This is a genomic window from Nocardia sp. NPDC006044, assembly GCF_042871115.1.
Classification (GTDB): Bacteria; Actinomycetota; Actinomycetes; order Mycobacteriales; family Mycobacteriaceae; genus Nocardia.
In genome coordinates this window covers 666,289-723,060 of record NZ_JBIAID010000003.1, presented here as the reverse complement: position 1 = coordinate 723,060, position 56,772 = coordinate 666,289, and the positions used below count along the sequence as shown (strand labels likewise).

Annotated in this window: 57 protein-coding genes (1 of these 57 only partly in view); 35 read left to right on the top strand and 22 right to left on the bottom strand. The window is 67.5% G+C overall.

Features of this window, described 5'->3' with window-relative positions; genetic code table 11:
• On the top strand, positions 1-274 hold the end of the coding sequence (locus tag ACFYO1_RS27820) for an FAD-dependent oxidoreductase (RefSeq protein WP_387236834.1). It extends 1,310 nt beyond the left edge of the window; the window shows 274 of its 1,584 coding nt (coding positions 1,311-1,584); its start codon lies beyond the left edge, outside the window; it ends in the stop codon at positions 272-274.
• 197 nt (positions 275-471) lie between these two features.
• Here ACFYO1_RS27820 and ACFYO1_RS27815 read toward each other — a convergent pair whose 3' ends face one another.
• The gene (locus ACFYO1_RS27815) at positions 472-1,233 is read right to left on the bottom strand and encodes an SDR family NAD(P)-dependent oxidoreductase (RefSeq protein WP_387236832.1); all 762 of its coding nucleotides are present in this window, start codon (positions 1,231-1,233) and stop codon (positions 472-474) included.
• Positions 1,234-1,807: 574 nt separating this feature from the next.
• Here ACFYO1_RS27815 and ACFYO1_RS27810 point away from each other — a divergent pair.
• From ACFYO1_RS27810 to ACFYO1_RS27795, 4 genes are all read left to right on the top strand, one after another.
• Positions 1,808-3,763, top strand: coding sequence for an Hsp70 family protein (locus ACFYO1_RS27810; protein WP_387238614.1), 1,956 nt, complete (start codon positions 1,808-1,810; stop codon positions 3,761-3,763).
• A 71-nt stretch (positions 3,764-3,834) separates the two neighbouring features.
• Positions 3,835-4,428, top strand: coding sequence for a chloramphenicol phosphotransferase CPT family protein (locus ACFYO1_RS27805; RefSeq protein ID WP_387236830.1), 594 nt, complete (start codon positions 3,835-3,837; stop codon positions 4,426-4,428).
• A gap of 244 nt (positions 4,429-4,672) precedes the next feature.
• The gene (locus tag ACFYO1_RS27800) at positions 4,673-5,467 is read left to right on the top strand and encodes an HAD family hydrolase (protein WP_387236827.1); all 795 of its coding nucleotides are present in this window, start codon (positions 4,673-4,675) and stop codon (positions 5,465-5,467) included.
• 252 nt (positions 5,468-5,719) lie between these two features.
• Entirely contained in the window at positions 5,720-6,592 is an 873-nt protein-coding gene (locus ACFYO1_RS27795) for a cyclopropane mycolic acid synthase family methyltransferase (protein ID WP_387236825.1), read from the top strand.
• 1 nt (position 6,593) lies between these two features.
• On the opposite strand, the gene ACFYO1_RS27790 is transcribed toward ACFYO1_RS27795, so the two are convergent.
• Positions 6,594-7,955, bottom strand: a complete 1,362-nt coding sequence (locus ACFYO1_RS27790; protein WP_387236823.1) for a sigma-70 family RNA polymerase sigma factor — start codon at positions 7,953-7,955, stop codon at positions 6,594-6,596.
• 283 nt (positions 7,956-8,238) lie between these two features.
• The gene (locus ACFYO1_RS27785) at positions 8,239-8,649 is read right to left on the bottom strand and encodes a VOC family protein (RefSeq protein ID WP_387236821.1); all 411 of its coding nucleotides are present in this window, start codon (positions 8,647-8,649) and stop codon (positions 8,239-8,241) included.
• Between the two features lie 98 nt (positions 8,650-8,747).
• Between ACFYO1_RS27785 and ACFYO1_RS27780 the strand changes: the two genes are divergently transcribed.
• Positions 8,748-9,695 (top strand): helix-turn-helix transcriptional regulator, encoded by a 948-nt coding sequence (locus ACFYO1_RS27780; protein ID WP_387236819.1) that lies wholly within the window; start codon positions 8,748-8,750, stop codon positions 9,693-9,695.
• Positions 9,696-9,782: 87 nt separating this feature from the next.
• A complete protein-coding gene (locus ACFYO1_RS27775; protein ID WP_387236817.1) occupies positions 9,783-10,406 on the top strand; it encodes a TetR/AcrR family transcriptional regulator in 624 nt (207 codons plus the stop codon).
• Positions 10,407-10,522: 116 nt separating this feature from the next.
• Here ACFYO1_RS27775 and ACFYO1_RS27770 read toward each other — a convergent pair whose 3' ends face one another.
• From ACFYO1_RS27770 to ACFYO1_RS27745, 6 genes are all read right to left on the bottom strand, one after another.
• The gene (locus ACFYO1_RS27770; protein WP_387236815.1) at positions 10,523-10,675 is read right to left on the bottom strand and encodes a hypothetical protein; all 153 of its coding nucleotides are present in this window, start codon (positions 10,673-10,675) and stop codon (positions 10,523-10,525) included.
• Between the two features lie 121 nt (positions 10,676-10,796).
• Positions 10,797-11,558 carry a sirohydrochlorin chelatase gene (locus tag ACFYO1_RS27765; protein ID WP_387238611.1) on the bottom strand — a complete coding sequence of 254 codons (762 nt, stop codon included), beginning with the start codon at positions 11,556-11,558 and terminating at the stop codon, positions 10,797-10,799.
• 550 nt (positions 11,559-12,108) lie between these two features.
• Positions 12,109-13,437, bottom strand: coding sequence for a sulfate adenylyltransferase subunit 1 (locus ACFYO1_RS27760; RefSeq protein WP_387236813.1), 1,329 nt, complete (start codon positions 13,435-13,437; stop codon positions 12,109-12,111).
• Between the two features lies 1 nt (position 13,438).
• Positions 13,439-14,386 (bottom strand): sulfate adenylyltransferase subunit CysD, encoded by a 948-nt coding sequence (gene cysD / locus ACFYO1_RS27755; protein ID WP_387236811.1) that lies wholly within the window; start codon positions 14,384-14,386, stop codon positions 13,439-13,441.
• Positions 14,387-14,544: 158 nt separating this feature from the next.
• Positions 14,545-15,264 carry a phosphoadenylyl-sulfate reductase gene (locus ACFYO1_RS27750; RefSeq protein ID WP_387236809.1) on the bottom strand — a complete coding sequence of 240 codons (720 nt, stop codon included), beginning with the start codon at positions 15,262-15,264 and terminating at the stop codon, positions 14,545-14,547.
• Between the two features lie 37 nt (positions 15,265-15,301).
• Positions 15,302-17,119 carry a nitrite/sulfite reductase gene (locus ACFYO1_RS27745; RefSeq protein ID WP_387236807.1) on the bottom strand — a complete coding sequence of 606 codons (1,818 nt, stop codon included), beginning with the start codon at positions 17,117-17,119 and terminating at the stop codon, positions 15,302-15,304.
• Positions 17,120-17,569: 450 nt separating this feature from the next.
• Between ACFYO1_RS27745 and ACFYO1_RS27740 the strand changes: the two genes are divergently transcribed.
• From ACFYO1_RS27740 to ACFYO1_RS27715, 6 genes are all read left to right on the top strand, one after another.
• A complete protein-coding gene (locus tag ACFYO1_RS27740; protein ID WP_387236805.1) occupies positions 17,570-17,971 on the top strand; it encodes an SgcJ/EcaC family oxidoreductase in 402 nt (133 codons plus the stop codon).
• A 125-nt stretch (positions 17,972-18,096) separates the two neighbouring features.
• Positions 18,097-19,308 carry a radical SAM family heme chaperone HemW gene (hemW, locus tag ACFYO1_RS27735; RefSeq protein WP_387236803.1) on the top strand — a complete coding sequence of 404 codons (1,212 nt, stop codon included), beginning with the start codon at positions 18,097-18,099 and terminating at the stop codon, positions 19,306-19,308.
• Between the two features lie 305 nt (positions 19,309-19,613).
• Positions 19,614-19,823, top strand: a complete 210-nt coding sequence (locus tag ACFYO1_RS27730) for a hypothetical protein (RefSeq protein ID WP_107654883.1) — start codon at positions 19,614-19,616, stop codon at positions 19,821-19,823.
• 225 nt (positions 19,824-20,048) lie between these two features.
• Positions 20,049-20,867, top strand: coding sequence for an alpha/beta hydrolase (locus tag ACFYO1_RS27725; RefSeq protein WP_387236801.1), 819 nt, complete (start codon positions 20,049-20,051; stop codon positions 20,865-20,867).
• A gap of 15 nt (positions 20,868-20,882) precedes the next feature.
• Complete coding sequence (locus ACFYO1_RS27720; protein ID WP_387236799.1) at positions 20,883-21,686, top strand: alpha/beta fold hydrolase; 804 nt, start codon at positions 20,883-20,885, stop codon at positions 21,684-21,686.
• A gap of 196 nt (positions 21,687-21,882) precedes the next feature.
• Complete coding sequence (locus tag ACFYO1_RS27715) at positions 21,883-22,551, top strand: histidine phosphatase family protein (protein ID WP_387236797.1); 669 nt, start codon at positions 21,883-21,885, stop codon at positions 22,549-22,551.
• 19 nt (positions 22,552-22,570) lie between these two features.
• On the opposite strand, the gene ACFYO1_RS27710 is transcribed toward ACFYO1_RS27715, so the two are convergent.
• Positions 22,571-23,758, bottom strand: coding sequence for a helix-turn-helix domain-containing protein (locus tag ACFYO1_RS27710; protein ID WP_387236795.1), 1,188 nt, complete (start codon positions 23,756-23,758; stop codon positions 22,571-22,573).
• A gap of 437 nt (positions 23,759-24,195) precedes the next feature.
• Between ACFYO1_RS27710 and ACFYO1_RS27705 the strand changes: the two genes are divergently transcribed.
• Both ACFYO1_RS27705 and ACFYO1_RS27700 read left to right on the top strand, forming a co-directional pair.
• On the top strand, positions 24,196-24,489 hold the full coding sequence (locus ACFYO1_RS27705; protein ID WP_150403010.1) for a hypothetical protein: 294 nt from the start codon (positions 24,196-24,198) through the stop codon (positions 24,487-24,489).
• 236 nt (positions 24,490-24,725) lie between these two features.
• Complete coding sequence (locus ACFYO1_RS27700; protein ID WP_387236792.1) at positions 24,726-25,802, top strand: DMT family transporter; 1,077 nt, start codon at positions 24,726-24,728, stop codon at positions 25,800-25,802.
• A 962-nt stretch (positions 25,803-26,764) separates the two neighbouring features.
• Here the strand turns inward: ACFYO1_RS27700 and ACFYO1_RS27695 are convergent.
• The 6 genes from ACFYO1_RS27695 to ACFYO1_RS27670 form a co-directional block, all read right to left on the bottom strand.
• On the bottom strand, positions 26,765-27,541 hold the full coding sequence (locus ACFYO1_RS27695) for an ESX secretion-associated protein EspG (protein WP_387236790.1): 777 nt from the start codon (positions 27,539-27,541) through the stop codon (positions 26,765-26,767).
• 133 nt (positions 27,542-27,674) lie between these two features.
• A complete protein-coding gene (locus ACFYO1_RS27690; protein WP_387236788.1) occupies positions 27,675-28,853 on the bottom strand; it encodes a hypothetical protein in 1,179 nt (392 codons plus the stop codon).
• Positions 28,850-29,329, bottom strand: coding sequence for a hypothetical protein (locus tag ACFYO1_RS27685; RefSeq protein WP_387236786.1), 480 nt, complete (start codon positions 29,327-29,329; stop codon positions 28,850-28,852). The genes ACFYO1_RS27690 and ACFYO1_RS27685 overlap by 4 nt, the downstream gene beginning before the upstream one ends.
• A 40-nt stretch (positions 29,330-29,369) precedes the next feature.
• On the bottom strand, positions 29,370-29,945 hold the full coding sequence (locus ACFYO1_RS27680; protein ID WP_387236784.1) for a DUF3558 domain-containing protein: 576 nt from the start codon (positions 29,943-29,945) through the stop codon (positions 29,370-29,372).
• A 207-nt stretch (positions 29,946-30,152) separates the two neighbouring features.
• A complete protein-coding gene (locus ACFYO1_RS27675) occupies positions 30,153-30,374 on the bottom strand; it encodes a DUF397 domain-containing protein (protein WP_387236782.1) in 222 nt (73 codons plus the stop codon).
• Positions 30,371-31,306 (bottom strand): helix-turn-helix domain-containing protein, encoded by a 936-nt coding sequence (locus tag ACFYO1_RS27670; protein WP_387236780.1) that lies wholly within the window; start codon positions 31,304-31,306, stop codon positions 30,371-30,373. Before ACFYO1_RS27670 ends, ACFYO1_RS27675 begins: the two co-directional genes overlap by 4 nt.
• Before the next feature lie 197 nt (positions 31,307-31,503).
• Here ACFYO1_RS27670 and ACFYO1_RS27665 point away from each other — a divergent pair, with 197 nt between their 5' ends.
• From ACFYO1_RS27665 to ACFYO1_RS27655, 3 genes are all read left to right on the top strand, one after another.
• Positions 31,504-31,959 carry a DNA-directed RNA polymerase subunit beta gene (locus ACFYO1_RS27665; RefSeq protein ID WP_387236778.1) on the top strand — a complete coding sequence of 152 codons (456 nt, stop codon included), beginning with the start codon at positions 31,504-31,506 and terminating at the stop codon, positions 31,957-31,959.
• 78 nt (positions 31,960-32,037) lie between these two features.
• Entirely contained in the window at positions 32,038-32,430 is a 393-nt protein-coding gene (locus tag ACFYO1_RS27660; protein WP_387236776.1) for a DUF4254 domain-containing protein, read from the top strand.
• A gap of 110 nt (positions 32,431-32,540) precedes the next feature.
• A complete protein-coding gene (locus ACFYO1_RS27655; RefSeq protein WP_387236774.1) occupies positions 32,541-33,740 on the top strand; it encodes a DUF3558 family protein in 1,200 nt (399 codons plus the stop codon).
• A gap of 71 nt (positions 33,741-33,811) precedes the next feature.
• Here the strand turns inward: ACFYO1_RS27655 and ACFYO1_RS27650 are convergent, their stop codons facing one another.
• Positions 33,812-34,039, bottom strand: coding sequence for a hypothetical protein (locus ACFYO1_RS27650; protein WP_387236772.1), 228 nt, complete (start codon positions 34,037-34,039; stop codon positions 33,812-33,814).
• Positions 34,040-34,076: 37 nt separating this feature from the next.
• The gene (locus ACFYO1_RS27645) at positions 34,077-34,484 is read right to left on the bottom strand and encodes a hypothetical protein (RefSeq protein ID WP_387236770.1); all 408 of its coding nucleotides are present in this window, start codon (positions 34,482-34,484) and stop codon (positions 34,077-34,079) included.
• A gap of 66 nt (positions 34,485-34,550) precedes the next feature.
• Between ACFYO1_RS27645 and hrcA the strand changes: the two genes are divergently transcribed.
• From hrcA to ACFYO1_RS27630, 3 genes are all read left to right on the top strand, one after another.
• Positions 34,551-35,582: a heat-inducible transcriptional repressor HrcA gene (gene hrcA, locus ACFYO1_RS27640; protein ID WP_378717965.1), complete on the top strand. Its 1,032-nt coding sequence runs from the start codon at positions 34,551-34,553 to the stop codon at positions 35,580-35,582.
• A 141-nt stretch (positions 35,583-35,723) separates the two neighbouring features.
• Positions 35,724-36,875: a molecular chaperone DnaJ gene (dnaJ, locus tag ACFYO1_RS27635; protein WP_387236768.1), complete on the top strand. Its 1,152-nt coding sequence runs from the start codon at positions 35,724-35,726 to the stop codon at positions 36,873-36,875.
• On the top strand, positions 36,876-37,616 hold the full coding sequence (locus ACFYO1_RS27630) for a 16S rRNA (uracil(1498)-N(3))-methyltransferase (RefSeq protein ID WP_387236766.1): 741 nt from the start codon (positions 36,876-36,878) through the stop codon (positions 37,614-37,616).
• 114 nt (positions 37,617-37,730) lie between these two features.
• On the opposite strand, the gene ACFYO1_RS27625 is transcribed toward ACFYO1_RS27630, so the two are convergent.
• Complete coding sequence (locus ACFYO1_RS27625) at positions 37,731-39,026, bottom strand: MFS transporter (protein ID WP_387236764.1); 1,296 nt, start codon at positions 39,024-39,026, stop codon at positions 37,731-37,733.
• A gap of 136 nt (positions 39,027-39,162) precedes the next feature.
• Between ACFYO1_RS27625 and ACFYO1_RS27620 the strand changes: the two genes are divergently transcribed.
• From ACFYO1_RS27620 to era, 6 genes are all read left to right on the top strand, one after another.
• Positions 39,163-40,098 carry a LysR family transcriptional regulator gene (locus ACFYO1_RS27620; RefSeq protein WP_387236762.1) on the top strand — a complete coding sequence of 312 codons (936 nt, stop codon included), beginning with the start codon at positions 39,163-39,165 and terminating at the stop codon, positions 40,096-40,098.
• 129 nt (positions 40,099-40,227) lie between these two features.
• A complete protein-coding gene (locus tag ACFYO1_RS27615; RefSeq protein ID WP_387238608.1) occupies positions 40,228-41,322 on the top strand; it encodes a PhoH family protein in 1,095 nt (364 codons plus the stop codon).
• Between the two features lie 72 nt (positions 41,323-41,394).
• The gene (gene ybeY / locus ACFYO1_RS27610) at positions 41,395-41,949 is read left to right on the top strand and encodes an rRNA maturation RNase YbeY (RefSeq protein ID WP_040732959.1); all 555 of its coding nucleotides are present in this window, start codon (positions 41,395-41,397) and stop codon (positions 41,947-41,949) included.
• Positions 41,946-43,292, top strand: a complete 1,347-nt coding sequence (locus ACFYO1_RS27605) for a hemolysin family protein (RefSeq protein ID WP_387236760.1) — start codon at positions 41,946-41,948, stop codon at positions 43,290-43,292. The genes ybeY and ACFYO1_RS27605 overlap by 4 nt, the downstream gene beginning before the upstream one ends.
• Entirely contained in the window at positions 43,289-43,669 is a 381-nt protein-coding gene (locus ACFYO1_RS27600; protein ID WP_387236758.1) for a cytidine deaminase, read from the top strand. The genes ACFYO1_RS27605 and ACFYO1_RS27600 overlap by 4 nt, the downstream gene beginning before the upstream one ends.
• Entirely contained in the window at positions 43,662-44,567 is a 906-nt protein-coding gene (gene era, locus ACFYO1_RS27595) for a GTPase Era (protein WP_387236756.1), read from the top strand. The genes ACFYO1_RS27600 and era overlap by 8 nt, the downstream gene beginning before the upstream one ends.
• Here the strand turns inward: era and ACFYO1_RS27590 are convergent.
• Complete coding sequence (locus ACFYO1_RS27590) at positions 44,564-47,734, bottom strand: NACHT domain-containing protein (protein WP_387236754.1); 3,171 nt, start codon at positions 47,732-47,734, stop codon at positions 44,564-44,566. The genes era and ACFYO1_RS27590 overlap by 4 nt on opposite strands.
• Before the next feature lie 861 nt (positions 47,735-48,595).
• Entirely contained in the window at positions 48,596-50,035 is a 1,440-nt protein-coding gene (locus tag ACFYO1_RS27585; protein ID WP_387236752.1) for an amidase, read from the bottom strand.
• A gap of 214 nt (positions 50,036-50,249) precedes the next feature.
• On the opposite strand from ACFYO1_RS27585, the gene ACFYO1_RS27580 reads away from it, so the two are divergent.
• From ACFYO1_RS27580 to ACFYO1_RS27570, 3 genes are read left to right on the top strand one after another with little or no spacing between them, the layout of a single operon-like run.
• Positions 50,250-51,116 (top strand): alpha/beta fold hydrolase, encoded by an 867-nt coding sequence (locus ACFYO1_RS27580; protein ID WP_387236750.1) that lies wholly within the window; start codon positions 50,250-50,252, stop codon positions 51,114-51,116.
• On the top strand, positions 51,103-51,702 hold the full coding sequence (locus tag ACFYO1_RS27575) for a TetR/AcrR family transcriptional regulator (protein WP_387236748.1): 600 nt from the start codon (positions 51,103-51,105) through the stop codon (positions 51,700-51,702). The genes ACFYO1_RS27580 and ACFYO1_RS27575 overlap by 14 nt, the downstream gene beginning before the upstream one ends.
• A 55-nt stretch (positions 51,703-51,757) precedes the next feature.
• A complete protein-coding gene (locus ACFYO1_RS27570; RefSeq protein WP_387236746.1) occupies positions 51,758-52,216 on the top strand; it encodes a hypothetical protein in 459 nt (152 codons plus the stop codon).
• On the opposite strand, the gene ACFYO1_RS27565 is transcribed toward ACFYO1_RS27570, so the two are convergent.
• On the bottom strand, positions 52,217-52,597 hold the full coding sequence (locus tag ACFYO1_RS27565) for a DUF1870 family protein (protein WP_378717942.1): 381 nt from the start codon (positions 52,595-52,597) through the stop codon (positions 52,217-52,219).
• 141 nt (positions 52,598-52,738) lie between these two features.
• Here ACFYO1_RS27565 and recO point away from each other — a divergent pair, with 141 nt between their 5' ends.
• From recO to ACFYO1_RS27540, 5 genes are all read left to right on the top strand, one after another.
• Positions 52,739-53,491, top strand: a complete 753-nt coding sequence (gene recO / locus ACFYO1_RS27560; protein WP_378717940.1) for a DNA repair protein RecO — start codon at positions 52,739-52,741, stop codon at positions 53,489-53,491.
• A 60-nt stretch (positions 53,492-53,551) separates the two neighbouring features.
• Entirely contained in the window at positions 53,552-54,361 is an 810-nt protein-coding gene (locus ACFYO1_RS27555; protein WP_387236743.1) for an isoprenyl transferase, read from the top strand.
• The gene (locus tag ACFYO1_RS27550; RefSeq protein ID WP_150402980.1) at positions 54,358-54,789 is read left to right on the top strand and encodes a YbjN domain-containing protein; all 432 of its coding nucleotides are present in this window, start codon (positions 54,358-54,360) and stop codon (positions 54,787-54,789) included. The genes ACFYO1_RS27555 and ACFYO1_RS27550 overlap by 4 nt, the downstream gene beginning before the upstream one ends.
• Before the next feature lie 80 nt (positions 54,790-54,869).
• A complete protein-coding gene (locus ACFYO1_RS27545) occupies positions 54,870-55,847 on the top strand; it encodes an ABC transporter ATP-binding protein (RefSeq protein WP_387236741.1) in 978 nt (325 codons plus the stop codon).
• A gap of 1 nt (position 55,848) precedes the next feature.
• Positions 55,849-56,634, top strand: a complete 786-nt coding sequence (locus ACFYO1_RS27540) for an ABC transporter permease (RefSeq protein ID WP_387236739.1) — start codon at positions 55,849-55,851, stop codon at positions 56,632-56,634.
• The last annotated feature ends 138 nt before the right edge of the window (positions 56,635-56,772 follow it).

The following is a 56,772-nucleotide window of genomic DNA, read 5'->3' as shown; positions in this document are numbered from 1 at the left end:
GGTGCTCGAACGCCTCGACGGTGCGGTGCTTCCCGGCACCTACGTCACCGGCTGGATCAAGCGCGGTCCGACCGGCTTCATCGGCACCAACAAGTCCTGCGCGCAGGAGACGGTGCGGCAGCTGGCCGACGACTTCAACGCCGGTCGCCTGCCCGAGCCCGCAGGCAGCGCAACGGAATTCGATCACCTGATCCGCCGGCGTCAGCCTGCGGTCCGCACTGCGGGCGCCACCAAGCGCCGCGGTCCGGTCCGTCGTCTGCTGACTCGCTCCTGAGCAGACTCCTCGGGGACCACGTGGTCCCGCGAGGCCGTCACCATCGACGCCAATGTCGCCGTCGATGGTGCCCTGCCCGGCCGCGTGACCGCGGCGGGCCGTGTTCTCCGCACCATGTCCTTGCCGCCACGCGCTGACGATTCACGCGCGGCGGAACCGCGTTCGGACGGGTCGCGCGCGGCGACCCGTCCGGGCTTCTACTGCGCGGTGAATCCGCCGTCGATGGCGAGGGCCGCGCCGGTGATGAATCCGGCCTCGTCACTGAGCAGGTACGCGCAGAACGACGCGATCTCGGCCGGCTGACTGATCCGGCCCAGCGGGTGCAGTGCGGCGATCGTCGCCTCGCCCTCCGGCGTCGCGCCCATCGAGTTGCGGAACGCCGGGGTGTCGATCGCGCCGGACACGATCGCGTTCACCCGGACGCCCTGCGCTGCGGATTCCAGCGCGATCGCCTTGGTCAGGCCGACGACGCCGTGCTTGGCCGCCACGTACGGCGCGACCGAGCCCATGCCGACCACCCCGAGATTGGACGCGTTGTTGAGGATCGCGCCGCCACCGTTGGCGATCAGCGCGGGCACCTGGTGGCGCAGGCCGTAGAACACGCTGGTCAGGTTGAGTTCCAGGTCGGCCCGCCAGCTGGCCTCATCGATCTCGCCGATCGGGCCAAAGGTGTTGAGCGCGCCCGCGTTGTTGAAAGCCGCGTCGAGGCGGCCGTACTCGGTGAGCGCCGCCTGGGTGAGCCGTTCGACGTCCGCCTCCACCGTCACATCGGTCGGCACGAACAGCGCGCGTCCCCCGGCCGCCCGGATTTCGGCGGCCGCCTGCTCGCCCGCGTCCTTGCCGCGGGCGCCGAGCACTACAGCCGCACCTTCACTCGCCACCCGCAGGGCCACCGCCTTACCGACACCCGAGCTGGCACCCGTGATCAGCACGACCTTGTCCGCGAACCGTGTCGCCATGGTCTCCATTTCCCTTCTTGTTCTTGCGATCTCACCTCGGTGGTGCGGTCGCGGAACCAAGTCAAGCCGGAGCGCGTCGTCGGTGCTGGCGGGAAACGGTCTTGGAGTTGATGCATCATGTATCTCGCGGGCGGAGTTGAGCTGTGCTGAAATCGTCAGCGCTGGCTATGGTTTGGTTACCGACCAGTCAGTGTCTTTATGTAACCCTGGATTCTCGGGGTGGTTCGGGTTGTTGATCGGTTATCGGAACATTGTCTGAATCGCTGCGAGGTAACCAGATCGGATGGGGCGGTATGGAATCGGCGCCTGTCGAGTGGGCTGAACAACTCTGCCGCGGAAGCATAGTCGCAGGTGATGCGGATCATTGTGGTCAAGAGTTAAACGTTTCGCGCCATTCTCGTGCCGTTCATGTCTATTCCACATCCTTCCAGCGAGCCGAACAGCTAATCTGTGCTGGCTGTTTGGAAGACGACCGCGGCCACACGGTTCTCTGTGTGATGGACGTGGTCTCGGTACGTTGACGGGATAGCATATGACCACAGGTCTGGGTTTCAGCATCGGCGCAGTGAACTCTATGACGGCTTCGGTGACCGGTGCGCGAACCCGGCCCGTCGTGCGCAGCCGGCGCACCGCGGTGACCTTCGACAGCGCGGGTGGGCTACGGATCGGCGGCATCCCGCAATTCAGTATGGCCGTAACGGATTTCGCCGATCTGAGCCGCGACCCGGAGCCGATGATCGTCGGCGGGCGCATCTGGTCGTCGGCGAACCTGGTCGCCGCCGTGGTGAACGGGCTGCGGGCCGCGGAGCCGGCCGCTACCGAGTCGGGTGCGGTAGCCGCCTATCCCGCAACCTATTCGGACAAAGAGGTGTCGCTGCTGCGGCAGGCGCTCGATCTGTCCGGCGCGAGTGACGTTGCGCTGGTGCCGGAACCGGTCGCGGCCGCGGAATGGCTGGAGCAGGAACACGGTCCGCTGGAGCCCGGCTTCGTGCTGGTCTACGACCTCGGCGGAACCAGTCTCGACATCACCATCGTGCGGGTCGGACCCGACTGGGACAACCATCCGATGGTCGGAAAACCCGTGCGCTCCTATGACTTCGGCGGTCGTCCGCTCGGCGCGATGATCGCCCGCTACGCCCATGAGACCGGACCGCGCACGACCACGCCGACGTCGATGCTGTCGATGGTCGACATCGACGGCCTGCGCACCGCGCACATCCACGACACGCTCGAGCTGGTGCGCGCCGCCGTCCGCGCCGCCGACCTCACCCTGTCCGACATCAGCCGCATTCTGCTGGTCGGCGGTGCGGCCCGCCCCGCCGAGGTCGCCCGTACCCTCGCCGAACTCGGCCGCCCCCTGGTGATTTCGGCCGATCCCGGCCAGACCGTCGCCGCGGGCGCCGCCCTCATGGCCGCCCGCACCATGGCCCTCGCCGCGTCCGGTGGCAAGGAGCACTCGCCGCGCGTCGCCGTATTCTCCAGCGCCGCCGTGGTTTCCGCGGTTGCCATGTCGGCGGTAACCGTCTTCGGCAGCCCCTCGACTCCCAGCGCGTCACCGGTGCTCGAACATTTCCCGGGTCTCGACGCGCCGACCACCGACACCTTGTTATACGACGCGAGCGCGGATCTGACCGGCCACCGGGACGCTTGGGTGGCGACTCCGGCCGGCTGGACCACCTCCCGCGCCTTGGCCACCAGCGCCGGACTGCCGAAACCCTCGGCCTACGGCCTCTTCATCACCCCCGCCTCGCACGCCACCAAACTCGGTCCCAGCGTCGCCGAATCGCGCCTCGGCTCCCATAACGAGCCCCGAACCCCGGGAGCCACAACGCAATACGGCGGCACCTACGCCAACCCCGCGTACTTCATCAACCCGCTGCCCTTCGGCCAGCTCATCCCGCAGCCGGGACCGCTCCCCGCGCCGGGCACGCCGGCCCAACCCGCGGTTCCGATCGCCGGCGCCCCCGTAGCGCCACCGGCAGGCGCCATACCCGCTGTGCCTGCGGCCAATCCGGCCCCCGCGGTGCCGGACCCGGTAGCCTCCGCGCCCGTCGCAAGCACTCCCGCTACCGGCGGCGCCGTGGACACCCCGACCGCCGGCACTACGGCCGGCCCCGGGACATCAACCGGCACAAGCACTTCTGGCTCCACCGGGGAAACGACCTCGGGTAGCACGTCCTCCAGTGGCACCACCTCGGGCGGATCCGCCGGCGAATCCAGCACCGGCGGCGGCACATCCTCCGGCGAAACCTCGACCGGCGGCACCACCTCCGGCGGCACCACCAGCGGTTCCACCTCCTCGTCCGCGGGCGGCACGACTTCCGGCGGCACCACCTCGGGCGGAACCGCATCCGGCAACACCACCTCAGGTGGCACCTCCACCGGCGGCAGCACCTCCGGCGGTTCCACTACGTCCGGCTCGACCTCCGGCGGCAGCACCTCCGGCAGCGAGTCGTCCGGCGGCTCCTCGGCCGGTGGCTCCTCCTCCGGCGGCTCCGGCGGCTCAGGTGGCGGCCCCGGCGCCCACTGAGTCACCGGGGATTCGCTATTTCCGCCGAGACGGATCTGCATATGCGTCAGTGGACTCGATAGTGTTGCCGGATGCGGAGCGGCGAACTCCAGAGCCAGGTCATCTTTCTCAACGGGACGTCGAGTTCGGGGAAGACGACCTTGGCTCGCGGCATTCAGGATGTGAGCGACGTTCCGTTCGTCTACTGGGGGATCGACACGCTTTTCGATCTGGTGCCGCCGAACTGGGGCGGCGGCCGGGACGGGCCGTTGAGTCGCGCGGGCTTCTGGTATGACCGCACCGGTCGTGCTGCCGATGGGCACCCGCTGCTGGTCGTTCGGTACGGCGAGGTCGGTCTTCGAATGCTGCGCTCCGCCTGCGCCGCCGCTGCCGCCTTCGCCCGCGGTGGCGACCACCTGGTCATCGATGAGATGCTGCTGACCCCGGACCTGCTCCCGATGTGGCTGACCGCCCTCGCCGGCCTCGACGTTCGACTGGTCGCCGTCACCTGCCCGTTGCACGTCGCGGAGCAGCGAGAACTGGCCCGCGGCAACGAGATCGGCTTGGCCCGTGGCCACTTCCACAGCGTTCACGCCCACGGCATCGCCTATGACCTGACCGTGGACACCAGCACCGGCACGCCCACCGAACTGGCCGAAGCCGTACTCCGCCAGACCCACCGCTAGGGGTCCCGCCGCGAATCCGCACCCTCTCGGGATCCGCACCGGTTCTAGAGCTCCGAGCGAAGTTACGCCGGACAGTCCATATTTGGCGCTGATCGCGGGTGTTCCGCCGACTGCCTCGGCTGCGTACGTCGGCGTGGTGCGGCGCGGGCTTGCCGCCGATCGGGCTGAATCCTCGGGCGTGCGTGGCGGTCTCGGCGGGGGTAATCGGGGGACGCGCACCTTGGTGTCGAGGCACAATGAGGTGATGGCAGACGGGGGACCCCAGCTGATCGCGCTGGATGTAGACGGAACGTTGCTCGCCACCGGCAGTCCAGTCAGTGAGCGCGTGGCCGCGGCCGTGCGCGCCGCGGTCGAGGCGGGTGCGCACGTGGTGGTGACTACCGGGCGGACCGTGCTGACGACCCGTTCGGTGCTGGCCGAACTGGGGCTCGTCGAGGGGCACGCGCTGTGTTCGAACGGCGCTGTGCATGTCGACGTGGCCAAGGGGCAGCCGTTGACGGTGCAGGATTTCGACCCCGCACCCGCCGTCCTCGCCCTGCGCGCGCTGATCCCGGAGATGATCTTCGCCGTGGAGAAGGTCGGCGTCGGCTACTGGGCCACCGGCTACAGCCCGGGGGAGTACTCGCTCGGCGACTACCTCCTCGTCGACCACAGCGCCCTGAGCAGCGAGCCCACCCCGCGGCTCAACGGCTGGTGGCCGGAGGGTTCGCTGGAGGAAATGCTGCGCCTGTTGCACGAGCTCCAGGTCCCCGGCGCCAGCTGGGTGCACGGGGAATTCGGCCCCTGGCTCACCGTCTCCCGCCAAGGCGTCTCCAAAGGCTGGGCCCTCGAGCGGCTCCGCCTGGCGCTGGACGTCCCGAGCGACGCCACCCTGGCCATCGGCGACGGCTACAACGATCGTGAAATGTTCCACTGGGCAGCCCATTCCGTAGCCATGGCCAACGCGCCGGCCGCCGTCAGAGACCTGGCCGACGAGGTAACCGGCAACGTCCTCGAAGACGGCGTCGCAACCGTGCTGGAGCGCTGGTTCCGCCCGTAGCGCAGCGCCGCTGCTCGTTGGGGCGCTGGCATCGACCAGCCCACCACCCCTGTTGATGAGTTATGCCCATACGCTATTGTGAACATCGATGTTCGTAGCTGATGTCAGGACCGTCGCCTGGCCAAGCATCGCCGCTGCGTGAACGTCACGGTGCCGTCCGCGGCACCGCTGCTCGATCGCCTGTTCCTCGGCCGATCCCGCCGTGTTCGCGGGACCGGGCGACCATCGATGGACTCGACGGAGGTTATCGACATGACCCGCACGCCGTTCTACGCGGAGGTGCAAACCCATTACGACCTGTCCGACGAATTCTTCGCCCTGTTCCTCGACCCGACCCGCACCTACAGCTGCGCGTACTTCGAGCAGGACGACTACACCCTGGAACAGGCGCAGCGCGCGAAAATCGATCTGGCACTGGGGAAGTGCGATCTACGGCCCGGTCTGACCCTGCTCGACATCGGCTGCGGCTGGGGTTCGACGATGATGCGCGCACTGGAGTGCTACGACGTCAAGGTCATCGGGCTGACACTCAGCAAGAACCAGCACAGCTATGTCCAAGGGATGTTGGACGAGGGCGGCTACGGTGGTCGCGCCGAGGTCCGCCTGCAAGGCTGGGAGGAGTTCGACGGCAAGGTCGACCGCATCGTGAGTATCGGTGCGTTCGAACACTTCAGGCACGAGCGGTACACCGAGTTCTTCGACTTCGCCTACCGCATCCTGCCCGAAGACGGCCGAATGTTGTTGCACAGCATCGTCATCTATGGCCTGACCTATCTGCGCGAACACGACATAAAGTTCGACCGGACCGATATCGACTTCTTCCGATTCATCCGTGACGTCATCTTCCCGGGCGGCCAATTGCCCTTCCACAGCAGCAAATTCCCGCCGGGCATCCGCCAGTACGCCGAAGGCGCCGGCTTCTCCATCGAACGGATCCACCCGCTGCAACTGCACTACGCGAAGACCCTCGACCTCTGGGCGGCCGCCCTGGCGGAGCGCCGCGACGAGGCCGAGGCCCTGTGCGGCCCGGATACCTATCAGACGTACATGCGTTACCTGACCGGATGTGCCCACCACTTCCGGGCCGGGCACATCGACGTCATGCAGTTCACCTGTGTGAAGTAGTTCAGCTCAACGGGATTCGCGCCACGATGGGCGTCGTCGGCTGAACCGACCCATTACTCGGTTCGGCCGTGATGGCCAGCAGCGTGGCGTCTCCGGTCAGGTCCGTCGCCAGTTCGGCGCGATCGCCGGAGACGTGCATCATCCCGGCCGAACGCGGTGTGCCGCCGGCCGGGATGGTCCACAGCTGGTAGCCGTGCCGGTCGTCCGGCGTGGGCAGTCCGGTGGCGGTGACGACCACCTTGCCCACGCCGGCCGACACCACCGCCGTGGCCGTTCCGTCGCCGGTTGTCAGTTCACCGTTCCAGGTGACGGCGTCGCGCACCTGATCCGCCGCGACCGCCTCGCCACCGCGCTCGCCGCGGATCAACGACAGTCCGGTGATCAAGACCGCCACCAACGTGATCGCCGCCGCGAGACCGATCGCCGCTCGGATGATCCATTGGCGACCGCGCGGTGGAATATCGTTGTCCGACAACCCATTCAACGCAGGCATGATGTCCGTACGGCCGAGTGCATCTACTGCGGGCAACAGCTGGGTCTGTCCGAGCGCATGGCCGCGCCGCTGCGGGCGCACGCGAATATCGGCGAGCACCTGGTCTTTCAGCTCCGCGGAAGGCAACGGCGGCACGGCGACCGCGAGTTCCAGCGCGACCTCGCTCAGCTCGTCGATCTCGGTGCGGCACCTTGCACACTCGGTCAGATGTTGCTCGAAGACGGCGCGTTCGGTCGGGGACAGCGCGTCCAAAACGTAAGCGCCCGTGCGAGTATGCGGGTCGGATGTGGTCACGAGCGCTCCCGAACTATTCCGCAGGCGGAGCAGCCCTTCGCGCATCAGGGTTTTGATCGTGCCGACCGGCTCGTCCAGCGCCTCGGACACCTCGCGATAGGTGCGGCCGCCGTAGTAGGCGAGGATGATCGACCGGCGTTGCAGGTCGGTGAGCTCGTCCAGCGACTGCCGGAGCGCGGCATGCTCCGTCGCCACTTCGTCGTGGTGTGACTCCAATTGCACTGCGCGGTTGTCTCTTTCGGCATTGGCCCGCTGATAGCGCACCCGGTCGGCGGCGCGACGGTGCGCGATGGTCAGCACCCACGCCACGGCGCTGCGGCCGTGTTCGTCGAACTGTGCGGCTTCGAGCCAGATCTCCAGCAGCACCTCCCGCGCGACCGCCTCGGACTGGGCATGGTCACGCAGGACAGCGTCGACGATGCCGAGCACCGGGCCGGCCACGAGGTCGTAGACCGCGGCGAAGGCCTGCTCGTCGCCGCGGGCCACACGGCGCAGTAATAGTTCCGGAGTGTTCGCCTGCTCGGTCATGTCGTCGAGGGTGCGGGCGCCGGGTAGGGCTGGGGCGCGGCTGACCATAGGTGTCCTTCCAAACCTGACCGAGCCGGGAGCCGTGCGCGACGGCAGCGGCGGATGTGGGCCAGATCATATGACGCCGGGTTCGCCGGCGCGTCCGCACTGCCCCCGCGCGCCGTCGAAATCCAGACCAATCCGCGGGCGCTTCGGCTGCGACTCCTATGCAGAGCCTGCCTGCCAGCGGCGGCTCGCGCAGTGTCCCGGCCGAGGCGACCGGCCGGGACACGCGGCGGGGCATGGTGCCGGACGAACGAGTCCCGTCCGGCACCATGTCACCGTTTCGACGTTAGGCCGGGCCGGTGCCGGCCAGCACCTCGAGGTAGTGCGGGTTGGACATCAGGCCGAGGATATTGCCGAACGGGTCGACGACCGAGGCGGTGACAAAACCGGTGCCCACGCCGCGCTCGGTGATCGGGTCGTACTCCTCGGCGCCGAGCTCGAGCAGCCGGTCGAAGGTGGCCCGGAGGTCGTCGACGTGCCAGTTGACGATCGCGCCGCCGGGGGCATTACGCGCACCCGCCGGGCCGTACGCACGGTTGACGAGACCGAATTCGGCCAGGTAGTCGCCGATGCGGAACTCGTAGTAGCCACCGGGGACGGTGAAGTACGGCTCGACGCCCAGGAACTCGGTGTACCAGTCCTTCGCGGCCTCCAGGTCGTCGGCGTAGAACGTGCTCGTCGCCATTCCTCGCAGCATTGTCGATCTCCTTTTTCGGTTCCTGCCCTGCTTGTGAAAACCATCCTCCGCCCTTAAGTGCTCACCGAATGAGCACTTTTCCGGGCAGAATTGGGCGCATGCGAGCGGACAGATTGGTGGCGATTCTGCTGATGATGCAGACGCGCGGGCGGGTGACGGCCGCCGAGGTCGCCGCGGAGCTGGAGACGTCGGTGGCGACCGCGCGACGTGATCTGGAGGCGTTGTCGACGGCGGGCGTGCCGGTGTATCCACAGCCCGGTCGCGGTGGTGGGTGGTCGCTGGTCGGTGGGGCGCGCACTGATCTCACGGGCTTGACCGCGGGGGAGGCGCGGGCGTTGTTTCTGCTCGCGGGACCGTCCGCGAACGCCTTGCCGGAGGTGAAATCCGCACTGCGCAAACTGGTTCGAGCCCTACCGCAACCGTTCCGTACCGACGCTGCCGCAGCGGCCGATGCCGTGGTAATCGACCCGGCCCGATGGGGTCATACAGATCGTGAGCTGCCTCCGGTGGTCGCGCTGCTACAGCGAGCAGTGGTGCAGCGCAACAAGGTTCGCCTGCGCTACGCAAGCAAGCAGGGCGAACGCACCGAGCGGCTGGTCGACCCGTGGGGCCTGATCGACAAAGACGCCATCTGGTATCTCATCGCCGGCACCGAGAGCGGCCAGCGCACCTTCCGGGTCGATCGCATCACCGAAGCCGTCCCGACCGACGAATCCGCCCACCGCCCAACCGATTTCGACCTCTCCGCCACGTGGAACGAGGTGGTCGACGAACTCGAACGACGCCGCGCCGCCACCGCCGCCACCGTCCTCATCTCCGACCGCCTGCTCCCGATCTTGCGCAACCAGCAGGGCAGGCACTGCGTAGTAATCGGCCCGGTCCCTGACGGCCGCATCCAAGTCCAGGTCACCGCCCCCACCCCCTGGATGCTCGCCCAGCAACTAGCCGGCTGGGGCGCCTCTATCGAAGTCCTCGACCCGCCCGAAGTCCGCACCGAACTGGTCCGAATAGCCACCGAACTCCTCGACCGCTACCGAGAGGACTAGCCACCGTGCGGGACGGCCGGGTCAGGCCGATTGATTGCAGTACGACCGTACGTTCGTATTTTGGCGATTTCGTGGAAGAATAGGGTGATGTCCGAGTCCACTACGGCTGCCGGACGGCAGCAAGGCACCGATCAGCGGTTGGCGAAAGGGGCGCGATCACGCGCTTCGATCGCGCGGCATGCGGCCGATGTGGCGTCTGTCGAGGGGTTGACCGGCGTGACGATCGGCAGGCTCGCCGCCGATCTCAGCCTCAGTAAGAGTGGGATCGCGACGCTGTTCGGCAGCAAGGAAAGCCTGCAGCTGGCCGCGGTCAAGGCGGCGCGGGATGTGTTCCTGGACGAGGTCATCACGCCGAGTCTGCACGAGTCGAGCGGGATGCCGCGGTTGCGCGCGCTGGTCGAGCGCTGGTTCGGGCAGGTCGCCGAGCCGGCCTTCCCCGGCGGCTGCTTCCGCGTGGCCACGCTCGCCGAGTTCGACAGCCGGCCCGGTCCGGTCCGCGACGCTATCTCGGCGGACCATCGTGACTTCATCACATTCCTGTCCAACGAAATCCGTCGTGCGCAGGAACAAGGTCACCTCGGCGAACACAACGCCGATGTCATCGCCTTCGAACTGGACGCCGTGATCTCGGCCGCGCACACCGCCCACCAGATGGGTGACGAGTGGGGTGTCGCGACCGCCCGCGCCATCGTCGGCAACCTGCTCAGTTGAGCATTGACCCGGTCTCCGCGGACATTTTCGCGCTCCTCCGCCCGGCTATCGCCGATATCGACGGGAAATTGTCCGGGTAGAACGACACCTTCGTATACCGGCGTGCTCGCAGCCGACTACGTCGATATGAAGCGTGCCGACCACACGTCGGCGGCCTGAACGGCGGACGACGAACCATCGGTTCGTTTGCCAGGCAAGCCGATTGGACCGTTGATTGCCGCGCCGGTGGCGACCTCGGCGATCCAGCCGGTCCTGTACTTCGCGCTCACCGGCGCATTGTGCGAGTGGGCCGGGCGGCTGCATGGCGAAGCCGATGACGTAACTATCGGGCCGGCGTTCCGACTGGATCTGAACTGGCCGACGGGGCGACGTGCGGGGTGGGCTTGCCGGTCAAGCCGACAGGGTGAGGGTGTTCGCTAGTGCGGCGTCGTAGCGGTTCCAGGCGATGTCGGTGAGTGCCGAATGGGGTCCGATGACGTTGGCGTGGATGACATCTGGCGCCGCGGAGAGGAGGCGGTCGGTGAGTAGGCCCGGTGCCAGGAACCATGGGGCGACCAGGATGTTGCCGGCACCTCGGGTGCGCAGGCGGGAAATCGCTTGGGGCAGGGTCGGTTCGGTCGTGGCGAAGCAGATCTCGGTGAGGTGCCCGGTGAGTTCGGCAAGGCGGCGGGCCACCTCGGCCGTGCGGGCATTGGCAGCGGAGGAGGAAGAGCCGACCGCGGCCACCGCGACTCCCAGTCGATTCGACGAAGCGCCGAGCGACGCCGCCTCCACCCGATCCCGCAACGCCCCGATCAACCGCGAATCGGCCCCGAGAACATCCGCCTGAGTCAACTGCAACTGCGGATGCCGAGCATGCGCCGCAGCCAGCAGGCCGGGCAGATCCACCCGCGCATGAAACGCATTCCCCAACAACAGCGGCACCACTACCGCTTGCGTATGCCCCTGCGCCGCAACAGCATCCACAACCTGCTCAACCGAAGGCGCGTTCAAATCGAGAAACGCCAACCGCACATCGACCCCCGGCCGCCCCGCCGCAATCCCCCCAACCACCGCGGCCATAGTCGCCGCCGACCGCGGATCCCGGCTCCCATGCGCCACCGCAATCAACGCAGGACCGCCACGCCCCGTCCCAACCTCACGCCCGAGCAGTTCGCCCCCGACGTTCGGCAACGCAAGCGCATTCGGTACCAATGCTGCCTGGATGACAGGAGGTATCGCCGAACTGGCGGCCCGTAACGCAGTCTTGCGTGCAGATGCCGACGCCGTCGCTGGTGCAGCGGTGTCGCTACCCAGCGCTGCCTCGACCCCGGACGACACCATCGCATGTGTGGCGTTGCGTTGCGTCGCAATGTCTCGAGCAGTCAGTGTGACCTCGGACGGCGCAGCGCCGGTGGGCGTACTCGGCATCAGTGCAGCCGAAACAGCTGGCTTCGTCACGAAACTTGGAGCGTCTCGCGCGATCTCGCACGCCGAAACCGACATCGCCGCGTGTGCGTTGGTGCGTTGCGTCTTGTTGCCCGGTGCAGTTGTCGCGACCTCGACCGGTACAGCGTCGACGGGCGCAGTCAGTGCAGCTGCAGCGGGCGGCTCAGTTGTGAAACCAGTGGCTACCGGTGCGATCTCGCGCGGCTTCGGCACCCCGTCCGGCACCGCGGGCGCGGCGACGGGCCGCGTCGCGGTGCTGAACGGTTTGTTCATTTCAGACTCCGGTGCCGACTTCGACGGCGGACAGGACGTCGCCGACGAGGCCGGCGGCGAGGGTGTTGCCGCCGGAGGGATCGATGAGCAGGAAGCTGCCGGTGTGGCGGTTGACTCGGTAGTCGTCGACTGCGAGCGGATCGGCTACGCGGACGGAGATGCGGCCGATGTCGTTGAGGGACAACGAATCCGGGTTGGGGTCGGCGCTCAGGCGCTGCTCGTCGAAGCGTTCCAGCAGACTGCCGACGATCGCCTGGGTGGTGCGGGTGCCGTGCTTGAGCAGCAGGCGCGCGCCGGGATGCAGCGGCTTGTCGCCGAGCCAGCAGACGGTGGCGTCGAAGGTGTCGATCGGCTCGGGGGCGTCGGCGACCGAGGCGATGGTGTCGCCGCGGGAGATGTCGACGTCGTCGGCCAGGATCAGCGTGACACTGCGGCCGGTCTGGGCCACCGCGAGTTCACCGTCGGGAGTATCGATCCGCTCGACGGTGGTGCGAATCCCGGAGGGCAGCACCACCACTTCGTCGCCCGGCGCGACCGAACCGGCCGCGATCTGCCCGGCATAGCCGCGGTAGTCGGGGTATTCGGCGGTGCGCGGGCGGATCACGTACTGCACCGGAAAACGAAGTCCCAGTGTGTGATTGCCGGTGCTGTCGGCGTCGACCGGCACCGACTCGAGGTGCTCGATCAGAGACGGACCGGTGTAGTACGGGGTCCGGTCCGAGCGGGTGGCGATGTTGTCCCCGTGCAGCGCGGACACCGGAATCTCCAGCACGTCGTCGTCGGACCAGCCGAGTGCCCGGGTGAGCCCGTTGAATTCGGCGGAGATCTCCGCGAACACGGTCGCCGGATCGTCGACCAGGTCGATCTTGTTCACCGCGAGCACCAGCTTCGGCACCCCGAGCAGCGCGAGAACGGCTGCGTGCCTGCGGGTCTGCTCGATGACGCCCTTGCGCGCGTCGACGAGCAGAATCACCAGCTGCGCGGTCGAGGCGCCCGACACCGTGTTCCGCGTGTACTGCACGTGCCCCGGCGTATCCGCGAGCACGAAGGAACGCTGCGGCGTCGCGAAATAACGGTACGCGACATCGATGGTGATGCCCTGCTCCCGCTCCGCCCGCAACCCGTCCACGAGCAACGAAAGATCCGGTGTGGCAAGCCCTTTGTCCACCGACGCACGGGTCACGGCGTCGATCTGATCGGCCAGCACGGATTTCGTGTCGTACAGCAGACGCCCGACCAGAGTGGACTTACCGTCGTCGACAGAACCGGCGGTCGCCAGCCTCAATAGCTGTGCTGATGGCTCGCTACGCAAGCTCCACTCGGCAGACATATCAGAAATAACCCTCTCGCTTGCGGTCTTCCATCGCGGCTTCCGACACCCGGTCGTCACCGCGGGTAGCACCACGTTCGGTCAATCGGGAGGCGGCCACCTCGGCGAGAATCGCCGCGTTGTCGGCCGCGTCGGAAAGCACGGCGCCCGTGGACGATCCGTCACCGACGGTGCGGTACCGCACCGAAAGCGTTTCCAGCGTTTCGTCTTCCCGCGGCCCGCCCCACACGCCGGGCGTCATCCACATGCCGTCGCGCTGATATACCGGACGCTGATGCGCGTAGTAGATGCTCGCCAGGTCGATGTCCTCGCGGGCGATGTAGCGCCAGATGTCCAGCTCGGTCCAGTTGCTCAACGGGAACACCCGCACATGCTCGCCCGGCGCGTGCCGCCCGTTGTACAGGTTCCACAGCTCCGGCCGCTGCCGCTTCGGATCCCACTGCCCGAAGGCGTTGCGCAGCGAGAAGATTCGTTCCTTGGCCCGCGAACGCTCCTCGTCGCGGCGACCGCCGCCGAACACCGCGTCGAACCGGTGCTCGCTGATCGAGTCCAGCAGCGGCACCGTCTGCAGGGGATTACGGATGCCGTCCGGCCGCTCGGTCAGCCTGCCGTCGGCGAGGTAATCCTCGACCTTGGCGACATGCAGCCGCAGCCCGTACCGCTCGACGATCTTGTCCCGGAAATCCAGCACCTCGGGCAGGTTGTGCCCGGTATCGACATGCAGCAGCGAAAACGGCAGCGGCGCAGGCCAGAAGGCTTTGAGCGCCAGGTGCAGCAGCACGGTGGAGTCCTTGCCGCCGGAGAACAGGATCACCGGCCGCTCGAATTCCCCTGCCACCTCACGGAAAATATGGATCGACTCCGACTCCAGTGCGGCCAGAGTGTCGAAATCGGTAATGCCGAGGGCACGTTCGGTCGTGTTCGAGGACTCGCCCAGAAGTTCGCTCACAATGCTCTCCGTCATGCTGTGTCCAATCTGCCTGCCCGAGGGCCCTACGTGATTACGCACGCTGCCTCCTCCGGGCCTGACTCGGTCAGGCGGTGTCTGATTTGCCTGCCCGAGGGCCCTACGTGGTTACGCACGCTGCCTCCTCCGGGCCTTCTCGGTCAGGCGGTGTGCAACCCGCATTCGGTCTTGGCGAGGCCGGCCCAGCGCCCGCTTCGCGGGTCGGCGCCCGGCTCCGGTTTCCGCGTGCACGGCGCGCAGCCGATCGACGGATACCCTTCCTCGACAAGGGGATTGACGAGGATGCCGTGCTGTTCGATGTAGTCCTGCATCGCGTCGTCGGACCAGGCGGCGATCGGATTGATCTTCACCAGCCCGAACCCCTCGTCGAACGAGATGAGCGGCGCGTTGGCCCGAGTCGGCGACTCGACCCGGCGGATGCCGGTGACCCACGCGTTGTACCCGGCCAGCGACTTCTTCAGCGGAACGACCTTGCGCAGCCGGCAGCACTCACCCGGATCGCGCCCGAACAGATCCTTGCCGAGCAGCTGATCCTGTTCGGTGACAGTGTGTTCGGGCCGGACGTCGATCACGTTCACCCCGTACACCGCCTCGACCGCGTCCCGGGTGCCCATGGTCTCGGCGAAGTGGTAGCCGGTGTCCAGGAACAGCACGTCCACGCCGGCACGAACCTGCGCGGCCAGGTGCACCAGCACGCCGTCCTGCATGTTCGAGGCGACGATGTAGCCGGAGCCGAAGGTGTCCTCGGTCCACCGGAGCAGATCGAGCGCGGACGCGTCTGTCCCGAGGTCGGCGGCGCCCTTCTCGGCGATGGCCCGGAGCTCGTCCTCGGCCAGCTTCGCCACCAGTTCGGTTGTCACAGTTGATCTCCCATCACGTGCCCGGCGCAATCGAGGCTCATTTCAGATCGGCCTCGTCGGCACGAACGGCCCACTGGGCGAACCGTTCGCCGTCCTCGCGGTGCTTGATGAAGTTGCGCACCACCCGCTCGATGTAGTCACCGAGCTCGTCACTGGTCACCTTGTGCTGACGCAGCTTGCGCCCGAAGGCGCTGTCGAAGCCGAGGCTGCCGCCCAGGTGAACCTGGAAGCCCTCCACGTGATTCCCGCTGCCGTCGTCGACCAGCTGGCCCTTGAACCCGATGTCGGCGATCTGCGAGCGCGCGCACGAGTTCGGGCAGCCGTTGATGTTGATGGTGACCGGAACGTCGAGCTGCGCATTGAGATCCGCGAGCCGCTCCTCGAGTTCGGGCACCAGCACCTGCGACCGCTTGCGGGTCTCGGCGAAGGACAACTTGCAGAACTCGATTCCCGAGCAGGCCATCAGGTTTCGCCGCCACAGCGACGGCCGCGCTTGCAGCCCCAGCGGCGCCAGCTCGTCGATCAGCGCGTCGACCTTGTCGTCGGCGACGTCGAGCACGATCAGCTTCTGATACGGCGTGAACCGGATCCGGTCCGACCCGATCCGCTCGACCGCCTCGGCGACCTTGGTCAGGATGGTGCCGGACACCCGGCCGGCGATGGGGGAGAACCCGACCGCGTTGAGCCCGTTCTTCAGCTTCTGCACGCCGACGTGGTCGATCGGCTTGGTCGGCTGCTCCGGCGCCGGGCCGTCGATCAGCTTGCGCTTCAGGTACTTCTCTTCCAGCACCTCGCGGAACTTCTCGATGCCCCAGTCCTTGACCAGGAACTTCAACCGCGCCTTGGTGCGCAGGCGGCGGTAGCCGTAGTCGCGGTACAGCGACACGACGGCCTCCCACACATCCGGCACCTCGTCCAGTGGCACCCACACACCGACCCGTTGCGCGAGCATCGGATTGGTGGACAGCCCGCCGCCGACCCACAGGTCCAGACCCGGACCGTGTTCGGGATGGTTCACCCCGACGAACGCGACGTCGTTGATCTCGTGCACCACGTCCTGCTGGCCCGAGATCGCGGTCTTGAACTTGCGCGGCAGGTTGGAGTACTCCGGCTTGCCGATGTAGCGGCGCACGATCTCGTCGATCGCGGGCGTCGGATCGATGATCTCGTTGAACGACTCCCCGGCCAGCGGCGAGCCGAGCACCACGCGCGGGCAGTCGCCGCACGCCTCGGTGGTCTTGAGCCCGACCGCCTCGATCCGCTTCCAGATCTCCGGGACGTTCTCCACCTCGATCCAGTGGTACTGCACGTTCTCGCGGTCGGACAGGTCGGCGGTGTCGCGGCCGAACTCGGTGGAGATCTGGCCGAGCGTGCGCAGCTGCTCGACGCTCAACGCGCCGGCGTCGCAGCGGATGCGCATCATGAAGTACTTGGCCTCGAGCAGGTCGATGTTCTCGTCGCCGGTCCAGCTGCCGTCGTAGCCCTGCTCGCGCTGGGTGTAGAGACCCCACCAGCGGAACCGGCCGCGCAGGTCGCCCTTGTCGATGCTGTCGAAGCCCTGCTTCGAGTAGATGTTCTCGATCCGGGCGCGGACGTTGAGCGGGTTGTCGTCCTTCTTGGACTGTTCGTTCGGGTTCAGCGGTTCGCGGTAGCCGAGCGCCCACTGACCCTCCGCCTTGCGGCGCACCGGCTTACCCGTGCGGGCGCGCGGCGCGGTCGACGCGGCCGCCTCCGCGCGCGGGCGATCGGCGCGAACGCGGCGCTCGGACGCGGGGCGGTCGGGACGGGTGTGGTGGCCGGGCCGGGGCTCGGGGCCGGACTGGTCGGTCGGACCGGCGTCGGTACTCGACGTCATAGGGGTCGCTCCTGCGGGGTTATCGAAATCCGTGCTGGAGGTGCGAGGGGCTGACTCGCACCTGCGGTGTCAGCGGACCGATGAAGTCGAAAATCGGGATCGCCGGGTCGTGGACCCGGGGATGGGCGTCGCTGAGCTACCGAGGGGATTCGGTCAGACAGCAGGCACTACAGACGCGCTTGTAGTCGACGTGGCGACGTGCCACAAGTCGTACTCCCGATGCGCGCATGAAGCTATTGTGCCACCTCAGCGGCGGCCTTCCGACGGGGTGTCCGTATTTTCCGCAGTTTTGCGGGAAATCCCCTGGACCATTGACCGGATATGTGACGCCAGTCATAGATCATCCGTCTATGGCGGCCGGTGATGCGTAAACCGCACCGGAAGTGAACCGCGCCACGCGCCCTCCGACGACTTGACCTGAAGTTATGTTCAGGTATCAGAGTGGGCGGCATGAGTACCGCATCCGTCGACGCCGACCTCGACGCCATCCGTGAAGTAGTCGCCACCATCCAGCACACCCAGCAGAACGAACTGGTCGACGAGTTCATCGGGCTGTTCCGCGAAGACGCGATCTGGACCACCGGCGGCGGCAAACCGCTGCTCGGCCGCCCGGCCATCGCCGAGTTCACCGCGAAGGTGCTGCCCGGTGCGATGCTTGACGGCACCGTCACCTACGAGGTGGTGCACGTCCTGTTCATCCGCCCCGACGTCGCGGCCGTCAAGGTCCGCCAGCGCTACTTCACCACCGACGGCGAACCCACCCGCGAGGGTTCACCAATGTACGTCATGTCCAAGGAGAACGGCCGCTGGCTCCTCACCGCGAACCAGAACACCGTCGTCGCGGAGGACTGACGTAGCCGAGAGGGAATTGGTGCAGGTGGCTTCTCGGGATACACCTGCACCAGTTCCCGATGATCAGTCGTCCAGATCCCGACGCCGGGGGCGGGCGGGTGATGCGGGACCTGCACACTAGAGGGGTGAGTTCACCTGCGGCTATCCCTGTCGGCACCGAGACGTCGGGGCCGGTGCTGAGCGACTTCGGGGGCGGTCCGTTCGGGATCTACGTGCACGTGCCGTTCTGCGCGACGCGGTGTGGGTACTGCGATTTCAACACCTACACGGCGGGCGAGCTCGGCACATCCGCGTCGCCGCAGTCCTGGCTGGACGCGTTGCGGGGCGAGTTGGCCACTGCGGCAGCGCAATTCGCGGAACTGCCGACCGCGACGCCCGAGGTCGCGACGATCTTCGTCGGCGGCGGCACGCCCTCGCTGCTCGGCGGTGACGGCCTGTCCTCGGTGCTCGACGCGGTGCGCGCCAACTTCGCCCTCGCGGCGACCGCCGAGGTGACCACCGAGTCCAACCCGGAATCCACCTCGCCGGACTTCTTCGACCGCCTCCGCGCGGCCGGCTTCACCCGGATCTCACTCGGCATGCAATCCGCCGCCGCCCACGTGCTGAAGGTGCTCGACCGCACGCACACCCCGGGCCGCGCGGTCGCCGCCGCGAAAGAGGCCCGCGCCGCCGGGTTCGATCACGTGAACCTCGATCTGATCTACGGCACTCCCGGTGAACGCGGCAGCGATCTCGACGCCAGCCTCGACGCGGTGCTCGAAGCCGGTGTCGACCACGTCTCCGCCTACTCGCTGATCGTCGAGGACGGCACCGCGCTGGCCCGCCGCGTGCGCCGCGGCGAACTCCCGGCCCCCGACGACGACGTCCTCGCCGCCCGCTACGAACGCATCGACGCCCGCCTCGCCGCGGCCGGCCTGACCTGGTACGAGGTATCCAATTGGGCCGCAGGCGAAGCGGCGGCCTGCCGGCACAACCTCGGCTACTGGGACGGCGGTGACTGGCTCGGCGCAGGTCCCGGCGCGCACAGCCACGTCGGCGGTGTCCGCTGGTGGAACATCAAGCACCCCGCCCGCTACGCCGATCGTGTCACCGTCGGCGGGCTGCCCGCGGCCGGCTGGGAAACCCTCACCGCCGACGAGCGCTACACCGAACGCGTCATGCTGGCCGTCCGGCTCCGTACCGGTCTGCCGGTCGCCGATCTGGACTCCGACGGTCGTGCCGCCGCCGAGCGCGTCATCGCCGACGGCCTCGCGACTCGCACTGGGGATCGTCTAGTTCTCACCGATCGGGGCAGGCTCCTGGCCGACGGCGTTGTTCGCCGACTCCTCGTCCCCTGATCCAGGGCCGGGCGCAGTGCCGCGCGACTCGTTTTCGTGATCATGTGACGCAACGCTCACCTTCCCCGCGCGGACGCCGTTGCCGATCATGACGACCCAGCTCGGCGTCGAGCGGTACCGGGGCCTCCGCAACCGCCTCACCACCGGAGCGGGCGCGGCTGGCAAGCCCCCTCGACCAGGGCGACCACCTGCCGATTTACTGCCGATTCGGTGCTCGATCGGCCCGATTCAGCGAACTGCCGAGTCGGTTCGGCTGTCGCGGAGCGAGCGCGCCTTGTAGGCTTCGATCAACCCCAAGGAGATTCATGTCCCCGGCACGACACATCACCCTCATCCACGAACCGGGCGAATTCGCCGAGGCGCGGGCAAATGAAAAGGCCGAAACTGCGCGACAAAGCGCGGTGGCCGCACGCACCGTTGCCAGCTATTCACAAAATGCCGATGATTGCCAGTCGCTATTGGCGATGCTCGGCTTGGACGCACTCGCAGGCAAACAAGCCAGGGTCTGCGACTAGCAGTACCGAATTTCCTCGCTTCTCGCGGGGAAACAAGCCCGCACGCGGCACATCTGCGCCGGACGAAATGTGACGGGTTACGAAAACCCCAGCGCCGCGCGATCATTGCGATCGTGCGGTGTCTGTGTCCGGAATGCAGCGCCTCGGCCCGGACCCGCCGGCTGATTCACTGCGCGAGGGCACCCTCCGCGCAGCTCTCGTACCCTGCCGTTCCAGGAGGTTTTCGTGTCGGATCCCACCGCACGTCCGGTCGTGTTCATCCACGGCCTATGGATGCACAGCAGTAGTTGGGGCGCCTGGGTCGACGCGTTCGACCGCGCCGGCTACCGGACCTTCGCGCCCGGCTGGCCCGGTGATGCCGAAACCGCCGACGCCACCCGCAAGAATCCGGGTACGTTGAACAACCGCGGCCTCGCCGAGGTCACCGATCATTACGCGAAGTTCATCGCCGATCTGCCGACGCCGCCCGTGGTCATCGGGCACTCGTTCGGCGGCCTGATCGCGCAGAAATTGCTGGGCTCGGGTATCACGGCCGGCTGCGTCGCGATCGCGCCGGCTCAGTTCCGTGGCGTGCTGACCTTGCCGCTCGCCCAGATTCAGAGCGTGCTGCCGATCCTCAGCAAGCCGTGGCTGCGCGGCAAAACGTGGTCGCATACCCCGGAGAGTTATCACCGCACCTTCGCCAGCGAAATCCCGCGCGAGGAATCGGACAAATTGCTCGCCACCTATGGCATTCCCGCTCCGGTGCGCCCGTTGTTTCAAGGCGGCCTCGCCAACTTCACGCCGAATAGCGAAGCCAGTGTCGACACCGGGCGCGACCGCGGGCCGTTGCTGATGCTGGCCGGCGGGCGCGACCGCCTGGTGCCGGAGGCAACTGTGCGCTCCGAGTACAAGATCCAGCGAAAGAACTCCGGCGTCACCGAGCTCGTCGTCTTCCCCGATCGCGGCCACTCCATGCCCGCCGATCGCGGCTGGCGCGAAATCGCCGACACCGCACTGGATTTCCTGCCAAGACAGAACCTGCCCGCCCAGCCGACCGCCTGACTCGAAAGGACAACCATGCGCCTCTCTCGCACCCTGCGGGCAGCCGTCGCGGCGGTGGCGATCACCGCCGCGACCACCCTGGCCGCCATCCCCGCCGATGCCGCGCCGCTGCCGACCATCGTGCTCGTGCACGGTGCCTTCGCCGACGCCACCAGCTGGAACGGGGTCGCCGCCGCCCTGCGCGATCAGGGCTATCGCGTGCTGACGCCGGACAATCCGCTGCGCGGCCCGGCGTTCGACGCGGCCGCCATCCAGCGCACCATCGACACGATCTCCGGACCTGTTGTGCTGGTCGGGCATTCGTACGGCGGCGCCGTGATCAGCAACGTGCACGACGCGAAGGTCGAATCCCTGGTCTACATCGCGGCTTTCGCGCCGGTGCGGGGCGAGCCGGCGCAGCTGCTGCTCGATCCGATCCGCTTCCCCGGCAGCCAGCTGCTGCCGCCGGTGCTGCAACTCGCCGTCGTCGACGACCCGAACGGCATCGCGGGCAAGAACCTCGACGGTTTCGTCGCGCCCGACCGGTTCAACTCCGTGTTCGCCCAGGATGTCAGCCCGGCCACCGCCGCCGACATGGTCACCCACCAGCACTCGATCGCGGTCGCGGCCAACCTCGAGCCGTCCGGCGCACCGTCGTGGTCCAGCACGCCGAGCTGGTACCTGGTGTCCGCGGCGGACCGGGTGATTCCTCCTGCGTCCCAACGGTTCATGGCCGATCGGATGGGTGCGCGCACGAGCGAGGTGGATTCCTCGCACGCGTCGCTGGTCTCGCATCCCGCCGAGGTCGCCGCGGTAGTCGAGGCGGCCGTTCCGCGCTGACGCCGGCCTGGTTTCGCGCGGTCCCACGGTCGATCGCACGGTTCACCCAGGGTGAACGGCGCGCCTGTGGGACCGCGCTATGCCAGGGGCATAATTCAGTGATCAGAGAGGGGGCGGTGTGCGAACCGACGGTGAAATTTCTTGGGGGCAAGGCGAATTCGCGCAAACATGTGCACATCCGGACAATTCCGGCGCGGTGGATCTGCTGTACGCGGTCCGGCACGGACAGAGCACGGCGAACGCGGCATTCGCGGCGAATACGTCTGTCGAGGCCGACGATACGACCATCGGACTGACCGATCTCGGGCAGCGGCAGGCCACCGCGGTCGGCCGTCGGTTCGCTGCTCTCGGCGCGGATCAGTTGCCCGACCTGGTGCTGTGTTCGCCATATCTGCGCGCCGTGCAGACCTGGCAGCTGATGGAGCAGCAGTTGCGCGCGGCAGGCCGGGATCTGCCGTGTCACCGCATCGATCAACGCCTCTACGACCGGCACCGCGGCCTGCTGTCCCATCTGTCGCCGATCGTGGTCCGCGAGCGTTTCCCCGAGGAATCCGCGAAGGAAGCCCGCGACCCCCTCGGCTACCGCCCGCCGGACGGCGAATCATTCCGGGACGTCGCCGATCGTCTGCGTGGTGTCGTGGCCGATCTGGCTGCCGATCGCCGACACCGCCGCGTACTGATCGTCGCGCACGACGCGGTGGTGCTGTTCCTGCGCCAGCTCCTCGAAAACCTCACCGACGCAGAAGTTTCGGCCATCGCCGCGGACGGATTGGCCGGCAACGCCTCGATCACCAGCTGGGCACGTCACGCCGACGGATATCGCCTCGTGGCCTACGACCAGCGCACCCATCTGCCGCCGAGCTGAGCGGCATCGAAGTGCCGGATCACCGCTCGATGATGTTGTCCCGCATAGCCTGTGGCAGCCCGACGACGAGTTGCGAGACGTTGCGCCGGACCTGCCCCACCCGCAACTCCGGCGGCAGCGACTGCCAGACCTGCCGTATCTGTTCGCGCGCATGGTCCAGCTCACCCTGCCGGGTCCACAGGGTGGCCATGTCGAGATCGAGCAGCGCGCGCCCGACCTGATCCTTCTCCGCCATCGGCAATTCGAGCATCCGATCCCGGATCGCCTCGGCCGCGCGCCAGTCACCGATCGAACTCAGCGCGTGCGACTGATGCCAGCGCAGAATGTATTCGGAGGTACCGAGATTGTCGTCGGTGGTCGCCGTGTCGGGCAGCGCGGCGAACATCCGGTCCGCGCGGTTCACCGCGTCCAGCGCATCCCGGCGCCGCCCGATCCGCGCCTGGATGCCCGCCTCGGCCAGCAGGCCGAACACCCCGGCCGCCGTCGGACCCCGGCCGCTGGTCGCCTGCGCCGAACGCGCCGCCGCCAGACCCTGATCCAGCGCGTGCCGATAGCACTCGTGGGTGTGCGCCATGTGCCCGGCCAGCCAGGCTTCCAGCGTCGGGTCCCCGGCTTGCCGGGCGGCCCGGCGCGCCTTGGCGAACCACATGAAGGTGTCGTGCAGATCCGCGACATCGTTGAGCCGAAAAGCGATGAGCCCCGCGATGATTGCCTCGATGCGGTGCAGCCGCCGGTGCAGATCCGCGGAGTGGTCGGTCAACTTCACCTGCTGGACCTGCGCCAGGTCCCGCATCCGCGCCGGGATGTATTCCGAAGGCGGCTGGACGTAGACGAGATATCCGCTGAGTTCGAGCCCTTCCTCCAACGCGCGCACGGTATCTCGCGCGGTGGAGCCGACTTGCGAAGCGCTGCTGACGATCAGGCGGCTCGGCGCCGCGACCGGCTCGGGATCGTCGTCGGTGTAGTCGTGGCCGAAGCCGAGCCGGTCCGGCCGGGTGCGATACAACTGGCACAGCGCGTCGAGGAACTGATACGACGGCATGTCCAGGCCCGTCTCCCAGCGGGACACGCTCTGATGCGACAGCCCGCGGCACGAGGACCCGTCGGCGGTGACGATCTCTTGTAATCGGTGCGCGACGTCGACGAGCGTGAATCCATACGCGATGCGATGGGCACGCAGCAACGAGACACCACAATGCGATCGCACCGCGTGCACCTGATCCCACGTCGATCCACCGGCGGCCTCGTATTCCCGGACGACTCGCCTCCCGCACGCAATGCTGTGCGGCCCGTTCATTTCGACTTCCCCCTTGCTGCGCTCAGCTCCGCATAATGCGATCGCACGCAGTGTTGTCGGTTGGCCTGCCGCGCCCACGCATGCACATGGACGCCCCTTGCTGCCGAATCGCGCGCACACGCGAAGACGCCCCCTTGCGGCGGCTCGTTCGCTCGCGCCCGTTCGACATCTCCAGATCCCTGCTATCCAGATGGGTCGGACACGCGTGCGGTCTCAGCGTTGTCCGCCTTACTCGACGGTATCGCTGTACTGGACTTTCGTCCATAAACACCGCGTTCTGCACGCTTGGCGCGCAAGAGCAGGGCAATCGCTGGCCGGGCGGTCCGATCGGCGGCAGGCTGGGGGGCATGAAAAGAATCGTCATCGTCGGCAGGGTTCTGGCAGACCCGGAGTGCACCGCCGACGAGGATGACCCAGTGTCATTCGCCCATAAAATGGTGCATGTAATGACGCCTATCGCGACTGCGGTGACCGCTTTGGCCACCTTCGTGACCTGCGCCTCGGCAATGAATACCTTGGCTGTGACGGTTTTGGCAGCTGCCTGGGTGCTGGCCGGCTGGCTGGCGCGCGGGCGGCGCTGCCAGTGCCGGACAGAGCGGCGGCATATCGGAATACGCCATGCCGCAGGGGGTCCCGCCTAGTCGGAGCCACCTCTCACTGAGGCACACACTTCACCCGTGATACCGCAGCGGGACTTGTTCAGCCCCATTCCGTTGTAGCTGCGGCGGATCACGAAAAAATACCCCGGAGTACGGTTCCGGGTGTCGGTCGCATCGGTAATGTGAGCGACATCAACGGGTCCGAGGTCGTACAAAGCAGAGATTCAACTGACCTGCGCGGTATCGGAGCGCTGGTTCTGTTAACCGCGTCATTCGCCATGCTCACGGTGCTGTCGCGCTATCTCGGTAACGGTTTCACCCCGCCGCAACAGGTCTATCTTCGCACGGCACTGGCGTTCTTCATCGCCATACTGGTATTCAGTCGATGGATCCGCTGGCGCACCGTAGTCCGGATCAGGATGCGGGAATGGTGCGTAGTCATCGGACGCACCGTCCTGCTGTACGTAGTCGGCACGACTTTGTTCTCGAAAGCCGCGGGAATGACGGCGGTGAGCGATATTTCGTTCATCGCCGCCCTCCCGTTGGTGTCCGCGCTCGGCATGTTGATGCGTAGTGTGCGGGTGTCCGCGATCCGGGTCGTCTTCGTCGGCGGTTCCGCCGTCGGGGTCGCGATCCTGTCCGGATTCGGGGGCAATGCCGCGAGCTCGCTCAACTACGGCAACCTGATCGCGCTGGTCGCGATGGTGGCAATGTCGCTGAGTTATCTCGGCCGGGATTGGCACGACGGCTCATTGAACAACCACGAACTGACCGCATTGACCCTCGGCGTCGGAGCCGTGGGTGTGGTGCTGACATCCGTGCTGCAAGGAGATGGTCTCCCGCACGTTCCGTCGCACACGTCAGCGGTAATGCTGTGGGCCGCAATCGGACTCGCGGGGGTGCTCAGCGTGCTGAACGTATTCCTCATCAACTATGCGTTCGACCGGGTCGACGCGGTGCTCAGCGGCAACATGCTCACCGTCGAATGCGTGTGGGGGCTGCTGTTCGGATTGTTGTTCTTCGGTCAGGTACCTACGTGGAGCGGAATCGCCGGCGGCACAATCATTGTGCTGTGCGCGCTGGCGCTCAACCTGCTCGACGGACGTGCCCCGCATGCCGATGCCGAGCCCGGAAACGATGATTCGGCATCGGACAATACCGATCGGCGCGAACCGGAGTTCGCCGCACTCGCGACCATCGAGCAGGCGGCTCCGGTGCTCCGGATGTATCGCCCCGAAAGCCGCGACGAACCGCGCTCGCCGCGCGAAGATGAACTGGCGGCAAGTCATTCGTGGATCGGGGCATGGACCGATGACCCGGCGAATGAGCACGGTCAGCACAGCGCGGCTAGTTGAGCCTGCAACATTTCTGACGTCGTGACGGTACGGGCGGGTACCCGCGCGTGAGCGAACATTTGTGTTCGTCGAACGGGTGAAACAGAATCGCGCTCGGATTGTCCTGTTTCGACGTCACGTGGGAAAGGCGATGCCGATTGTGGGAAACGCCGTTTAGTTGGGCGCGCACTTTTGCTGCGAAAAGTCCAGGTCAGTGGACTGCGGCAAGGCGAACCGGACTGCTCGTCGCGCGGCTGGCTCTTCTCGGATTTCTTGCCGCTGGTGGGTCTGCCCGGCTTGTCGCCGGCCGGACTGCTGCTCAGTGGTGCTTGGACATGCTGCTGGGATGTCGTCCCGCCGGCTTGGTCCGTCGCCTGCCGCTGGTGCCTTGACCTTGCCCTGCTTCGTCGTCTGCCGGTTGCTGACGCTGTTCCCCGGGGGTTCCCCGCCGGCTTTGGTCTGGTGCCTGCCGTCCGATGCCTTGCCTTGCCTTGCCTTGGCGGGTCGGACGCGTGCCTGCTTCGGTGCGTTGGTTTCCTGGCGTTGGACCTGGTTCGGGTCCTGATTGTGCATACAAGACTTGAACAGCTCATAGGCGGCCGATTGGCGATGCGAGTCGTTACCGCGCTCTCGCCGCCGGACCCTCCAGCGCCACCGGTCCCGCTCTCGCCGCCGGACCCGCCAGCGACGCCGGTCCCGCTCTCGCCGCCGGACCCGCCAGCGACGCCGGACGCGCCCTCGCTGCCAGACCCGTCAGCGCTGCCAGACCTGCTGGCGGTGCCGGAACCACTAGCGATGCTGCCGCCAACGCCACCACACGCGCCTTCGCTTTCGCATCCGCGTGCGCTCTGCCGCGATTTCGCCGACGACCGTGCCGAGTTGCCTGCATATCTAGCGCGTTTGGCGTCGATCGTTGAGGCGGAGTGCCGCTGACGATTGTGTCGCGGCCGCGTTTCGGATGCTCGGACCCGCCCGGATGGTGGCTACCAGTTCTCGTTGCGGTCTTCCTCGAAGCGTTCGAGGGCGCGGTCGATCCAGGTGGCGAAGTGGGTGGTGAGGTCGGCGGGGGCGGTGGGGCGGACGGTGACGTGCGCGCCGCGGATCTCGGTGTAGCGGCCGTCGCCGGTGATGTCGTGCCATTGCAGGACATTCGACGGCTGGGCGAGGGTGGACAGGGGGGCGGCGAGCAGGACCGCGGTGCCGCCGCCGTCGGTGGGGCGGCCGAGCAGGCGCCGGTATTGCTCGCGCGGGGTTTGGCGGGCGACGTCTTCGAGGTGGCCGGTGCGGCGCGGTGCGATGTCGTCCGGATGGAAGGTGGCGGGGGCGGCGCTGCCCGGTTGGCAGGCCGGGATGGCCTGAACTATGCGGGCGGGCAGGGTTTCCGGGCGGAACATGCGCACGCGGATCGGGCCGTGCTCGCGGTCGGTGCCGCCCTGCATCAAAGTGACGGCGTGATATGAGTTGCGGGCGCCGACGATTCGGTACTCGCGCAGATCGTCGGGGCCGGTGCTGTTCTTGTGTCTGGTTGTGCCGCCGAGGATTTCGATCCGCAGGTCCGAGGTGCCCAGCGTGTGCAGGGCGAGCTGGATCTCCTCCAGTTCGTCGGCGGTGTAGCGGGCCCGCACGGCGTGCCGGTGCGCGGCGAACTCGTCGCGCAGGGCGAACCGGCTGGTGTAGCGCAGCGGATTGGGGAACCGGTCGTGGGCATCGGAGTACCAGAGCGCCGCGAAATCGTCCGGCTCCCAATTCCATTCAGCCATGCCGGTTCGATCTCCTCCATGTCGTGCGTTCGATAGACGGTCCCGCTCGCACACTGCGGCGAGCGGGACAGGGATGCGGCAGGACCGGCGTGTCGCCTCGGTATGGTCCCGTTCGGCGGTGGTGCGGGCGGGTCTAGGTGGGGATGTCGCCGCCGATTACGCCGCCGGGGATGGTTCTCGGGAGGTCGCCGAGGAGCTCGTCGGTGTTTTCCTGGGTGATCAGGTAGTCGGGGATCTTGTGTTCGGAGTCGTCCTCGGACTTGCCGCCGCGGGCGCCCGCACCCATGCCGCCCATACCCGGGGTGCCGCTTGCGCCGCGAGCGGCGGCCGCGGCGGCGGGGTTGGCCGCGGTGGTGCCGGGGGTGGCCGGAGTGCCGGGAATGCTGCGGCCCGGCTGCGGAGTCTTCGAATTCGGTGAACCCGGGCTGCCAGGACTGCCGGGGGAGTGCGGGGTGCCGGGGGTCGTCGGAGTGGTGCTCGACGGGACCGTCTTCGTCGGATCCGTAGTGGGGGCACCCGGGTTTGTCGCCGCCGGGGTCGTGCTGGCCGGCTTGGTGTCGGTGGTCGAGGCCGGCGTGGTCTGGTCGCTCTTGGTCTTGTCGGTCGACTTCTCGTCCTGGGTGGTCGAGGTGTCGGGTTTGCCGTCGCCGTCCTTGTCGCCAGGGGTGCTGGGGTTGTTCGAATTCTTCTCGGTGTCAGTCGTTTTGGGCGGGTTCGGCTGACCGCCGTTGCCGTTTTCCTCGTTCTTGTAGCCGCCCGGCGGCGGGGTGATGTCGACCGCCTTGGTGGGGCTCGTCGGCGTCGGCAAGACCGGGATTTTGCCGTCGATCTGGCTGAACGGCTGCACATAGTGCTCGTTCATCGCGACCCGCGCCTTCTGCGTCTCCTCGGACTTCTCCCGCGACAGGTCCCAGCGGCTCGGATGGAATATCCGGGAGCCGAACGAGGTGTCGACGGTGTCCGGAATCGCCTTCTTGGTGTTGACGATTGCAGTCGCTGCGTCGCGGACACGGGTATGGAGTTCGGCCAGTGCGGGGGTCAGGGTGTGAGCGTCCGTGGTGTATGCCTGGATCGACTTCTTCGAATCCTCAGCGGCCGGACCGGACCATGCTTGGGAGATGGAGTTCTGGATCGAGCGTGCGAAGGTCGCGACGCCCTGCTCCCAGAGTTGGTGCATCTGCCAGTACTTTTCGGCTTGATTGATCGCATTGGTGGTATCGAGCGGATCAAAGGCGTCCTTGATTTCCGGGTGGTCCCAGCTGTCCGTGTGCTCGCCGCCGCCGGGAATCCGTGGTGGTTCGTATCCGGTCATCGGCCGGTCCCGTCCGGGAGAAGGTACGGGCCAGCCGGGAGCTGAGCGGGCGGTCGATCGGGGAGCGTGTCGTTCAGCCGAGTGAACTCTGCGGCAAAGTTACTGTCCGCCTGCATCATTCGGTCCCGGGCCGACTTATGGACCTCTTGGAGGTCTTCAACGATCTTGTAGTGCTGTTCCAGGATCGTATACACATCGTTGCTGTTGCCGTCGCCAACTTGTTTGGCCTTCTGCTTGAATCGGCCGACTACGGTCTGACCGGATACCATTTTCGCCGTAGTCTCGCCCAGACCCCAGCTGTCTTGTCGCGAGACCTGTTCGGCGATGCCCTGGATTCGGCGGATCAATCTCTTGAAGTATTCGCAGTCGCGGTCTATATAGACAAAGTCCTCAGGCTTCATTTCTACCGTCGCCTGCCCCTCCCGCACCGCACTGAGCAAGTTGGCCATCGGTCGAGGCGTTGTGTCGTCACCCATGTGGTTAATCCCTCCCAGTGAATGCCATCGTCAAGAGTGGCTATGCCGTGGCGGGTACCGCCGCCGCCACCTTCTCTGCCAATCCGCGCGCTAGGTCGCACGTGTTGAGATGTCCGGTCGCCTTGCCCGATGGCGGGTTGGTGAGGTTGAGTTCGAGGCTCCCGCCCTTCATCTCCACATTGACCGTGCATGCGGCTTCCGGGTGATCGGCGACTTGCCGTGTCGAGATCGCGGGCCGGTTACCGATGGTGAACTCCTGGCTGTCCGGAAATTTCTTCGCCCGCACCATGTCGACCGTGATGTTCGTTGTTTGGATACTGGCCGCATATCCGTCGGTCTTGGCCCAAATGCATCCGCGCCATTTTATGCCGCCGTTGGCATTGGAGTCGTTCGGCGTCTTGTCTCGTAGCATCTCGGAATCGAGGACCGACTGCGGGATATCAGTGCAAGCGTTGAAGCCAGCGGGGACATTCGCAGCAAGACCCGAGTTCGAGGTCGTTGCGCTCCCCGTCGGCTTGGGATCGTCACCATCGTTCGACGGCCCACACCCGGCGACCACGAATACGGCGCCGAGCGCGAGAGTGGCCACTCCCCACGAGATCGACCTGCTCGTCATCGGATCCTTCGCCCGCCGGTGCTCAGATAGATCGCACGGGGCCGGACCGGCTTCTCCGCCCCCCTGTCAGATCATGCTGACGCTACCGATGCGTCAACCTGGGTGCAAGCGAGTCGCACCGCAGGTCGACGCCAACGGTGGTAGGTCTGAAAAGTTGGCAGAGATCGGGCAGGGACCTCCCGAAATCGAAGGTCCCGCCCCGTCTAACTACCCGGCTCCACCTCGCGAAGGGTCGAGCGCGCCGCCGGACAGACCGGCGGTGAACGCATCCCACTCGCTGGAACTGAAAACGAGCGACGGCCCGTCGGGGTTCTTCGAGTCACGAACGCCGACCCTGCCGTCACCGAGAAAAGCGACCTCGACGCAGTCCTGGCTGGGGCTGCTGTAGCTGCTTTTGAACCAGGTGGTTGTCGACCTATCTGTATTCACGTCGCGTACTCCTTCGCGATCTTGCGGATGAGCGCACGACTGCGGGACTCATCCAATGCCGAACGTTGCAAATCGAAATATGCCTGCTGGTAATTCTGCACCTCGTCGGATTTCTCGAGGTACAACGCACCGGTGTGGCCCTGCATGTACACGACCGGTGGTTCGGTGAGATGAGCCGTTGGGTGCTTGGGGAATTCGAGCAGCACGAAGGGGCCCACGGCCAGCCCGCCGTACGCTTCCCGCGCGAGCGGGACCACTCGAACGGAGACGTTGGGCAGTTCATCAACTCCGGCGAGATGATGCAGTTGATCCGCCATCACCGCGGGACCGCCTATTGCCCGGTGCAGGCTGCCTTCGTCGACGATGGTGTCGATGGTCAGCGGGTTGTCGGCATCGGTCAGCCGGGCCTTGCGCCGTCTGAACAATTCGATCCGTCGTTCGACTTCCGCGGCGGGCATTGCCGGCGAGTCCGCCCACGTCATGGCTCGCCGATATCCATCGGTCTGCAACAACCCGGGCAACAGCACCGTCTGATACGAAACGATCCGCCGCGCTGCCTCCTCCAGCCCGACGAACATATCGAAATGCTTCGGAATGGTATCCCCGTACGCATGCCACCATCCGGTGCGGCGCGACTCCTCGGCCAATCCGAGCAACATCCGGGTCACGTCCTCGTGCGCGCCGTACAGCGCGCACAACCGCTCGATGAACAGCGGATTGAGCCGGACGGGCTGCCCGGTTTCCATCCGCCACAGGGTTTGCTTGCCAACGCCGATCGCCTTGCGCGCGGTTTCCGCGCTGACGCTGGAATTCTCCCTCAGTTCGCGCAGCTGGCGCGCCAGCATGCGTCGAGGGAGGGTCGATCCGGTGGGGGTCACGACAATTCCCTTTCGTAGCCTCACTATTGGCTGTGGGTGCAACTGGAACCGCATGACGGGCTTCTTTGGAACCTTGTGAATTTTCGCCTAGTTCCGGTACTCGGAACAGTCCCGCCGCTCATTTCCGGTGCTGTACTGAACGTGCCCCGGTCCGTGTCATAGAAGTCCTGAAACCTTATCTGCGCGAGCGGGTTCAGGTCCACTCGGATCGGGTGCACCACGTAACCGATCGAGGTGAGTAGAGGTTTGATATGAGCGATCCGACGTTCACGGATACCCCTGTTTCGCGCTGTGCCTATTACCGCAGCTGCGGCCTACCCGCCGGCCTTCACCCGGAGGCGGGCCGGATCGTGGTCAAAGTCGGTCTGGTCGGCGCGATCACGATGCCTGCCCGGCTCGGCCAGCGCGTCCGCGACGACATGTTGTACCGCGGCTGCGCCCTCGGGCCGATCGTGGCCCACATCCGTTCCCGCCGTTGGACTTTCCTGTGCCGCCCGGACGTGCCCGACGATCAGCCGCTGTTCACCGAGCTGTTCCGGCTCGACGTCGCCGTCGTCCCGTTCGGCGGGGAGATCGCGCTGCCGTCCCCGGCGGACGAGCATGTCCCGTCCCGCGCCTGGATCGTGCCGCCCCGCGACACCTTCCGTCCGTCCGGCGCGGTCGTGCTCGACTACCTGCGTGCCTGCACCAGGCGGCCCGCCCGATGAGCGCAGCAGTGCCGCAACGACAGTGCCGCCCGACCGCCGAACGGTTCGGTGACTGACGTGTTGCCAACGAGAAGCCAAGTGTTGCAAGCCTGTCGCGGCAGTGTCGGCGACCATCCGTTGCTGACCGCCGTGCACGAACTGACCGTTCTGCACGAACGCCGGTCCACCGCGGCCGCCGAAACCACACGGGAGATAGACGAATACCGCGCCAGGGAGGTCCGCGACATCGATCGGTGGGTGGCCGCCCGCCTGCCCGTCCCGCGCGGCGGCGCCTACCTGCACACCGAGACCGTCGGCGCGGTCCTCGATCGCCTCGCGCAGTTCACCGCGTGCGCCTACGCGGCGCTGGCGGAGGAGTCCGACTGGGACCTGTGGTTCGCCTGGGAACGCCTCGCCGAGCTGGCCGTCGGCTACGAGGACCTGGTCGAGGAACTCGTCGCGGGCCGGCGCAGGCTGCCGAGCAGGTGTTGATCATGAGATTTGTTCGGGTCGCGCCGATTCCGGCATTGATTGGGTCACGATTCGCCGGGTATCCGAGAATCCGCGAGAGAGCCTTCATTATTGGGTTAACCTGCCGGGGATTGTTCGATAAGCCGAGGGAGTTGCCGTTGATAGTGGGCGGCAGTCGGCGCTGGGCAACCTTGGCGGCAATCGCCATGGTCGTGGCCGCGCTGTGCGGATGCGGCACCATATCCAAGGAACCCCCGGCGCGATCCAGCACCGAAACCTCCCCGCCGCGGGCGGTGAAAGCGCAGGCAGGGACGCCGGGCTCGGCGGAATTGGCGGCCATCGCGCCCGGCGTCGCCGACCTCATGGCACGGATCCGGGCCACCGATCCGTGCGCGCTGCTGAATCGCGAATATGCCGAGCGGCTAGGCGTTTTCCAGCGCTTCGATCGCAGCCCGGGGCTGGACCGCGGCAGCGGCTGGACCGGGTGTGGATTGATACTCAGCGCTCCGGACGACGCTTATTACGCGTTCAATCTGGAACTCGACAAGCTCTATACCTCGGACAAACGCGCGGCGGACAAGACCGAGCAGATCAACGGCCGCACCGTGTTTCGCAGCGCGAACAGCGATGACCGGGCCGACGCGTACAGCTGCGAGTACCGAATCCCGGCCGGGGACACCGGATTCGCGCACTTTCTCAGCGTCTCAAAGCTGGCGGGCTCGGCACGGACGCCGGTCCCGTGGTCCCAGCCGTGCCGGTTCACCAGGGACTATCTCGCCGCCACCCTCGACGGCCTGGTGGCGCTGCCGCCGCGGGTCATCGATGATCAGGGCGGGCGGTCGCTGATCCAGCGCAACCCGTGTGCGGCCACCGCGCCGATCACCGCGCAATTCCTGGGCTGGCAGATGACCTCGATCGGCTGGCCCAAGGCGTACAAGTGCGCGATCACCCTGGTCCAGCCCGGCGGCTCGCATCGCGTCACCGTCGAGATCTCGTTCGACCAGACCAGTGAGCAGATGGTCAAGACAGGAGAGGTCCTGCGCTTACCCTCCGGTCTCGACGGCGGGCAGTCCATCCAGTACGCGCGGCATACGAACGTGGAGGGGCTCACCGGCATCGAACTGCGCACGGTCCAGTCCACCGACCCGACTCGGCAGAACTCCAGCTGCGCGATGACGCTGAACTACCGGCGCGCCGACCCGCCCACCGCCAACAACGCCCATCTGCTCACGATCTCGGTCAACCTGGCCCCCGCCGCCCCACCCTTCCCCTTCGACGCCTGCGCCCAAGCCGCCCAGATCACCCCCACCGTCCTCCACGCGATTCCCTGACCGTTGCCGACGGGATATGACGGGGCCGGCGCCCGCGTGCCGCCACCGTCATGGCACGTTCGCCGGCGGGGCTACGACTGGACGATCAGGCGGTCGGGTGTGAGGCCATTCAGCCAGGCGGTGGCGACTTTCCTCGCGACGGCGCGGAACAGGATGGTTTCCGGGCCGCTTTCGAGGGTGATCGTCTCGGTTTCCTTGTCCAGCAGCAGGGTTCGTTGCACGCCTTCGACGTCGGTGAAGGCGTAGCGGATGTATCTGCTGTCCTCGGCGAGCTTTTCGACTTCCGCGTAGAGCGCCATCAGCGGGTCCTTCGTGTCGTGGGCGGTTCGGCGAGAATCATGAGGCGATCACTCCGTTCGGCGGCCACGCCTGTTCGCGTCCCGCGCGGATCAAGATCCGTGCGGAGGTGGCGCGGAAGAGGCCGTCTTCCGGCTGCTCTGTGCGTACCGTGTTGTTCGTCTTGTCGATGATCAGCGTGCGGTCGAAGTTGTCCCGCATCTCCCCGAAGCGGTACTCCACCTCGTTCGGTTCGTCTCTGACCCGCAGGTAATAGACCAGCAGCGCCACGTTGCCCCCCAGTTCCCAGATCTTCCCCTCCAGCGTTATCGACGCACCGAATCCGCGATCGGTTCCATCGGGTTCCGGATCAGTGCCGCGACGTACATCACCCGCCCCGCTTGCGTGCTGGACGGTGAATTGGGTATAGGGAATTAGACTGGTCGAGGAGACGACCGGGAATCGCACGACGTTGTGTGATGCGGGATTCGCCCGGTGCGGCGTACCCGAGGACGAAGCGAGGAGGTGGGGCCGATGTCGAGCACCGAAGACAGGCGCTTCGAGGTCCTGCGCGCGATCGTCGCGGATTATGTCGCGACCAAGGAGCCGATCGGGTCGAAAAGCCTGGTGGAACGGCACAATCTGGGTGTTTCCAGTGCGACCGTGCGCAACGACATGGCGGTGCTGGAGGCCGAGGGCTATATCACCCAGCCGCACACCAGTTCCGGGCGCATCCCCACCGACAAGGGCTACCGGCAGTTCGTCGATCGCATCGCCGAGGTGAAGCCGCTCTCCGGCGCCGAGCGCCGGGCGATCATGGAGTTCCTGGAGTCCGGCGTCGATCTGGACGACGTGCTGCGCCGCGGCGTGCGCCTGCTGGCCCAGCTGACCAGGCAGGTCGCGGTCGTGCAGTATCCGTCGGTGTCCGCGTCCACGGTCCGCCACATCGAGGTGGTCGCGCTGAATCCGGCGCGCCTGCTGCTCGTGGTGATCACCGACACCGGACGCGTCGATCAGCGCCTGGTCGAACTCGGCGCGCTGGTCGACGACGAAGACTTGGCCGCCCTGCGCGGCATGCTCGGCGGCGCGATGGACGGCAAGCGGCTGGCACACGCCTCGGCGGCGGTGGCCGAGCTACCCGAGCGGGCGCCGCTGCGCCTGCGCGATGTGCTGATCCGGGTGTCGACCGTGCTGGTCGAGACGCTGGTCGAGCATCCGGAGGAACGACTCGTGCTCGGCGGCACCGCCAACCTGACCCGCAACGCGGCCGATTTCGGCTTCCCCGGTTCGCTGCGTGATGTGCTGGAGGCTTTGGAAGAGCAGGTGATCGTGCTCAAGCTGCTGGCCGCCGCGCAGCAGCCGGGCACCGTCACCGTGCGGATCGGCGAGGAAACCCAGGTCGAGCAGATGCGCGGCACCTCGGTGGTGTCGACCGGCTACGGAACCTCGAGCGCGATCCTCGGCGGCATGGGCGTGCTCGGCCCGACCCGGATGGACTACCCCGGCACCATCGCCTCGGTCGCGGCGGTCGCCCGGTACATCGGCGAGGTCCTCGCCGAACGCTGACGGCTCCGATGCCGCTGATACCCTCGTACTTCCGGCCGGATAAAGTTGAGTGCATCCGACTAATGCTGGCCATCAGCACGCGGTTGGAACGGTGAAGCACCGTCGGCACTGTCGAGAACGACCAAGGACTAGAGAACTCAAGTGGCACGGGACTACTACGGACTGCTCGGCGTCGCGAAGAACGCGACCGACCAGGAGATCAAGCGCGCCTACCGCAAGTTGGCGCGGGAACTCCATCCCGACATCAACCCCGATGAGGCGGCGCAGGCCAAGTTCAAGGAAGTGTCGGCCGCCTACGAGGTGCTGTCGGATCCGGAGAAGCGGCGCATCGTCGACCTCGGCGGCGACCCGCTGGAATCCGGCGGCGGCGGTGGGGGATTCTCCGGCGCCGGCTTCGGCGGCCTCGGCGACGTGTTCGAGGCCTTCTTCGGCGGCATGAGTAACTCCGGCGGCGCGCGCAAGCCGCGCGGCCGGGTGCAGCCCGGCGCCGACTCGCTGCTGCGGACCCGGCTCAGCCTGGCCGAATGCGCGGTCGGCGTGACCAAGCATCTGACCGTCGACACCGCGATCCTCTGCGACGTGTGTACCGGCGCGGGCACCAACGGCAAGTCCAAGCCGGTGCGCTGCGAAACCTGCGGCGGCGCAGGCGAAGTGCAGTCCGTGCAGCGCTCGTTCCTCGGCCAGGTGCTCACCTCGCGCCCCTGCCCGACCTGCCGCGGCGCCGGCGAGACCATTCCCGACCCGTGCCACAAGTGCGGTGGCGACGGCCGCGTGCGTGCGCGTCGCGAGATCGCCGCGCCGATCCCGGCCGGTGTCGCGAACGGCATGCGGGTGCGGCTGGCCGCGCAGGGCGAGGTCGGCCCCGGCGGCGGGCACGCCGGTGACCTGTACGTGGAGATCGTCGAGCAGCCGCACGACGTGTTCGTCCGCGACGGTGACGACCTGCACTGCACCATCCGCGTCCCGATGGTCGACGCGACCCTCGGCACCACCGTGGTGATCGACACGATCCTCGACGGCCCCACCGAACTCACCATCGCGCCGGGCACCCAGCCGGGCGAGGTCTCGGTGCTGCGCGGACACGGCATGCCCCGGCTGCGCTCCGGCGCGCGCGGCGACCTGCTCGCGCACCTGGACATCGTGATCCCGGCCAAGCTGGACGGCAAGCAGACCGAGCTGCTGCGCAAGTACAAGGGGATGCGCCCGAGCGAGCGCGCCGAGGTCATGTCGACCCAGTCCGAGCACAACAGCGGCCTGTTCGCCAGGCTGCGGGCCTCGTTCAGCGGGCGCTGATTGGCCGCGACCGTCTTCTACCTCGACGAGGTGCCCGAGCCGGGCGCCGTCGCCGTGCTCGACGGCCCGGAGGGCAGGCACGCCGCCACGGTGCGCCGCATCCGGGTCGGCGAGCCGATCACGCTGTCGGATGGGCGCGGGGTGCTCGCGGAATCGGAAGTCGTTGCGGCCCAACGTGACCGGCTGGACTTGCGGGTACTGAATCGAGCTGTCGCGCAACCGGTTTCGCCGCGCGTGACGGTCGTCCAAGCGCTGCCGAAGTCGGACCGCTCGGAACTGGCCGTCGAGTTGATGACCGAGGCGGGCGCCGACGCGATCGTCCCGTGGCAGGCCGCCCGGTGCATCGCCAACTGGGAAGGCAAGGCGGGCAAGGCCGTCGACAAGTGGCGTGCCGCCGCCCGGTCGGCCGCCCGCCAATCCCGCCGCCCCTACATCCCCGAGGTAGCGGACCTGCACCGCACCCGCGACCTGCTCGACCTGATCCGAAAAGCCAAGGCGGACGGCGCGATCGTCGCGGCGTTGCACGAATCCGGCACCGGATGCTTCACCGAACTCGCCTTCGCGGGCGTGCCCGAGGTCGTGCTGATCGTCGGTCCCGAAGGCGGGCTCGACAACTCGGAGCTGGCCTCGCTGTCCGACGCCGGCGCCGACATCGTCCTTCTCGGCCCCACCGTGCTCCGCACCTCGACCGCCGCCGCCGTCGCTCTCGGCGCCCTCGGTGCCCTGACTCCACGCTGGTAGATGTCCCTGCTCGGCCGGCCGCACGGGTTCTGCTGTCCCGCACCCCGAATCGCCGCGCTGACACGCGTGCGTGTGTCAGAAGGCGTGCGGTAGCGGGGGACCGCAAGAAACTGCTCAGCGAAGTTCAGCGTGCCGATGATGCGCGGTAGGGGTTGCGCGTTCCGCGTGGCTTACGGCAAGCGAGTCCTCGGTCACCTCGGTTGATCGGGCCGCACGGCCATGAAATGCCAGGGCGGACACCAGGATCAAGGCGATGACCAGCAGAGTGGCGTCGCAGATAACCAGGCCTGCCCAGCCGTGCTGGGTGTAGGCGATGCCCGACGCCCCGCCGATCACGCCGCTGCCCACATAGAACGAGAACAGATACAGCGACGAGGCCGCCCCGCGATTGCCGGACGCCAGCACGCCGACCCACGCGCTCGCCACCGTGTGCGCGCCGAAAAAGCCTGCCGTGCACAGGGACATGCCTAGCACGAGCGTTATGAGGTTGTCGGAAATGGTCAAAGCCAGTCCGGCCCCCATCAGCACCACCGTACCGGCCAGCACTCGATGGCGGCCGATTCGATCGGCCAGCCGTCCGGACACCGTCGCGACCGCAGTGCCCGCGAGATAGAGCAGGAACACCAAACCCGCTACCGCATCGGGCAAGTCGAACGGCGGCTGGGTGAGCCGATACCCGAGGAAGTTGTAGAGCGAGACGAAGGTTCCGACCAGGACCAACGCGAGCCCGAACAGCGCGAGCAGCCCCCGGTTTCGCAACTGACCGGCGAGATCGCCGAGCACAGTGCGGATTCCGGCGGGCCGGGCCACGAATCCGCGCGACGGCGGCAGGCTGCGGACGAACCACACGGTGCACACCGCCGCCGCCACCGAGATGGTCGCCTCGGCCCACCGCCAGGAACCCAGCCCGAGGGTGAACGCCGGAATCACCCGCCCGGCCAGCCCGCCCATGCTGGTGCCCGCGATGTACACCCCCATCGCGGCCCCGAGCCCCGCGGTGCCGACCTCCTCCGCGAGATAGGCCATCGCCACCGCGGGCACCCCCGCCAACGTGAGTCCCTGCAACGCCCGCCCGGCCAGCAGCACCTCCAGCGACGGGCTGAACGGCAGCAGCAACCCGATCGTGGCCGAACTGACCGCGGAAATCGTCATCACCCGCGTCCGCCCGATCCGGGACGACAGCGCGCTCACCGGAATGATCGCCAGCGCGAGAAACGCGGTGGTCAGCGACACCGCGAGCGCCGCGTGGGCGGGTGTCGCGCCGAATGCTCCCGACAGGCTCGGCAGCAGCGCCTGCGCGCTGTACATGGTCGCGAAGGTGGCCAGCCCCGCCGCGAACAGCGCCGTGGTGATCCGGCGCTCATGCGACGTACGCCCCCTGGCGACGGGCCGGCTCTTCGTCGAGGTCATGGCTTTCAGGATCACCGGCCACCGGTTCCGAAGGGAAATGAATAATAATGGCGGAGTTCATGCACTGAGCACATATAGAGTGAGCAGTACAGGCTCGCGTCGGCCAGCTCTGTGACACGAGTCACCAGGAGGGCGGGTGCTGAGCGAAGACCTCGAATGGTTCACCACGCTCGCCGAGCTGGAACGCGTCGGCGCGGCCGCCGAACGCCTGCACATCGCCCAGCCGACCCTGTCCCGCATGCTCGCCCGCCTGGAGCGCAGGCTCGGCGTAGAGCTGTTCGACCGCCGCGGCAAACGCATCATTCTCAACGAATTCGGGCGCATCTATTACGAGCAGGCCCGCCGCGCACGATCCGAACTCGACACCGCCGCCCAGTCCATCGCCGATCTGAACAGCCCCGCCAACGGTGTCGTGCGCCTGTCTTTCCTGCATTCCTTCGGCGGCTGGCTGGTCCCGCAACTGGTCGGCGAATTCCGCCGGGGTTCGGCCAGAATCACTTTCGCGCTGCGCCAAGGGGCCGCCGAAATGGTCGCCACCGATGTGCTCGGCGGCATCTCGGATCTGGGTATCGTCTCGCCCCGCCCGGCCACGGCCGGCCTCGGCTGGCGCGGCCTGCTGCGGCAGCGGCTCGCGCTGGCCGTGCCGGTCGGTCACCGGCTGGCCGGACGCAAGCAGGTGCGCCTGGACGAGGTCGCCGAGGAGGAGTTCATCGCCATGCATCCCGGCTTCGGCATGCGCCGCATCGTCGACGAACTGTGCGCCGCGGCCGACCTGCGCCCGCGGATCGCCTTCGAGGCCAGCGACCTGATTACCGTCGCGGGCCTGGTCGCCGCAGGTCTGGGCGTCGGCGTGCTGCCGGAGGAGGACATCGGCCCGGCGACCTCACCGCGGGTCGCCGGGGTGAAGGCCGACGTGCGACTGCCCGGTCCGGTGCTGATCCCGCTCGCCGACGCGGGCGCCACCCGCGAGGTCGGGCTGGTGTGGCCGGCCTCGACGTCGGCGTCCGGGGCGGCGCGACGCTTTCGTGATTTCACCGAGGATTGGGCGCAGCGGCGCCGGGGAATCCCCTGATCATCGAGCCTCTCCGTTAGCGGCTTATTCACTGGGCGGTGTCGGTGGGGCGCGTTAAACTTTCATCAACACAGCAGCACGTCGAGACCGGAAAGCAGGCTATAGCCACTTTTGAGAACACAAGGCGAGATCGGCGACCCGACCACCTCTACAGCAGGTACGAGCGCTGGCGAAGATAATCTCTCGGGCCCCGCAGCACGCACCGTGCGTTCCAGTATCGAACTCGCTCCCGAATCCGTGTTCCCGTTCCTCGGTTCGGCCGACCAGAATCTGCGTGAACTCGAAGAGTTGCTCGACGCGGACATTCACGTCCGCGGCAATTCCGTCACCCTCACCGGCAAGGCGGCCGACGTCGCCCTCGCCGAGCGAGTGATCGAACAGCTCGTCGCGCTCACCGGCCGCAACCGAGTGGTGACCCCGGAAGCGGTGCGGCACACCGTTTCGATGCTCACGGAGGGCTCCTCCGAGTCCCCGGCCGAGGTGCTCAGCCTGGACATCCTGTCCCGGCGCGGCAAGACCGTCCGGCCCAAGACGCTGAACCAGAAACGCTACGTCGACGCGATCGACGCCAACACCATCGTGTTCGGCATCGGCCCCGCGGGCACCGGCAAGACGTATCTGGCGATGGCCAAGGCCGTGCAGGCGTTGCAGACCAAGCAGGTCACCCGGATCATCCTCACCCGCCCCGCGGTGGAGGCCGGCGAGCGGCTCGGCTTCCTGCCCGGCACGCTCAACGAGAAGATCGACCCGTACCTGCGCCCGCTCTACGACGCACTGCACGACATGATGGATCCCGAGGCCATTCCGAAGCTGATGGCCGCCGGCGTCATCGAGGTCGCGCCGCTGGCATACATGCGTGGTCGGACGCTCAACGATTCGTTCATCGTGCTCGACGAGGCGCAGAACACCACGGCCGAGCAGATGAAGATGTTCCTCACCCGGCTCGGGTTCGGTTCGAAGATCGTGGTGACCGGTGACGTCAGCCAGGTCGACCTGCCTACCGGCGCCCGCTCGGGCCTGCGCGCGGCGAGTGAGATCCTCACCGACATCGACGATATCCACTTCTCGCACCTGACCAGCAGCGACGTGGTCCGGCATCGGTTGGTCGCGGACATCGTCGACGCCTACGACCGGGCCGAGGCTCAGCGTCCGCCGCAGGTCGGCCCGCACTATCCGGGCAACCGGGCGCAGCGCCGGGCCGCGAGCCGGGGCGATCGACACTGAGTTGCGCGATGTCGGTCATTCGGTCGACACCCAACGGCGTTGGGTATCGACCTGCGGCATTAGGCTGACCGGGTGAGTATCGAGATCGCCAACGAGTCGGGTATCGACGTGCCCGAAGAAGATCTGGTCAGTGTCGCGCGCTTCGTGATCACCCGGATGGATGTGCACCCGGCCGCGGAGCTGTCGATGGTGCTCGTCGATCTCGACACCATGGCGGACCTGCACATGCGCTGGATGGACCTACCCGGCCCGACCGACGTCATGTCGTTCCCGATGGACGAACTGGAGCCGGGCGGGCGCCCGGACAGCCCCGAACCGGGTCCGTCGATGCTCGGCGATATCGTGCTGTGCCCCGAGTTCGCCGCGGGCCAGGCCCGCAAGGCCGGGCACTCGCTCGACCACGAGCTCGCGCTGCTCACCGTGCACGGCGTGCTCCACCTGCTCGGCTACGACCATGCCGAGCCGGAGGAGGAGAAGGAAATGTTCGCGTTGCAGGCCACCCTGCTCGAGGAGTGGTACGAGAGCCTGCGCGAGGCACAGCGGCGGGCCGAACTCGCCGCCAGAGACGCCAGGTTGCTGGGGAAGGCGGGCTTCACCACACCGGGTGACGCATTAGGACCCGCGTGAATTCGCTGACCCTGATCGTGCTCGCCGTCCTGCTGGTTCCGGTGGGCGGACTGTTCGCCGGTGTCGATTCGGCGTTGAACACCATCTCGCCGGCCCGCGTGGACGACATGGTCCGGGCCGATCGTCCCGGCGCGGTACGGCTGAGCAAGATCGTCGCCGATCGCGCCCGCTACGTGAATCTCATGGTGCTGCTGCGCATTCTGTGCGAAATCGGCGCCACCGTGCTGCTGGCCGCGGCGCTGATCTCGGTCTGGGAAGACGACTGGGCGCTGCTGATCACCGCCATCGTCATGGTGCTGGTGTCGTACGTGGTGATCGGGGTCGGTCCACGTACGCTGGGCCGCCAGCACGCCTATTCGATCGCGTTGGCCGCCGCGCTGCCGTTGCAGTTCATCGGCGCGCTGCTCGGCCCGCTGTCCCGGCTGCTCATCCTGCTCGGTAACGCGATCACCCCCGGTAAGGGCTTCCGCAACGGCCCGTTCGCCTCCGAGATCGAGTTGCGCGAGGTGGTCGAGATGGCCAGCGAGCGCGGCGTGGTGGCCGACGAGGAACGCCGAATGATCCAGTCCGTCTTCGAACTCGGCGACACCGCGGCCCGCGCGGTGATGGTGCCGCGCACCGAGATGGTCTGGATCGAAGCGGACAAGACCGCGGCACAGGCGATGTCGCTCGCCGTGCGATCCGGGCACTCGCGTATTCCGGTGGTCGGCGAGAACGTCGACGACATCCTCGGCGTGGTCTACCTGAAAGACCTTGTGCCCTATGCCGAACGCGGCCGCAAGGTGCTGGTGCGCGAGGTGATGCGCCCGGCCGTGTTCATGCCCGATTCCAAACCACTGGACAGCCTGCTCGACGAGATGCAGCGCCGGCGCAACCACATGGCGCTGCTGGTCGACGAGTACGGCGGCATCGCCGGGCTGGTCACCATCGAGGACGTGCTCGAGGAGATCGTCGGCGAGATCGCCGACGAATACGACACCGACGAGACCCCGCCGATCGAAGACCTCGGCGACGGCCGCTACCGCGTCTCGGCCCGGCTTCCGGTGGAAGACCTCGGCGACCTCTATGGACTCGACATCGAAGAAGAGGATGTCGACACGGTCGGCGGCCTGATGGCGCACGAGCTCGGCCGGGTGCCGCTGCCCGGATCCAAGGTCGAGGTGTACGGGCTGATGCTGCGGGGTGAGGGTGGCGCGGACACCCGCGGGCGAGTGCGGGTGCACACCGTGGTGGTGCGCAGGGTGAAGGACGCCGACGACGCGAAGGCGAACGGCAAACGCACAGGCAATGGCGCGGATCGGGAGACCCCGGCCGGTCGACACGAGGACGGAGACACCGAATGACCGAATTGGATCCCGAGGACAGCAAACTGCTGGTGCTGGCGCGGGGCGCGATGGGCCGCGCGGGCGGCGCCAGCGGGGCGGCGGTGCGCGACGCCGACGGCCGCACCTACGCGGCCGGCGAGGTGAACCTCACGGCACTGCGGTTGACCGCGTTGCAGGCGGCGGTCGCGGCCGCGATCTCCAGTGGCGCAGAGGGATTCGAGGCGGCCGTGGTGGTCGGCGGCCGGTTGTCGGACTTCGGGGTCACGGCGGTGCGTGAGGTGTCGCCCGAGGCGAAGATCATTTTCACCGACCGCGACGGCGCGGTCTTCGAGATCGTCGACGACGCCGCGCTGGCCGCCGACGCGGAACCGGTCAGTGAGGTGCGCGGTGGCTGACCGCGAATTCCGTTCCGGCTTCGTCTGTTTCGTCGGCCGTCCGAACACCGGCAAGTCGACGCTGACCAACGCCCTGGTCGGCCAGAAGATCGCGATCACCTCCTCCCGCCCGCAGACCACCCGCCACACCATCCGTGGCATCGTGCACCGCGACCACACCCAGCTCATCCTCGTCGACACCCCCGGCCTGCATCGCCCCCGCACCCTGCTCGGTCAGCGGCTGAACGACCTTGTGCGCGATACGTATTCGGAAGTCGACGTGATCACGCTGTGCGTCCCGGCGGACGAGAAGATCGGTCCCGGCGACAAGTGGATCGTGCAGCAGATCAAGCAGATGGCGCCCAAGACCACGCTGCTCGGTGTGGTCACCAAGATCGACAAGGTGGGCCGGGACCAGATCGGCGAGCAGCTGCTCGCGCTCTCGAAACTGCTCGGGCCCGAGTGCGACGTGGTGCCGGTCTCCGCGGTCAAGGGTGAGCAGATCGAGGTGCTCGTCGATGTCATCGCGTCGAAAATGCCTGAGGGACCGGCGTTTTACCCCGACGGTGAGCTGACCGACGAGCCGGAGGAGACCCTCATGGCCGAGCTCATCCGCGAGGCGGCGCTCGAAGGTGTGCGCGACGAGCTCCCGCACTCGCTGGCCGTGGTGATCGAAGAGGTTCTGCCGTACGAGCAGAACGAGGAAATGCTCGACGTGCACGCCATCCTGTATGTCGAACGGCCCAGCCAGAAGTCGATCGTCATCGGCAAGAGTGGGGCTCGGCTCAAAGAGGTGGGCACGAACGCGCGCAAGCAGATCGAGCACATCCTTGGGACGCGGATCTACCTGAACCTGCATGTGAAGGTGGCCAAGGATTGGCAGCGGGATCCGAAACAGTTGGGCAAGTTGGGGTTCTAGGGGCGCGCGGAACGTCCGGCATGCCATGGCCGGTAGACCACGATGCGGCCCTGCGACACCGTCCTTCCGGTCGCCGCCGTGGCCCGGTCTACCGTCACGGTCAGTCGCCGGTCCGCAGCCGGCTGCGGGATGGCGGTCAGCTGGACCGGGCCGCCGTCCACTCCGGCGCAGTCGGTCAGCGAGATCGCTTCCAGCAGTGGGAAATCGCCGAGCGGGGTGAGGTCGTCCGGCAGCGTGACCGCGGACAGATCCAATGCTCGGAGCCGGGGCAGCAGCGCGGTCAGAGCGGACAGTTGGTCGACCAGATCGCAATCGGCCAGCGTCAGCCGTTCGACCGTGAGCGGTCGGCCGACGGCGGTGAGTGCGGCAGGCGCACCCTCGCCGCTGAGACCGAGGTCGCTGAGCCCGTGATCCACGAGGCAGGTCAGGTCGTATCCGACGGGAACCGGCTCCAGGCCGAGTGCGCGCACCGACGCGGGTAGCGACGTCAACCGAGGCAGCGACTGCCAGCCCACCAGCTGAAGGCGGCCGAGACTGGTGCACGCGGCGAGCGTGTCCAGGCCGTCGAGCACCGCCTGATGGTCATTGGTGGCGAGCACCAACTCCCGCAGGTATCCGAGTGCGGGCGAAGCGGTCAGCGTGCGCAGATCGTTGACTCCGGTCAGCCGGTACAGGGAAAGCAGCGGCGCGGCCGGCAGTCCGTCGGCCGCCAGCGTGCCGATGCTCGACGGGAATTCGACGATCAGGGACCGCAGATTGTCCAGCCGGACAACCGGTCTCCACTGGCGTGGCCGCCACAGCCAGAGATCGAGACCTGGCTCGGCGGGAAAGTTGGCGAGCACCTCGGTGGCGTATTCGGTCGGGTCGTAGTAGTCCCAGGTATTGATCAGCTCCTGCTGTATCTCGTGTCGCGGGTCCTTCGCGTAACTGCCCAGCAATCGCAACGAGGCCGGCCCACCGACGAGGGCCACCGTCCGGACCGTCGTCATCGCGCTGACATCGGGTAGGTTGTCGAGTTGCTTCGGCAGGTAGCGCAGCAGCGGCTCGCCGACGGCGACGAGCGAAGCGGCCTCGTCCAGGTCCTGCGGCGGCACCAGGCCGGCGATCGTCTCGTCCAGCCGCTGGGCCAGTTCGCCGGAGAGCGACTCGATCGTTTCCCAGCACGACGCGGCGAGCAGGCGCAGGTGCCGGCCACTCCGGTCACTGTCGTTCGCACGGTCGAGGATTCCGCCGATCAGCTCGCCGCGCTGGCTGCTGTTGGCATGCCCCGCCGCCATGATGACCGTGTCGCGCCACACGTCCAGATGCGCGCGGCCGACCAGGTTGCCCATGCGATCCTGCGCGGCGGCCTCCGCGGCCGCGAGATATTCCTGAAAGGTGCGGTGCACGAAGTCGATTCGGCCGTCGGCGGGGGATCGCAGAATGCCCGAACGATTGAGCAGATAGTCCAGCACGTCGTCCGGATCGACCTCGAGATGGCGCATGGACGCGATCTTCGCGGTCACGTATTCGGCGGCCTTGACGGTGTCGACCTCGTTGAGATTGTTGTCCGACAGCCGCCAGGCCAGGTCGCGGAGCACGGCGACCTTGTCGGTCAAGCTGAGCGAAGCCTTTTGCGCGCTGGGGATATGGCGCTCTGCGTCGCGCCGCTGCACGAGCAGATCGACGGCGATCTGGTACAGCTCCATGCGATTTCGCGGCAGCTCTCGCTTGCGCCGCAGGTGCAACGAACACAGCATCGCCGCGAGCAGCGGGTTGGCGGCGAGCGCTTGCAGGTGTGGGCGATCCCCGACGCTGGCGATGAGCGCGCGTTCGTAGTCCGGTAATTCGGCAGGTGCGCACGGCAGTCGTTGTCCGCTCGCGCCGACGGCTCGGTGCCATTGGCGGATGAAGGCATTCAGGTCCGACTGCGTCATTCGTTCCAGCTCGATCGGTTCGAAATCGGCGTTTTCCAGCCAATCATGTTGCGCGGCAATTGGTCTGGAAGTAACGACTACTCGGGTCAACGGGTAGGCGTCGAGCAGGCGATGGATCCACTCCCTGACCTTGTGGCGATCCGCGGGAACGAGTTCGTCCACGCCATCGATCAGCAACAGAACCTCACCGGCCGCCAGCCGGCGATCGATCCACGCGCTGGGCATGTGGCTGGTCAGCGGGCCTGCCGCGTCATCGAGCAACTCGTGCGGCTTGGGTAGCTCGCGAGCGGCGTAGCTGCGCAGCCTGAGCAGCACGGGGACCAGCCCGTTCCATGCGGCGAGGTGGCCGGTGAAGGTCGCCCGTGCCGCGGTGACCGCCAGCCAGCGCAGCAGCGTCGTCTTGCCCGACCCCGCTTCGCCGCGGAGCAGGATTCGAAGCTTCTGGCTCAACGCCGGTTCGACTCGCCCGCCGCCGAATCCTTGTTCGTCGGCCTGCCGCTTGTCGCCGAACCACAGATAGTTCTGGCTGACCACGCGCAGACTCACGTAGGCGACGGAAAGCTTTGTCCGCAAGGGTTGTTCGATCGCGAAGCTGAACAGTTCGACCTCGTCGAGGGTCCGGCTGATCAGCTCGAGGTACTCGCGGCGGAACGCCGCGTCGTGGTCGCTGCCCTCAGGTGCGTACAGCGAACGTTTGGGCAGCCGTTCGAGGACCTGCTCGACGTCGTCGCCCAATCTGTCGATGCGCCTGAGCAATTCGGGCACCGCACGCTCGACGAAGACCGGCAGATGACGCACGATCTGGACATAGCAGTCGCAGCATTCGGCGACGATCTGGTCGTACCAGGCCGTTCCCGCGGCGCTCAGCCAGGTCGGCTGCGTGATGGTGTCGCGTATCCGGCGAGCCAGCTGCGCCGGGTCGGCGTTCGAGGCGAAGATCGCGGCATCGGATAGGTCGGCCTGCTCGAAGGTCTCCACCACCGCATCGATGACCGCGGTGCGCTCGCCTTCCTCCATCCCCCGGAACTCGTGGGCCAGCATGGGTTCGAGCCGCCCCGCCACCGCATCCGCGATCTGCTCGAACTGCCGCTGCACACTCCGCTGCGGTCGAAGCCCAGGAACGTACCGCCGAACCAGCTCATCCATCCCGGACCGCCGATCCTGATCCCCCTGCTGCTTCGCCAGCAGAAGCTGCGCCGCCCGCCCCACCAGCGCGGTCCCCAGCCGCACCGCAACAAGTTCCGCGCTCATCGTCCCCCTGCCGCAACCGTCCGCCGACCACCACACCTAGTGGCCCTCGATAATGCCACCACCCCCACCACCCTGGGCGAACTGCGACCAATCGACGACCCGGCAACCATCGCTTCCTCGCCCCATGGCTTCCCGCGCGGACACACGTGCGTATGTCAAAGGCCCTGCGCCCGTAGGCACCGTCGCACGCGTCGCTGCCCGGCTACGTGGTCGCAGATGTGCGCTGGTCGTCAAGGTGCGGGTCAGCTCACGCACCCCTGCAAGTCACGTCCAGTCGGATTGCCGATGCCAACCAGTCAAGCCGCACACCTTCTGATTTCCCGCACCAGGACTTGCCGCGCAAACACGCGTGCGTGTGTCAAAAGCGGTGCGGCTGTGAGCGCCCTAGCGGCCGTCGGTGCTCAGCTGCGCAGCCGCGGGTTTGTGGCTCCTCGCCAAGAGACGGGTTCACTCGCGCCCCTCGCCGAGACACGGCCGCCCTGTCAAATTGCGGCTGCCAGCCGGTCGAGCCGCACGCCTTCTGATTTCCCGCACCAGGACTTGCCGTGTCAACACGCGTGCGTGTGTCAAAGGTGGTGCGGCTGTGAGGGTTGCCGCAGCATGCGTCGGTGCGGATCGCGGGTTTGGGGCGTCGAAGGGAATTGCTTTCAAACCTTGGCCAGTGTGCGGCCGGTCGGGTTGCGGATGCTAGCTGGTGCGAGCCGCACGCTTTCTGATTTCCCGCACTAGGGCTTGCCGCGCAAACACGCGTGCGTGTGTCAAAAGTGGTGCGGCTGTGGGGGTATGCGGGCGGGTGCGCCGATTGCGATTCGGCGTGGACTCTTCGGGGCTCGTTGGTTCCGGACGGTGGGGTGGGGTGGGTTAGGGGGATTGCCACCAGGGCGCTGGGCGTTCGCGGTCCCAGTGGAGTTTTGATTCCAGTTGGGCGGCAACTGAGATCAGGAGGGGTTCGGTGGAGGCTGTGCCCATTAGTTGGGCGCCGATCGGGAGGCCGGTGTCGGTGAAGCCGGCGGGGACGTTGACGCTGGGCCAGCCGAGGACGTTCCAGGGCCAGGTGTAGGGGCAGGCGGCGGTGATGAGGTTGTTGGTGGCGTGGACGCCGATGTTGTCGATGGCTTCGGCGCGTGGGGGAGGGGTGGCGGTGGTGGGGGCCAGGACCAGGTCGTAGTCGTGGAAGAAGGTGCCGATGCGCTTGTGTAGCAAGGGTTCTGCTCGGCGGGCGGCGGAGAGTGCGGGGCCGTCCAGTAGGCGGCCCACGCGAGTGTTGGCGATGGTGCGCGGATCTACTTGGGCGCCAGGCAGTTTCTGGTGTGCCGCACGGATGCCGGCCATGGACCGGGGAAGGAACGATGCGCCGATCATGAGGCCGTAGTGCAGATCTGCGACCGTCACCGTGTGACCGAGTTTGCGCAGGGTGTCGCCGACGCGGCGGACTGCGGCGGCGATTTCGGGGTCGAGTGCCGTCCTGGTCGCCGTGAACGGGGTGCGCAGCGAGAGCGCGATGCGCAGCCGGCCGGGATCGCGGCCTACCGCGTCACTGGCGGAAATTGGTGCGGGAGTGTGTAAATCACCCGGGTGCGGTCCGGCGGCCAGGTCGAGCAGCAGGGCGGCGTCGGCGACCGTGCGGGCCAGCGGCCCGTTGACGGTGAGTCCGTAGAACGCTTCGGCGTGCGGCCAGGTAGAGATCCGGCCACGTTGCGGCTTGATGCCGACCAGGTTGGTCCACGAAGCAGGGATGCGAACCGAACCCGCCCCGTCGGAACCCAGTGCGGCAGGCACCAATCCGGCCGCGACCGCCGCCGACGAGCCACCGGACGAACCACCGGGCGTATGGTCGGCGGACCACGGGTTGCGGGTGTAGCCGAACGATTCGGCACTGGTGAACGGCAACTGCCCCAGCTCACAGGTATTGGTCTTGCCGACGATCACCGCACCCGCCGTGCGCAACCGCCGAACCGATTCGGCGTCCTCGGTTTTCGGCGCGAACGCCCCACCGCACCCGAATGCCGTTGGCTCACCGGCGATATCGGTGTCGTCCTTCACTGCGATCGGCACGCCGAGCAGCGGAAGTCGTTCGCCGGCCGCGAGCCGCCGGTCGGCCTCGGCCGCCTCGGCGAGCGCCCGCTCGCGCCGCACGATCCGGAACGCGTTGAGCGTCGGCTGCGACCCCTCGATGCGATCGAGTACGGCACCGACGGCGGCAACGGAGCTGATCGTGCCCTGCGCGAGGGCGGCGGCGTACTCGGCCAGACCGAGGTCGCCGGTCTGCGTCTCGGTGGTCTGCCGAGTGGGGTCGGTCATGGGTGAGCTCCGTCTCGTCGTGCCTCCGGACGACGGTAGCGCGAGAACTGGTCAAGTGACTAGTTCCGTTTCGGCGCCCGACCGGCGTGGCAGGCGCCGAAGCTGACGCACCTGGACTCGGATTGGCACGGATGCTCGCCGCAAGCACGCTTCCTATAGACATACATACGGTATGTATGTGAAGCTGATCGCATCCCGACGCACTGGAGGAACGATGGGAATCAGCACCGAACTCGGCCGCTCGCACGAGGTGGATCTGCCCGGCGGCCGCGTCCGCTACCACGACACGGGGGAGGGTTCGCCCGTCGTCTTCGTGCACGGACTGCTCGTCAACTCGGACCTGTGGCGCAAGGTCGTCCCCGGCGTCGCCGCCGCGGGCTACCGCTGCCTCACCCCGGACTGGCCGCTGGGCGCCCACCAGATCCCGCTCCCCGGAACGGATCTCACCCCGGTCGGCATCGCCGACCTGATCGCGGACTTTCTGGAGCGACTCGACCTGACCGACGTCACCGTGGTCGCCAACGACACCGGCGGCGCGATCACCCAGGTGCTGATGACCCGCCGCCCGGAGCGGATCGGCCGCGTGGTCCTCGCGGCTGTCGACAGCTACGACAGTTTCCTGCCGCAACCGTTCGCCTTGCTCTCCTGGCTGGCCAGGATCCCGGGTTCGGTACGGCCGATCATCGAGCTGGCGCGTATCCGGGCGCTGCATCCGACACCGCTGGTGTTCGGCCTGGTCGCCAAGCGTCCGGTGCCGCCGGAAATCGCCGACTCCTACTTGGCGGGTCCGCTGTCGTCCGGCGCCGTCCGCAAGGATCTGCGGCTGTTCCTGAAGAACGCGCACCGCCGCTACACGCTGGCGGCCGCCGCCCGGTTCGCCGCGGTCGCGGTCCCGGTGCTGGTGGTGTGGGCGCGCGAGGACAAGGTGTTCCCGATGTCCTACGCCGAACGCCTGACCAGCGACCTGCCGAACGCGACGCTGAAGGTCGTCGACGACTCCTACACCTTCCTCCCCGAAGACCAGCCCGAGTTGCTCACCGAGTCGATCCTGGAGTTCACTCGGCTGCATGCCACGCCGTAGCCAGGAGGACCGCTCCCGCACCACCAGGGCCGCGCTCGAGCAGGCCGGCCGCAGGCTGTTCATCGAGCGCGGCTTCGCGGCGACCTCGGCCGAGGAGCTGGTCACCGAGGCGGGCGTCACCCGCGGCGCGCTGCATCATCACTACGGCGACAAGCGCGGCCTGTTCCTCGCGGTGCTCGAACAGATCGAGGTCGAATCCACCGAGGAGATCGAAACCGCCATCGCCACAGTCGATCCCGACGATGTGATGGCAGCCATGGCAGTCGGCCTCAGCGTTTTCCTGGAGATCTGCCAGCGTCCCCCGATGCTGCGGATCGCGCTCACCGACGCGCCCGCCGTGCTGGGCTGGCAGGCCTGGCGTGAATTCGAGAGCAGGCACGGCCTCGGCATGATCACCGCGATGCTGGACCGCGCGCGTACCGCGGGCCTGATCGCCGACGGCCCCATCCCGATGCTGGCGCAACTGCTGCTCAGCGCGCTCACCGAATCGGCGTTGATCGTCGCGCACGCCGCCGACCCGGACAGTGCCCGCGCCGAGGCCCAGCAATCGTTGCTGCTGCTCATTTCCGGCCTCATCCGGTCCTGAATCAGCTCGAGCGCAATAGTCGTGCCCGATTGCGCCGCCGCCCAGAATCGGCCAGATGAAGCTCGTAGCGATAGGCGCCGGACTCGCCATCGGCTTCGGCCTGGCCGGAACGGCGCAGGCCCAGCCCCTCACCCCCGATTACGCCCAGGCCCCGAACGGCATCGGCGTCACCGATCCGTCGATCACTCCCGCGATCTCGCCGATCCAGGTGCCGACCACGCAGATCGAGCGCGGCCCCGACGCGACGACCGTCGTCGCGCACCCCTACCTCGCGCCGTGGGCGCACAACCTGGTCCCGATCGCGCCGAATACCGCGGTCGAGGTGCAGGGCGCGGCGCGGATCACCGTGCCGGGCGCGGCCGACGGACGCGCGCTGATCGTCAATCCGAACGGGCACTGCCTCTTCGACGGCCCCGGTGCGCAACCCGCCGCACTCGGCGCGACCGCGCTGACCCCCGTGCGCGTCGACACCCCGCTGTTCCAGCTGGTCATCGAACCGACGCTGTACCGCTGATCACTCCACGAATTGCAGCTCGACCTGCGGTAATTCGATCATGACCCGCGCACACACGGCCCGGTGCCAGGTGGCCGGATAACGCGTGTCCGGTTCGTGCTTGCTGTAGTCGTCGTTGGTCCGATACGTGTGCAGGCGCGGCGAGATCTCGCCCGCGCCGATGGCGTCGACCATCGCCTCCACCACCTGCTCGGTCTCGTCGGCGATCTCGGCCAGCTCGCGAGCCGCGGTATCCGGAATCTGGAACGCTCCCCGTTCCCAGCGTTCCACGGTGCGCTCGGCCACGGCGAAGAGCCGGGCGCACCAGGGCACCGGCAATCCGAGCAATTCACGAGTGGCCCGAAAACCTGCGGCGGTTCCGGTACCGAGTAGGTCGTCCAAAGCCGAAAGCCCCTCCCCAGCAGTACGGTAGAGAAAAAGGATAGGGCAGCACGCCGACCGGCATGGGGGATTCGCCGGGGAAGTGGCAGCGGTGAGGCCGCGCCTGCCACCGGCTGTCGGGTCTTCGTGGGAGGATGAGGCGTGCGTTTGTATCGGGATGTGGCGGTGGTGGTACGCCAGCACAAGCTGGGCGAGGCAGACCGCATCGTCACGCTGCTGACCCGCCAGCACGGTCTGGTGCGCGCGGTGGCCAAGGGGGTACGCCGGACCAAGTCCAAGTTCGGGGCCAGGCTGGAGCCGTTCGCCTACATCGACGTGCAGTTGCATCCTGGTCGCACGCTCGACGTGGTGACCCAGGTGCACACGGTGGAGGCGTTCGCCTCCGACATCATCGACGACTACGGCCGCTACACCACGGCCTGCGCGGTGCTCGAGACCGCCGAACGGCTGGCCGGTGAGGAACGCGCGCCCGCGCCCCGGCTGCACGCGCTCACCGCGAGCGCGTTGCGCGCCATCGCTGCCAAGCAACGTCCGCACGAGCTGATCCTGGACGCATTCCTGTTGCGCGCCATGGGTTTCGCGGGCTGGGCCCCCGCGCTGGACGAATGCGCCAAGTGCGCGACGCCGGGTCCGCATCGGGCGTTCCATGTCGCGGCCGGCGGTGCGGTGTGCGTGCACTGCCGCCCGCCGGGCTCGGCGACGCCGGCGCAGGGGGTGCTCGATCTGCTGGTCGCGTTGCTGCGCGGCGAGTGGGAGTACGTCGAAACGGCGCCCGACGGGGTGCGCAGGCAGGCCAGCGGTCTGGTCGCGGCGCATCTGCAATGGCATCTGGAACGCCAGCTGCGCACGTTGCCGCTGATCGAGCGGTCGACCCCGGTGCGCGCCCCCGCCTGAGTCACCGGGACCGTGGAGACCTTCACAAGGCCTCCACAACCATCAGGCAGGATAGGGGCCGTGATCCTCCGCCGAGACTCCTCCACCGCGACCAAGTCGGGCGCTACCCGCACCGTTCGCCCGCCTTCGCAGCACCCCTCGGGCGCGCGCCCGCCGGAAATCCCGGCCGCGCTGGTGCCCAATCACGTCGCACTGGTGATGGACGGCAACGGCCGCTGGGCGCAGGAACGCGGGCTGCCGCGCACCTCCGGCCACGAACGCGGCGAGGCCGTGCTGATGGACACGGTCGAGGGGTGCATCGAGATCGGGGTGAAGTGGCTCTCGGCCTACGCCTTCTCCACCGAGAACTGGCGGCGCAGCCCCGAGGAGGTGCGCTTCCTCATGGGCTTCAATCGCGACGTGATCCGCCGCCGCCGCGACGAGATGCACGAGATGGGCGTGCGGGTGCGCTGGGCCGGACGGCGACCGCGCCTGTGGCGCAGCGTGATCAACGAGCTCGAGGTCGCCGAGGAGCTGACCAAGGACAACACGGTGATGACCCTCACCATGTGCGTCAATTACGGCGGTCGCGCCGAAATCGCCGACGCGGCAAGGGAAATCGCGCGACGGGTGGCGGCGGGCGAGATCGACCCGGAGAAGGTCACCGAGTCGACACTGGCGAAGTATCTGGACGAGCCGGACATGCCCGACGTCGACCTGTTCCTGCGTCCGTCCGGTGAATTCCGCAGCTCGAACTTCCTGCTCTGGCAGTCCGCCTACGCCGAATTCGTCTACCAGGACACCCTGTTTCCCGATTTCGACCGCCGCAACCTGTGGGCCGCCTGCCTCGAGTACGCTTCGCGGGACCGGCGCTTCGGCGGGACCAAATGAACGGCGGTACGGACATGGAATCAACGGTGAGTCCGGAACACGAGTTGCAGGCGCGGGCCGGCGCCTGCCTGGCCATCTACGACATCGACGTGCGCGTCGACCCCGAGGGCTCGATCGGCTTCGAATACGAGGGCTCGCTGTGCTCGTTGCGCGCCGTCCGGCTGGCGCCCGGGCTCGACGTGCTGACGCTGACCTGCGTGCTGGCCTGGGATCGTCCGGTCAAGGCGCAACTGCACAAGCGGGTCGCCGAGCGGAACAACGAGCTGCAATTCGGCTCGTTGACCGTGATCGTGCGGGAGAAACTGGCCGACGTGATCATGCGCTACACCTTCCCGGCCGCCGGTCTCGACGACCAGGCGCTGGCCACCATGCTGGTGCTCGTGCTGTCCGGCGCGGGCCGCGCACGTCAGGGCCTGCTGGCACCCTGATCGCGGCCATGACATCTGTCATGGCAGACACGTGACATCCGTGCGGGGTATTCGGGGTGCGGATGCGCGACCGTTTACCCATGACATCAGCACTGACGCCCGCGGCCGTCTTCGCCGCGGCCGGCGGTTCGGGGGAGCGGGGCTCGGGGGCACACCGGGCGACGCCGGCCATCGAACTGCACGATCTGCGTAAAAGCTTCGCGGTGCCCGGCGGCGGCACCGTGCAAGCGGTCGACGGACTGGACCTGGTCATCGAACCGGGTGAGATCGTCGCGTTCCTCGGGCCGAACGGCGCGGGCAAGACCACCACCCTCGACATGGTGCTCGGCCTGGCCGGTCCGGACTCCGGCACCGTCGCGGTGTTCGGCGGCACACCGACGGAAGCGCTTGCGGTAGGCCGGATTTCGGCCGTGCTGCAATCCGGCGGGCTGCTGCCCGACCTCACCGTCGGCGAGACCGTGCGACTGGTCGCGACGTTGTACGCGACCGCGCGCCCGGTCGAGGAGGTGCTGGAGCGGGCGGGCATCGCCGAGATCGCCGGCCGGATGGTCGGCAAATGCTCCGGCGGGCAGCGCCAGCGGCTGCGGTTCGCCCTCGCGCTGCTCCCCGATCCCGACCTGATCGTGCTGGACGAGCCCACCACCGGCATGGATGTCGAAGGGCGACGGGACTTCTGGAACGCGATGCGCCAGGACTCCGAGCGCGGCCGCACCGTCCTGTTCGCCACCCACTACCTGGACGAGGCCGACGCCTACGCCGATCGGATCGTGCTGGTCCGGGCGGGCCGGGTGGTCGCGGACGGCAGCGCCGCCGAGATCAAGAACCTGGCCTCGGGTCGCGCGGTGAGCGCCACGCTGCCCGGCGCCGTGCCGTCCGGACTGCTCGGGCTGCCCGGCGTCGACGACGTCGAGGTGCGCGGCGAGCGAATTGTCGTGCACACCAGAGACTCCGATGCGGTGGCCCGCTACCTGCTCACCGAGACCACCGCGACCGATCTCGAAATCACCTCGCACAACCTCGAATCCGCGTTCTTGGCGCTCACCACCGGAGACAACTGACATGACTACCCTTGCCCCACCGGCCGATACCCGGCATCGGCCGACCCCGCTCGGCGGCTTCAGCGCCGGATTCCTGCGCCTGGAACTGCGCCGGATGCTGCGCAACCGGCGCACGATGATCTTCACGCTGCTCATCCCGCCGCTGTTCTTCGTCATCTTCGGACTGCAATCCGATTACCGGACACAGTCTTTCGGCACCGGAAATGTGACCGGCTACATCATGGTGTCGATGGCCGTCTACGGCGCGATGCTGGCCACCACGAGCGGCGGGGCCATGGTGGCGATCGAGCGCGCGCAGGGCTGGAGCCGGCAATTGCGGCTCACCCCACTGCGTCCGGCCGCTTATATCGCCACCAAGGTCACCGTCGCGATGGTGCTCGGGCTGGCCTCGGTCAGTGCGGTCTTCATCGTCGGCGCGTTCCTCGGCGCGCGCTTGACGCCGGTCGCGTGGGTGAGTTGTTTTCTGCTCGCGTGGATCACCTCGCTGGTCTTCGCGGCCTTCGGCCTGTTCGTCGGCTACCTGCTGCCGTCGGAGAACGTGATGCAGCTGCTCGGGCCGTTGCTCGCGCTGCTGTCGTTCGCGGGCGGGTTGTTCATTCCGCTGAGTGGCTGGTTCGGGACGGTGTCGAAGGTCTTCCCGACCAACGGCGTCGCCACCCTGTCGCGGATTCCGTTCGGCGACACCGGCGTGGGGTCGATCGCGCTCGCGGTGCTCAATGTCGTGGTGTGGGCCGCGGTGTTCGTCGGCGGGTCGACGATGCTGTTCCGTCGTGACACGGCTCGCTGAGCTGTCCGGTGCGCCGCGGTGGGGGGGGGGCCGGGGGGGGGGGGGCCCCCCCCCCGCGGTTTCGGGGGCGCCCGCGTGGGTTTGGGGGGTGGTCGGGTACCCCCCCCCCCGGCCCCAGCCCACCCCGTAGTCGCGGGG

Bases quoted from the DNA above. Each gene is read 5' to 3' on its own strand.
- ACFYO1_RS27785 (WP_387236821.1), bottom strand. From the start codon at position 8,649: ATGCTGCGAGGAATGGCGACGAGCACGTTCTACGCCGACGACCTGGAG.
- ACFYO1_RS27570 (WP_387236746.1), top strand. From the start codon at position 51,758: ATGAAGCTCGTAGCGATAGGCGCCGGACTCGCCATCGGCTTCGGCCTG.
- ACFYO1_RS27700 (WP_387236792.1), top strand. From the start codon at position 24,726: ATGCTCACGGTGCTGTCGCGCTATCTCGGTAACGGTTTCACCCCGCCG.
- ACFYO1_RS27545 (WP_387236741.1), top strand. From the start codon at position 54,870: ATGACATCAGCACTGACGCCCGCGGCCGTCTTCGCCGCGGCCGGCGGT.
- ACFYO1_RS27625 (WP_387236764.1), bottom strand. From the start codon at position 39,026: ATGACCTCGACGAAGAGCCGGCCCGTCGCCAGGGGGCGTACGTCGCAT.
- ACFYO1_RS27580 (WP_387236750.1), top strand. From the start codon at position 50,250: ATGGGAATCAGCACCGAACTCGGCCGCTCGCACGAGGTGGATCTGCCC.
- ACFYO1_RS27775 (WP_387236817.1), top strand. From the start codon at position 9,783: ATGTCCGAGTCCACTACGGCTGCCGGACGGCAGCAAGGCACCGATCAG.
- ACFYO1_RS27745 (WP_387236807.1), bottom strand. From the start codon at position 17,119: ATGACGTCGAGTACCGACGCCGGTCCGACCGACCAGTCCGGCCCCGAG.
- ACFYO1_RS27805 (WP_387236830.1), top strand. From the start codon at position 3,835: ATGCGGAGCGGCGAACTCCAGAGCCAGGTCATCTTTCTCAACGGGACG.
- ACFYO1_RS27705 (WP_150403010.1), top strand. From the start codon at position 24,196: ATGAAAAGAATCGTCATCGTCGGCAGGGTTCTGGCAGACCCGGAGTGC.
- ACFYO1_RS27550 (WP_150402980.1), top strand. From the start codon at position 54,358: ATGAACGGCGGTACGGACATGGAATCAACGGTGAGTCCGGAACACGAG.
- ACFYO1_RS27760 (WP_387236813.1), bottom strand. From the start codon at position 13,437: ATGTCTGCCGAGTGGAGCTTGCGTAGCGAGCCATCAGCACAGCTATTG.
- ACFYO1_RS27810 (WP_387238614.1), top strand. From the start codon at position 1,808: ATGACGGCTTCGGTGACCGGTGCGCGAACCCGGCCCGTCGTGCGCAGC.
- ACFYO1_RS27800 (WP_387236827.1), top strand. From the start codon at position 4,673: ATGGCAGACGGGGGACCCCAGCTGATCGCGCTGGATGTAGACGGAACG.
- ACFYO1_RS27575 (WP_387236748.1), top strand. From the start codon at position 51,103: ATGCCACGCCGTAGCCAGGAGGACCGCTCCCGCACCACCAGGGCCGCG.
- ACFYO1_RS27740 (WP_387236805.1), top strand. From the start codon at position 17,570: ATGAGTACCGCATCCGTCGACGCCGACCTCGACGCCATCCGTGAAGTA.
- ACFYO1_RS27590 (WP_387236754.1), bottom strand. From the start codon at position 47,734: ATGAGCGCGGAACTTGTTGCGGTGCGGCTGGGGACCGCGCTGGTGGGG.
- ACFYO1_RS27815 (WP_387236832.1), bottom strand. From the start codon at position 1,233: ATGGCGACACGGTTCGCGGACAAGGTCGTGCTGATCACGGGTGCCAGC.
- ACFYO1_RS27730 (WP_107654883.1), top strand. From the start codon at position 19,614: ATGTCCCCGGCACGACACATCACCCTCATCCACGAACCGGGCGAATTC.
- ACFYO1_RS27685 (WP_387236786.1), bottom strand. From the start codon at position 29,329: ATGGGTGACGACACAACGCCTCGACCGATGGCCAACTTGCTCAGTGCG.
- ACFYO1_RS27680 (WP_387236784.1), bottom strand. From the start codon at position 29,945: ATGACGAGCAGGTCGATCTCGTGGGGAGTGGCCACTCTCGCGCTCGGC.
- ACFYO1_RS27600 (WP_387236758.1), top strand. From the start codon at position 43,289: ATGACCGAATTGGATCCCGAGGACAGCAAACTGCTGGTGCTGGCGCGG.
- hrcA (WP_378717965.1), top strand. From the start codon at position 34,551: ATGTCGAGCACCGAAGACAGGCGCTTCGAGGTCCTGCGCGCGATCGTC.
- ACFYO1_RS27695 (WP_387236790.1), bottom strand. From the start codon at position 27,541: ATGGCTGAATGGAATTGGGAGCCGGACGATTTCGCGGCGCTCTGGTAC.
- ACFYO1_RS27790 (WP_387236823.1), bottom strand. From the start codon at position 7,955: ATGGTCAGCCGCGCCCCAGCCCTACCCGGCGCCCGCACCCTCGACGAC.
- ACFYO1_RS27670 (WP_387236780.1), bottom strand. From the start codon at position 31,306: ATGCGGTTCCAGTTGCACCCACAGCCAATAGTGAGGCTACGAAAGGGA.
- ACFYO1_RS27585 (WP_387236752.1), bottom strand. From the start codon at position 50,035: ATGACCGACCCCACTCGGCAGACCACCGAGACGCAGACCGGCGACCTC.
- ACFYO1_RS27650 (WP_387236772.1), bottom strand. From the start codon at position 34,039: ATGGCGCTCTACGCGGAAGTCGAAAAGCTCGCCGAGGACAGCAGATAC.
- ACFYO1_RS27540 (WP_387236739.1), top strand. From the start codon at position 55,849: ATGACTACCCTTGCCCCACCGGCCGATACCCGGCATCGGCCGACCCCG.
- ACFYO1_RS27690 (WP_387236788.1), bottom strand. From the start codon at position 28,853: ATGACCGGATACGAACCACCACGGATTCCCGGCGGCGGCGAGCACACG.
- ACFYO1_RS27720 (WP_387236799.1), top strand. From the start codon at position 20,883: ATGCGCCTCTCTCGCACCCTGCGGGCAGCCGTCGCGGCGGTGGCGATC.
- ACFYO1_RS27780 (WP_387236819.1), top strand. From the start codon at position 8,748: ATGCGAGCGGACAGATTGGTGGCGATTCTGCTGATGATGCAGACGCGC.
- ACFYO1_RS27795 (WP_387236825.1), top strand. From the start codon at position 5,720: ATGACCCGCACGCCGTTCTACGCGGAGGTGCAAACCCATTACGACCTG.
- ACFYO1_RS27665 (WP_387236778.1), top strand. From the start codon at position 31,504: ATGAGCGATCCGACGTTCACGGATACCCCTGTTTCGCGCTGTGCCTAT.